Below are 56,389 nucleotides of genomic sequence, written 5' to 3'. Positions count from 1 at the left end.
CGTCATGACCATCGTGATGGAGATGGGACTGATCCATCCGCCGGTCGGGCTCAACATCTTCGTCATCAAGAACATTGCGCCGGACATTCCGTTGCGCGACGTCATCTGGGGCGTGATGCCTTTCGTCGGCCTGATGCTCGTCGCCGTGGTGCTGCTGTGCGTCTTCCCGGAAATCTCGACCGGCCTGCCCAACATGGTGATGGGAGTGAAATAAATGACGCGGGCTGACTGGGATACTCAACGCAGCAGCCGGGCGCGCCGCCTGGAGCGTGCGCGCGCCAGCCTCGGCGACGCGCTCGCCGGCAAGCTGGTCGCTACCGGCCGCGTCGCCGACCTGCTGCACGCGGTGATCGAAAGCGGCGACAGGGTCTGCATCGAGGGCAACAACCAGAAGCAGGCGGATTTTCTCGCCCAGGCCCTGACCGCCCTCGATCCGCAGCGGGTCAACAACCTGCATATGCTGCAATCCGTGCTGGCGCTGCCGCAGCACCTCGACATCTTCGAGAAGGGCATCGCCAGCAAGCTGGACTTTTCCTTTTCCGGACCGCAGGCAGCTCGCCTGGCCCGGCTGGTGGCCGCCGGCAAGCTCAACATCGGCGCAATCCATACCTACCTCGAGCTGTTCGGCCGCTACTTCATCGACCTCACGCCGCGCGTATGCCTCGTCGCCGCGCAGGCCGCCGACCGCAAGGGCAACCTCTACACCGGCCCGAACACCGAGGATACGCCGGCCATCGTCGAGGCGACCGCCTTCCGCAACGGCATCGTCATCGCACAGGTCAACGAGGTGCTCGACGAACTGCCGCGCGTCGACGTGCCCAGCGACTGGGTCGACTTCGCGGTGAAGGCGCCGCAGCCGCATTACATCGAACCGCTGTTCACCCGCGATCCCGCCCTCATCTCCGAGATCCAGGTATTGATGGCCATGATGGCAATCAAGGGCATCTACGGCGAATACGCGATCGAAAGGCTCAACCACGGCATCGGCTTCGACACCGCCGCCATCGAACTGCTGCTGCCGACCTATGCGGAATCGCTCGGCCTGCGCGGCAAGATCGCCAGCCACTGGGCGCTGAATCCGCATCCGGCGCTGATTCCCGCCATCGAAGCCGGCTTCGTGCAGTCGGTGCATTCCTTCGGCTCCGAACTCGGCATGGAAGACTACGTGCGGGCGCGGCCGGACGTGTTTTTCGTCGGGCCGGACGGTTCGATGCGCAGCAACCGCGCGATGTGCCAGGTAGCCGGTCATTACGCCTGCGACATGTTCATCGGCTCGACCCTGCAGATCGACCTGCAGGGCAATTCATCCACCGCCACCCTCGGCCGGATCTCCGGCTTCGGCGGCGCGCCGAACATGGGCGCCGATGCGCGCGGCCGCCGTCACTCGAGCGCCGCCTGGCTCAAGGCCGGGGCGCAGTCGCGCGAAGGAAGCAGGCTCATGCCGCGCGGGCAGAAGCTGGTGGTGCAGATGGTCGAGACCTTCCGCGAACACATGGCGCCCGCCTTCGTCGAACGGCTGGATGCCTGGACGGTCGGCGAGCAGGCCGGGATGCCGATTCCGCCGGTGATGATCTACGGCGAGGACGTCACCCACATCCTGACCGAGGAAGGCATCGCCAACCTGCTGCTGTGCCGCAACGAGGAAGAGCGCGAACAGGCGATCCGCGGCGTGGCGGGCTACACGCCCGTCGGCATGGGGCGCGACCGGCGCATGGTCGAGAACCTGCGCGACCGCGGCATCATCCGCCGGCCGGAAGACCTCGGCATCAACAAGCGCGATGCCACGCGCGACCTGCTGGCCGCAAAGAACATGAAAGACCTGGTGCGGGCTTCGCATGGCCTGTACAAGCCGCCCAGGCAATTCCGGAGCTGGTAATGGAAACCTTGCATTTCACCTTCTCGGGTGGCGACAAGGCCGTGCGCGACGCGCGCCTGGTCGGCGTCGTCAGCTCGGGCAACCTCGAGATCCTGATCGAGCACGCGCCGCTCGCCGGCGCCTGCGACATCGAAATCCACACCGCGGCGCATGGCTTCGGGACGATCTGGGAAGCCGTCATGGCCGACTTCCATGCCCGCTGGCGGCTTGCCGACACGCGCATCGCGGTCAACGACATGGGCGCCACTCCTGCCGTGGTCAGCCTGCGCATGGACCAGGCGGCGGAGATGGCCATGGGAGCGACGACATGAGCAGCTACCGCGAAGCAAGCGCGCGCGAACGCATCGCCGCCGTGCTCGATGCCGGCACCTTCGAGGAATTCCTGCCGCCCGCGCGGCGCGTGGTCAGCCCTCATCTTGCCCAGCTCGATTCGCCGGTCTCCTTCGACGACGGCGTGGTCGTCGGCAAAGGCAAGCTCGATGGCATGACCGTGTTTGCCGCCGCGCAGGAAGGCGGATTCATGGGCGGCGCGGTCGGCGAAGTACATGGCGCGAAGCTCACCGGGCTGCTGCGGCGCGCGGTCGACGAGCGCGCCGACGCGGTGCTGCTGCTGCTCGATACCGGCGGCGTGCGCCTGCATGAAGCCAACGCCGGCCTGATCGCGGTTTCGGAAGTCATGCGCGCCGTGCTCGACGCGCGCGACGCCGGCGTGCCGGTCATCTCGCTCATCGGCAGCGCCAACGGCTGCTTCGGCGGCATGGGCATCGTAGCCCGCTGCACCAATGCCATCCTCATGTCCGAGGAAGGACGGCTCGCCATGTCGGGGCCGGAAGTCATCGAGACCGCGGCCGGCGTCGAGGAATTCGACTCGCGCGACCGCGCCCTCGTCTGGCGCACCACCGGCGGCAAGCATCGTTACCTCCTCGGCGACGCGACCACCCTCGTCGCCGACGACACCGGCGCCTTCCGCCAGGCTGCCCGCGAGGCCGTCGTTGCCGCCCGCGAGCGCGACGCCGCGCTGACGCTGGAAGCGCTGGAACGCGAACATGCCCAGCTTGCCAGCCGCCTCGAACGCTTCGAGGGCATGCGCGACCCGCTGGAAATCTGGCAGGCGCTCGGCGTACCCCGGCCGGAAACCATTCCCATGCTGGAAGCCGAGGAATTCCTCGGCGTGGCAAAGCCTTTCCGCGAAGGAGTCGGCGCATGAATTGGCAAGAACTTGCATCCGCCCTGTTCCCGTCCGGTCATGCGATCGAGGAAAGCAAGCATATGCTGCAAGGCACGGCGAGCGTGGGCGGGCAGACCGTGTGCGTCGTTGGCACCACCGACCACGTGCCCATCGGCGTGGAGATCGCGCTGGCGCAGGCCCGGGTGATCCTCGACACCGTGCGCGATCATCCGAAGCGGCCCATCGTCATCCTGGTGGACACCGAAGGCCAGAGGCTGCGCCACCGCGACGAAATGCTGGGCATCAACGGCTACATGGCGCATCTCGGCAAATGCGTCGACATCGCCCGCCGGCGCGGCCATCCCGTGGTCGCCCTGGTCTATGACCAGGCGCTGTCGGGCGGCTTCATCACCAGCGGACTGATGGCCGACGCCTGCTATGCGTTGCCGGAATCCACGATCCGCGTCATGGGCTTGCCCGCCATGGCGCGCATCACCAAGGTGCCGGAGGAACGCCTGACCGAACTTGCCAGGAGCAATCCGGTGTTCGCCCCCGGAGCAAGCAACTATGTGCGGATGGGCGGCGTGGAAGCCATCTGGGAAAACGACCTCGCCGCCTGCCTCGAAGCCGCGATTGCGCGGGCCGGCGGCCCCGACCGGCGCGCGGCCCTCGGCGCGGAACGCGGCGGCCGGCGCCTCGCGGCGACCGTCACCGATGCGGTACGCACGGGCGGCGATGTACAACCGGCATGACCTCGCCTGGCTGTCGGCCAGGGGCTGGCAGCGGGCAATGGATGCCTCTGCGCAAACCGGCCAGGACGGGGACACCATCCTGCGCCAGTGGCGTGACAATGCATTTCCTCTGATCGTGCGTCGGCGCGAGCCTGGCATGCTAGAAAACGAGGTCGCCCTGGCCATCGCCGGTCCGCCGCGCGAAGGCCGGAAGATCCGCATCGCGTTGCGCGCTGCCATCGATGACATCGTGACCGTCCAACCGCCGCGCGCCCTCGCGGATGCGGCCGGCGCCATTCCGGATACATGGCATCCAGCCTTCCGGTCCTTGCTGGACGAGGCCGCCGCGGAAAGACTCGACCTGGCCATGTTCGGCTCCGTGGCAATGCAGGCCATCACCGGTCTCCCTTGCCTGGGCGCCGGATCGGACATCGACCTGCTTTGCCGCCCGGCGACGCGCGGCCAGCTCGACGGCTTCGTGTCCCTGCTACGCCGTCATGCCGGCGCCCTGCCGCTGGATGGGGAAATTATGTTCCCGGACGGCAATGCGGTGGCGTGGAAGGAGTGGGCCATCCTGGACAAACTGGCGGCAGGGTCGCGCGTGCTCGCCAAGTCGATCGATACGGTGGCCTTGCTGCCGCCGGCCCGGTTGCTTCAAACGCTCGACACCTTCGGAGGCAATCATGGCTGACGCCTTGCCGAGGCCAGGGCCATCGCTGCCGGCGCCATGCCGCGCTCCGCGTGAACTCGCGCGCCTCGCGGTCCGTCACCTGTACGAGGAAGTGACCTTGTATCCCAAGCCTGGCTTGGTATCGCTGGTCGACACCGGCAGCCATGAGGACATGGATGCCTCCACCTTCGTGCGCAGCCTGTTTTCCCTGCGCGCCTATTTCGCCGACATCGCGCGCGCCGGTGCGGAACTGGCGCCCTTCGCCGCCTTGCGCCAGCTTGGCATGGATGCCGAGCGGCGCATGCTGCTCGCCACCGGCGGCATCAACACGCATCGCGGCGCCATCTTCACCCTCGGCATGCTGTGCGCGGCAGCCGCCGCATCGCGCATGCCTTCCAGCAGGCCTGAACCAGGCGACATCCGCGATGCCTTGCTGAGTCATTGGGGCGCCGCCCTCGCGGACCATCGTGAACCGGACCGCAGCCATGGCGCGCTGGCCCGCGCGCGCTACGGCATCCGCGGCGCGCGCGACGAAGCGGCGGCGGGCTTTCCCGCGGTATTCGAGATCGCCTTGCCGCGCCTGCGCGCCACGCTGAACGGCGGTCGCGGCTGGCGCTGCGCGCGCGTCGATGCCTTCTTCGCCCTCATGGCCGGGCTCGAGGATACCAACGTCTACCATCGCGGCGGCCTTGAAGGCGCGCGCCTCGTGCGCCAGGAAGCGAACGCCTTTCTGGCGGCGGGCGGCACCGCGCAGCCTGACTGGGAAGCGCAGGCAATCGCCTGCCACCGGCGCTTCGTCGCGAAGCGCCTCTCGCCCGGCGGTGCGGCGGACCTGCTGGCTGCCGCCACCTTCGTGCATGAAGCGACGCGATCGGTGTCGTCCAACCATCCATGAGCGGCCGCCTTGCCCTGCTGTGCCCGGGCCAGGGCGGCCAGCATGCTGCCATGTTCGATTTCGCCCGCCAGCATGCAACTGCCCGCGCGGCCCTGTCGCGCTGGGATCTTCCCGCCGCATGCGGCCACGCCGGAGCCAGCCTCGACGACGTGCTGCGCGATCCGCAGGCCTTGTTCGACAATCGGTCCGCCCAGGCGCTCGTCGTTGCCTCGACGCTCGCCACCTGGATCGCGCTCAAGGACGCGCTGCCGACGCCGGCAGCGGTGGTGGGCTACAGCGTCGGCGAACTCAGCGCCTGGGCCGTCGCCGGCGGACTGGATGCGGACGAAGCGATCAGCCTTGCCCGACGCCGCGCGGCGCTCATGTCGGACTGCGCCGACGGCGGCCCCGTCCAGGCTCTGGCGGCGGTATCCGGCCTGCCTGGCGAACTTCTCGACGGCGTCCTGGCGCAGACCGGCTTCTCGCTTGCGATCGAGACGCCGGCAAGCGTGATCGTGGGTGGCCTGCAGCGCCAGTTACCCGCACTGCGCGAGGTCGTCGAGCGGCAAGCCGGCAAGCTGACGGTCCTACCGGTGAACGTCGCCTCCCACACGCCGCTGATGCAGCCGGCACAGGCTCCCTTTCATGCGATGCTGGGTTCCCTGCTGCGCGATGCCGGCATTCCGGTCATTGCCGGCGTCGACGCGGAGCGGCTCACGTCTGCCGACGCCGGCGCGAATGCGCTGTCGCGCCAGCTTGCCGAACCCATCCGCTTCAAGGACTGCCTCGATGCCGTCGCGGAGTCCGGGGTGACGGCGGCTTTCGAACTCGGTCCGGCGAGCGCGCTCTCGCGCATGCTGCGACAGGCGCACCCGCACATTGCCTGCCGCTCGGTCTGCGATTTCCGCACGGTCGACGGGGCAATCCAGTGGATGGGGCGAGCCCTGGAATAAAGGCCCGCCAGCGCCCTCAAGCGGCAGTTCCCGTAACACATTACCATTTCATCTTTTCTCTTTCGTCGCCAATGCTGCTCGCACTTCTCTTCCTGGCCGGCTTGTGGGCCGGCCTCCAAAATTCCCTCGCCGGCGGCGGCTCTTTCGTCACCCTGCCCGCGCTCATCCTGTCGGGCATGACGCCCCTCGCCGCCAACATCACGTCCACCGTCGCGCTCTTCCCCGGCCAGGTCACGACCGGCCTCGCGGGACGGAAGCTGGTGAGCGGCGCCGGATCGCTATCCTTCAAGGCATTGTTTGCCGTCAGCGTGCTCGGCGGCGCATTGGGCGGACTGCTGCTGCTCAAGACGCCGTCCAGCGTCTTCACGCTTCTCGTGCCCTGGCTGGTGCTGTTCGCCACCACCGTCTTCGCCTGGGGCAGCTTCTTCCGCAAGCACAGCGAGGAGCCGGTTCACCTCGGGCCTGTCGCCACCGGGGTCGCGCAATTCTTCATCGCCATCTACGGCGGCTATTTCGGCGGCGGCATCGGCTTCCTGATGCTGGCGGCGCTGACCATGGCCGGCGTGCCGACGCGGCATGCGGGTGCCACCAAGAACGTCCTTGCCGGCGTGATGAATGCGGCCGCGGTCGCCTTCTTCGTGACTTCGCCGCAACTACACTGGCCGCAGGCGCTCATTCTCGGCGGCGGGGCGATCGTCGGCGGACTGATGGGGTCGTGGGCGCTGCATCGCGTGAACGAGAAGGTGCTGCGGGTGGCGATCGTATGCATCGGGGTGGCGCTGACTATCGGCCTGTTCGTCAAGCCGATTCATTGAGCCGGACCTTCGCTGGCCGTCAGGCCAGCATGTCGCTCCAGATATTCCTGGCCCAGTCGCCGGCATACCGCCCTTCGAGCTCGCTTGCGCCTGGTGACAATCCGCCGGACCCCGGCACCACGATCAGGCTCCGCGCCGCGGCATCGTAGGCATGCACCGACGCGACATGGATTGCTTCCTTGCCGGTGACGAAGCTGTAGCAGGTATTGTTGATCACCGGCGAGCCGGCCATCTCATGTCCCTCGAACGCAGCGACGATGGCCCCGGCGCATACCTTGGCGTGCTGGTTCGCCATGTGCCCCGACTTCGGCATCAGCGGCGCCACCTGGATGGCATCGCCCAGCACGTGCACGCCGGGCATGCGCGTCGACTCGAAGGAACGAAAGTCGACATGGCACCAGCGGCCGTTGGCATTGGCGACGCCGGCCTGCAACGCGATGTCGCCGGCCCGCTGCGGCGGTATGAGGTTGAGCACGTCGGCCCGTACCCTGTCGCCAAGCTCGGATATGACGGCGGCATTGGGCAGGTCGGCATCCGCGAGCCGGAACTGCGGCTGGTATTCGATCATGCCCGGATAGCGCTCCGCCCAGATGCGCTTGAACAGCGCGCCCTTGGAAACGACGTCGTCATTGGCATCGAGGATCAGCACCTTGGAACGCGGCTTCGCGCGTTGGAAGTAAGTGGCGACCTGGCAGGCGCGTTCATAGGGGCCGGGCGGGCAACGATAGGGTTGCGGGGGCACCGTCATCACGAACACGCCGCCATCCGGCATGGCTTCGAGCTGCCTGCGCAGGGCCAGCGTCTGCGGCCCGGCCTTCCACGCATGTACGACCTGGTTGCGGGCGGCGGGCGAGGACAACGCCGGCAAGGCGTCGAACATGAACTCCACGCCGGGCGAAAGCACGATGCGGTCATAGCGCAGCACCGTGCCATCGGACAGCGCGGCTTCCCGCCGGTCGTGCCTGACCTCGGCCACGCTGGCATGGACAAGCCTGACGCCGTAACGGCGCGGCAAGGCATCGTAGTCCAGCGTGAGGTCGTCCAGCGTGCGATGGCCGCCGAGCACGAGATTCGACAAGGGACAGGAAACGAAGCGGGGATTGGGTTCGACGAGCGTGACGTCGATGCCACCTTCGCTCCAGAGGCGCAGGTATTTCGCGGCCGTGGCGCCGCCGAAACCGCCGCCCACCACCACGACCTGCGGCCGGGCGCAATTGCCGATGCTGGCGCAGCCCGCCAGCGCCCAGGTGGCGGATGCGCCCGCCGTCTTGAGGAATGCGCGCCGCTTCACTGTTGGCTCCCCTTGGCGGATTCGCGCGATTGCGCCGCGAGATACGCCGCGATGGCGTCGATCTGCTCGCTGGAATATCCCTTGGCGAGCTGCTGCATGATGGTGCCGGGCCGCGCGCCACTGCGGAAGGCCTGCATCTGGGCCGTGAGTTCTTCCCGGCTTCTTCCCGCCAGCGACGGGATGGCGTTACCCTGCGCATGGCCATTGGTGTCATGGCAGCCGGCGCAAGTGGCGGCGATCTGGCGGGCGAACTGCCGGTCGGATACCGCTTGCACGGGTGCGGTCTGTGCAAGCGCCGCCGGCATGCCGGTCATGATCAGCAACAGGGCAGGAAAGAAGGTCTTCATCCAGGATCCTTTCATGGCCGCACGGCGGGCGACTCCATCGCCATGCCGCGCGCGCGCCACTTGAGAAAGATTTCGAGATCGGTCATTTCCGGCGCATCGACAGCGTAAGGCGCCGCACGCACGCCCGTCATGCAATTTCGCAAACGCCGGCCGAGAGAACCGACCGCCTGCCATTCCAGCCTGTACAGCGGATAGCCGTTCGGATGCCCCTGCGGAATCGGCGTGCCGCCGAGACGCAGGCCGGCGCGCTCGTCGTGGCACTGGGCGCAGGAGAGATTGAGCTGGCCGAGCCGCTGGCGGAACAAGGCCTCGCCGCGGTCACGATGGGTTTGCAGGCGCGGATCCTGCTGCACGATGGGCATGCCGCGCGACTGCAGGGCGACGAAGCTTTCGAGCTGCAGCATGCCGTCGCTTTCCGGCGCGAGCGCTTCCGCCCGCTGGCGCTGCGTGCGGCACTGGTTGATGCGCTGCGCAAGCGTGAGCGGCTTGCCGAGGGCCGGGTCGAACGCCGGATAACGCGCAGCGACACCCTTCATGCCACGCTCGGCCTCGCCATGGCAATCGGCGCATGAGCGCTGCGCCCGACCCGTCCTGGTTCCCCACATCAGCTCGCCTTCCTTGACCCACAGCGTCGCCGGGTTCTGGGCATCGTCGCGCTGCATCGCCTGGATGGCCGGTCCCATGTCCTCGTAGCCGGAACGGCGCTCGGCGGACAAAGAGGGAGAAGCCGCGAGCACCCCGGCCAGCGCGAGGACGCTGGCGAGGAGCGCGACGGGCAAGACCTCGTTAGCCATTCACCGTGAGTTCCATGCGTTCGGTCTGGTCGAAGCCATTGTCGCCTTCCCACCGGAAGCTCAGGACAGCGCTTTCGGTAGCGACCGTGTGAAAGGCAATGTAGGGATTGGCGGCAATGGCCGGGTAGAGGTCGGCGCTGAAGACTTCGATATCGCCATAGCGGCACGAGAAGTGGACAATGATGTTGCGCGGCAGGATGCGGCCGTCCGCGCCAGGCCGGTATCCGGTTTCCATCGGATGGGCGATCAGGGCGCGGATGTCGATGATCTCCCCTTTCCTGGCCGTCTTCGGCATGGTGATCAGGGCGCGCGCCATGGTCACGCCTCTCCTTCGATGCAAGCCGCCAGGGTAACGATCACGTCCACGGTCTGGGCCTGGAAGCTGCCGTCGCTGAAGCGCGCGATCGCGGTCAGCTTCTGGGAGGTTGCGAGGCGGATGCGGGTGGAAACCTCCGCCTTGCCGGCACGCGGACCGAGCCTGAAGCGCGCGACATCGGACTGGGGATTGCGTTCGTTGAACACGGCGATGTCGGTGACGTGATTGTCGGCGCTCATGGGGCTGTCGACCCGCACCGACAGCGGAACCACGTTGCCATTGTCGACCAGCGGCGCCACGTCGAGCACGACCTTGCCCGCGCCCAGCTGCGCGCCGCCGGTGAAGGCGCGGATCGCCGCGTCCAGCGTCTGCGGCGTGGCCGACGCCGGACGCACGAGCAAGCTCATGCCGGCCGCCAGCACCAGCCTGCGCATGGCGTTCGCGCCGGTTGCTCCCTTGGTGTGATGCGTCAGTGTCATTGCAGGGTCCGCAAATAGGCAACCACGTCTTCGATCTGCCGAGGCGTCAGCAAGGGCTTGCCGGCGAGCGCCGGCGCGACGCGGTTGAAGCCTTCCGTCCTGGCATAGGAAGGCATGATGGTGTCGGGATTGAAGGCGGCGGCGTCCATCATGCGCAGGCGCAGCTCGCCTTCGCTCCAGCGCTTGCCCGCACCCGCGAGATCGGGTGCGAGGTTGCCCTGGAAGCGTTCTTCGGCGATCGGCGCGGCATGGCAGAGCAGGCAGAGGCCCGCCTGCCTGCTGGCGACGATCGCGCGGCCGCGCGCCGGATCGCCCGGCTCATCCGCCTGCTGCGCGGCCGCGCCGCCCGGCGCGAGCAGCAAGGCGAAGGCCGCGCCCAGGGATGCCGCCATGGCTCCGGTCATGTCCGCTTGAGACTGTGGTTCTTCAGCGGAAGATCGCGGATGCGCTTACCGGTGGCGGCAAAGATGGCATTGAGCACAGCCGGCGCGGCGACCGCGATGGTCGGTTCGCCGACGCCGCCCCAGAAGCCGCCCGAGGGCACGAGCACGGTTTCGACGCGCGGCATCTCGTCCATCTTCATGACCGGGTAGGTGCTGAAGTTGTCCTGTTCCATGCGGCCGTCCTTCAGCGTGCATTCGCCGTACATCATGGCCGACAGGCCGTAGACGAAGGAACCTTCCACCTGCGCCTCGATCTGCTGCGGATTGACGGCATGTCCCGGATCGGTGGCGGCAACGATGCGATGCACCTTGAGCTTGCCGTCGTCGCTGACCGACACTTCCGCGACCGCGGCGACATAGCTGCCGAAGCCCATGGTCTGCGCCAGGCCGCGATAAACGCCCTTCGGCAGCGGTTTGCCCCAGCCGGCGCGTTCCGCGGCGGCATTGAGCACGGCGAGATGTTTGGGATGGTTGGCCATCAGTTTGCGGCGCAGCGCCAGCGGGTCCTGTTTGGTCGCGTGCGCCACCTCGTCGAGGAAGCACTCGAGGTAGATCGCGTTGTGGTTCAGGTTGACGCCGCGCCAGAAACCCGGCGGCACCGGCGGGTTGCGCATCGCATGGTCGATCAGCAGGTTGGGAAAGCTGTAGCCGATGGAGGCTTCGGGACCGGGCGGGTTGAGACCCTGGAACGCCACCGGATCCTTGCCGTTCTGGATGTTTTGCGGCGCGATGCCGGCGAGGATGGACTGCCCCGACAGGCGCATGTGCAGCGCGGTGACATTGCCCTGGGCATCGAGGCCGGCGCTCAGCTTGCATTGCGTGACCGGATGGTAGCGGCCATGCAGCATGTCTTCTTCGCGGGTCCAGATCATCTTGATGGGCGTGCCCGGCATTTCCTTCGCGATCGCCACCACCTGGCGCACCCAGTCGTGCACCGCGCCGCGCCGGCCGAATCCGCCGCCGAGGTGGAGCTTGTAGACCTCGCACCTGGATGGCGGCAGGCCGGCCGCTTCGGCGGCGGCCGCGAGCGCGGCTTCGCCGTTCTGGGTCGGCGTCCACACTTCGCAGCGCTCCGGCGTCCAGCGTGCCGTGGCGTTCATCGTTTCCATCGTGGCGTGGTTCTGGTACGGATAGGAGTAGACCGCCTCGATGCGGCGCGCGGCACCCGCAAGCGCGCCGGCGGCATCGCCGTTCTGGTTGCCGACGACGGCGTCGGGCGCATCCAATCCCTCGCGCAGCATGCGGGCGATGTCCGCGCTGGAGAGTGAGGCGTTCGGGCCGTTGTCCCATTCGATCGGCAGGGCGTCGAGCGCTGTCTTGGCGCGCCACCAGGTATCGGCCACCACCGCCACGGCGCTGTCGCCGACCCGCACAACCTTCTTCACGCCCGGCCGGTTCATGATTGCATCGGCCTTGATGCTCTTGATCTTGCCGCCGAAGACCGGGCAATCGCGGATCGCGGCATTGAGCATGCCGGGCATCGCGAGGTCCATGCCATAGACCTGCTTGCCGGTGGTCTTGTCGATCGTGTCGAGGCGCGCGAGGCGCTTGCCGGCGAGCTTCCAGTCCTTGGGATCCTTGAGCTTGATGTCCTTGGGCGGCGCGAGCCTGGAGGCTGCTCCGGCGACCTTGCCGAAGGTGGTGCTTCGGCCGTTCGGATGGCTGATGACGCCATTGGCGACGCGGCATTCGGCGGGCGCCACCTTCCACTCCTCGGCCGCCGCCTGGACCAGCATGGCGCGCGCCGTGGCGCCGCCCATGCGCACGTATTCATGCGATTCGCGGATGCCGCGGCTGCCGCCGGTGGAGAAGTTGCCCCAGGCGCGGTTGCGCGCGAGGTTCTGGCCCGGCGTGGGATATTCGGTGGTGACCCTGGCCCAGTCGCATTCCAGTTCCTCGGCGACGAGCTGCGCCAGGCCGGTGAGCGAGCCCTGCCCCATTTCCGAACGCGCCACGCGGATGACGACCGTCTCGTCGGGCCTGACAACGACCCAGGCATTCACCTCGGGCGTGCCGGTGCTCGCCTGCGCATTCGCATTCCGCAGGAAGGGCACATGGAAGCCGACGACCAGGCTGGCCGCCGTGGCGGCGGAGCTTTTCAGGAAGCGGCGGCGGGAACGATCCGGCTGGGTGGCTTGCGTGGCGGGGGCGCGGCTCATGTGGCGCTCCTTTCCACGTGCTGGATGTCGAGGCCCGCGCTCTTCGGATCGATGCCCCGGGCGGCGACCTTGATGGCGGCGCGGACCCGGTTGTACGTGCCGCAGCGGCAGATGTTGGTCATTGCGGCATCGATGTCCGCGTCGGTGGGATTGGGCTTTTCCTTGAGCAGCGCCGAGGCGGCCATCAGCATCCCGGACTGGCAGAAGCCGCATTGCGGAACGTCGAGCGCGACCCAGGCTTTCTGCAGCGGATGCGAGCCATCGGGCGACAGGCCTTCGATGGTAACGATCTTCGCATTGGCAGGAACCGTCGAGACCGGGCGCACGCAGCTGCGGGTCGGTTCGCCATCGATGTGGACCGTGCAGGCGCCGCACTGGGCGATGCCGCAACCGTACTTCGTGCCCGTCAGTCCCAGCTGTTCGCGCAGTACCCAGAGCAGCGGCGTATCGTCCTCCGCCTCGAACTCCCTGGTCTTGCCATTGACGTTCAATGTTGCCATGCATTGTCTCCTTGTTGTGATCGGTACGGGCGGAGGCTTGCGCCTGGTGCGGCGCAGGCGGGATTGCGCAAGAAATATTACGCCTTTCGCAAGCGGCTTGCTGGCCACATGGAAAACTTTCCCGGCGTGCGTCCGTCGCGCGGTTTCCAAAAGAGGACATGTTCGGACAGATGAAATTGATACAATTGACAGTTGTTCACTTGCTGTCGTTCAGCTACGATCTGGACCGGAACTTGCCAAGTGGAAAACGGCATCCAACCCCCTTTGTTCAACTGAAGGAAACCTATGATCGACAACGTCAAGCGCCGCACCCTGGTGCGTTTCGCCGCGCTCGCATGCACCGGCATCGTGCTGGCCTCCTGCGGAAAGAAGGAAGAACCCAAGCAGGCGGAAACAGCGCCGGCCAGCGCACCGGCAGCCGCCGCCAAGGGCGAACCGCTGAAGGTGGGCTACATCTACGTCGGTCCCGTCGCCGATGCGGGCTGGACCTTCGCCCATGACCTCGGCCGCAAGGCGGTGGAAGCCGATCTCGGCGACAAGGTAAAGACCACCTTCGTGGAAAAGGTACCCGAGGGCGCCGACGCCGAACGCGTCATCCGCGACCTCGCCGAACAGGGCAACAAGCTGATCTTCGCGACCTCCTTTGGCTACATGGAGCCAATGCTCAAAGTGGCGAAGCAATATCCGGACGTGAAGTTCGAGCATGCCACCGGCTACAAGACCGCGCCCAACATGTCCATCTACGACAGCCGCACCTACGAGGGCGCGTACCTCGCGGGCGTGGTGGCCGGCAAGATGACCAAGTCGAACAAACTCGGCGTGGTCGCCTCCTTCCCGATTCCCGAAGTGATCCGCAACATCAACGCCTTCACGCTGGGCGCGCAGTCGGTCAACCCGAACGTCAGCACGCGCGCGGTGTGGGTGTCGAACTGGTTCGATCCGCCGAAGGAACGCGATGCCGCCCTCTCGATGATCAACCAGGGCGTGGACGTGCTGATCCAGAACACCGATTCGCCCGCCACGCTGCAGGTCGCGGAAGAGAAGGGTGTGTATGCGTTCGGTTGGGATTCCGACATGTCGAAGTTCGGACCGAAGGCCCACCTCGCCTCCGCCGTGATCAACTGGGCGCCGTACTACAAGAAGTCGGTGCAATCGGTCATCGACGGCACCTGGAAGAGCGGCGAGACCTGGTGGGGCGTGAAGGAAGGCGCCATCGACCTGGTGAACCTGAACGCCGCGCTGCCTGACGACGTGAAGAAGCTGGTCGCCGACCGCAAGGCCGACCTTGCCGCCGGCAAGGGCGTGTTCAACGGCCCGCTGGTCGACCAGTCCGGCAAGGAGGTCCTGCCCGCCGGCAAGTCGGCCGAAGACGCCTTCCTGAAGGAAATGAAGTTCTACGTGAAGGGCGTGGAAGGTTCACTGCCCAAATAAGCAGTGCCTGCCCGGGCATCCCCGCCCGGGCGCGCCATGCCGGCCTCCCGCAACTTGCCGGGAAGCCGGCATCGCAGCGAAGTATGCCCCGCCGTTCCCCCCTTCCCGCATTCCCCCCGATCCTTGCCCTTCGCGGCAAAACGCTCTCATTCATTGCCCGGTGCAGAGGCAATGTTTTCCTTGCAGGCAGAGGCTCCGCCATCCAGGCCATCCTTTCCGAAACTCATTGCAACCCGTTGATTTTTCAATGTTTTTCGCGAAAATTCCGCTGGCATTCCGGGCTCCCGTCCCCATATCCAACACATAGCCTGGTCAGTCTCCGACATGCCCGGGCCGGGTCCCGCAATTTCCTTTTTGCCAGCAACGATGACCACATCCGACTTGAACACCGACCTGTACCAGCTCACCACCCGCGTGCACCGCCATATCGGGTTCCAGAAGATCCGCATGGGCGCAATGCTCTGCGTTCTCGAGGATACCGGCGACTGGCGCGGCCGCGCCGCCGCGCAGACCTTCCGCGGCTTCCTGCTCGAGGAAGGCATCCACCCGCAGGCCGCGCGCCAGTACATGAAGGTGGCGCGCCGGTTCATCCTCGAACTGGAAATTTCGAAGGACGACCTCCTGACGATCAGCCGTGCCAGCATGCGAGTCCTATGCGCCGCCGCCGAAGTTGCCAGCGAGGAAAACCTTGCCGAACTCATCGACCTCATCGCCACGCTGCCGCGCCCCGAGGCGATGGAAGAGATCAAGGTGCGCTATGGCTACGATGACCGCGCCCGCCCGCAGGTGCCCGAGATCAGCCGGCCGGTCGGCAAGATCCTGTCCGACATGGGCGAGCTGACGCACCTGCAGCGGGCCGAGCTTTTCTCGAGGCTGGGCCTGGGGACAGCCGGCGTGCCGGCTTCGCACGCGCTGGACTGAAGGGGACCGGGCAGCATGCCGGCGCCGCGCGGAATCAGCCCTCGTGGCGATAGCTGCCCGCCGGCTTCGGCGCGCCGCCGGGAAGCAGGGAGGCCTGGATACGCTCGCCGAGATCGGCAAGCTTGAACGGCTTGCTCATGACGTGCAGGCGCGCATCGTCGTCCGGCGACCGGGGCAGCTCTTCCATGTAGCCCGTGGCGAGCAGGACCGGCAGCGCGGGGATGCGCTGGCGCAGTCGGTCGACGAGCTGGAAGCCGTTCATCCCCCCGGGCATGATGACGTCGGTGAACAGCAGGTCGATGTCGCCATAGCGCTCCACCAGCGTCAACGCTTCCTCTCCGCTGGCGGCGGTGATCACGCGGTATCCCCGCGCCGACAGGAACGATTCGACCAGCTCGCGGATATCCTGGCTGTCGTCGACCACGAGGATGGTCCTGGGGTTGACGACGGCATCGGGACTCCATTTCGCGCCGCCCCGGTCGCCCTGCCTTCTCGCGGCATCGGCGTTCGCGGTGCGCGCCACGCGCTCCGTCGCGGGAAAGATCATGCGGATGGTCGTTCCCTTCACGGGCTTGCTTTCGATCTCGAGCCGCCCCTGCGACTGGCGCACGAAGCCATAAACCATCGCGAGGCCGAGCCCGGTGCCCGGGCCCTTCGTGGTAAAGAAAGGCTCGGTGGCGCGCGCCGCGACCTCGGGCGTCATGCCGCTTCCCTCGTCGATCACGCAGATGACCACATACGTCCCCGGCGGCAATTCATGCGCGTCGACCCTTTCCTGTTCGTCGAGGATGGACGTGCCGATGGTGACCTTGCCGCCATCAGGCATGGCGTCGCGGGCATTGATCAGCACGTTCAGCAGCGCCATCTCGAAGTGGATGGGATCGAGCGTGCAATGAGGCACGTTCGGCTTCAGGTCGAGCGACAGGTCCACCTTGTCGCCGAGCGTGCGCACCAGCATGTCGCTGAATTCGACCACCACGGAATTGAGGTTGACGCGCTTCGGCTCGAGCCGCTGCTTGCGGGCGAAGGTCAGCAGCTGGGTCGTCAGCCGCGAGGCTTTCTGCACGGCGGCGCTGGCGCGGGAGATGGCTTCGGAAGGATCGTCGCCGGCCGCGACCTGGGCCGTCGCCAGCTCGTGATTGCCCGACACGATCTGCAGCAGGTTGTTGAAATCGTGCGCCAGGCCGGCGGTCAGCTGGCCGATGGCTTCCATCTTCTGCGCCTGCAAATAGGCCTGCTCGGAAAAGCGCCGCCGGGTAATGTCGAGCTGGGAGGCGAAGTAGTAGAGCAACCTGCCTTCCCTGTCGAACACCGGGCCGATGAACAGCGCGTTCCAGAAGGGCGTGCCGTCGGCCTTGTAGTTGAGGATGTCGACCGCGACCGCCTTGTGTTCGGCAAGCGCCGTGCGGACTTCGCGGACGGTGCCAGGATCGGTGTCCTTGCCTTGCAGGAAGCGGCAGTTGCGGCCGATGATCTGGTCTTCGGGGTATTCCGTCAGGTCAAGGAAGGCCTTGTTGGCAAAGACGATGGGATTGTCCGGCTGGTTGGGGTCGGTCACGACCATCGGCATGCGCGTCATCTCGACCGCCGCGAAGAAGATATTGCCCCGGTCTTCCAGTCCGGGCTCGGTGATGAAGCTCGATTGCCAGTGATGGAAGCCGGGATTGCCCTGGGGGGAAAAGCTGTTGCCTTCCACCTCTCCCGATGCCGGGATCCCGGCGCTCTGGTTGCCTCCCTCCACGTCCAAAGGCTTGCCATTCCTGCTTTCTTTTCCGCTGCCAATCGCCATCAGTTTTTCCGCGTGTTGCGAACCCTGCCGCAGAACTGAGCGCGTCGGGTTTCCATTTGAAGATTGCCCCATCCGGCTCGGGCCACGAACCAATGACAATGATTTGTCTCCTTTTGCTCCGTCAAAAGCGTGAAAGCTTCTGAAAAACCATGTATAAACATTTGTTTCATACCGCACGGCAATTTCCAGGCGCGCTACGGCTTCGTGCAGCGCGCCCGCTTTCCCTCGTGACATCTCGCCATGGACAAGATTTCCCGGCTGATCGGGAGGCACGCATTCCGGTCACACGTGTTTTTCAACGCGCGCTTCTGCGGTTCGAACCGTTTTGTCAACGACGGAAAGACAGGGCATTTGCACATCGTCCGCTCCGGCGCCATCGTGCTTTCCCATGCGGAGTCGGCCGACCTTCGGGTGGATGGGCCGGCGCTGATTTTCTATCCGCGCGGGCTGAGCCACGCGCTCGATGCCATCGGCGAGGCGCAACTCCTGTGCGCGGAAGTCTTTTTCGAGGGCGGCAACCATAACCTGATGGCGCGTGCCTTGCCGGAAGTGATCTGCCTGCCGCTGGGTCAAGCACCCACGCTGGCACGCAGCATCGAAATGTTGTTCGAGGAAGCGGAGACGCCGGAGACAGGGCAGGACATGATCCTCGACCGTTTGTGCGACGTGCTGATCGTGCAGCTGATCCGGCATGATATGCAGCACCGGAACATGCCATCCGGCACGCTGGTGGGCTTGCTTGACGGACGATTATCGAAGGCTCTCGCTGCCATCCATGAACATCCGCGCCAACCCTGGCCCATCGAAGCGCTGGCCCGTACCGCTGGCATGTCACGCAGCAAGTTCGCGGATTATTTCCATGAAGTCATCGGCATCCCGCCGGGCGAGTACGTGACAGAGTGGCGCCTGTCGCTGGCCAAGGACTTCCTGCGCAGGGGCGTGCCGGTGAAGGATGTCTGCCAGCGCGTTGGATACGCCAGCCAGCCGGCCTTCACCCGCATGTTCACGGAACGGATGGGCCTGTCTCCGCGCGCGTGGCTGCAGCAGGCCGGCGAAGACGCACTCGCCGAAGGGTGAGCCTGACGGGGATGCCGCAGGAAGCGGTGATGCCCGCCATCCCCGGTCTCTCAGGCCAGCGCCGCCTCGAGCACGCGCGCGACGTGGACGGCTTCGCGCTGCGCGCCATCGGCAATCTGGTGGCGGCAGCTCGTGCCGTCGGCCACGATCAGCGCGTTCGTGCCGGCTTCGCGGACGGCTGGCAGCAGGGACTGTTCCGCCATCTTCATCGACACATCGTAATGCTTCGCCTCATAGCCGAAGCTTCCCGCCATGCCGCAGCAGCTGCTTTCGATCAGCTTGACCTGCAGGCCGGGAATGAGGCCGAGCACCACCTGCACCGGCTTCACCGCGTCGAAGGCCTTCTGGTGGCAATGGCCGTGCAGCAGCGCGGTCGATTGCGGCAAGGCCTTGAGCGCGAGCTTCAGCTTGCCGGCCCTGGCTTCGCGCGCCAGGAATTCCTCGAAAAGTAGTGCGGATTCCGACAGTGCCCTGGCCTCTTCGCCGAAGCCGTAGGCGAGGAATTCATCGCGCATCGTCAGCAGGCAGGAAGGTTCGAGCCCGACTACCGGCACGCCGCGCCGGACGAAGGGCAGTAAGGCATCGAGGGTGCGGCGTGCCTCCTGCTTCGCCTCGTCGACCTGGCCCGCCGCAAGATAGGTGCGGCCGCAGCACAGCGGACGCGACTCCCCCGCCGCCCGCGCCAGGTGCACGCGGTAACCCGCCGCCTCCAGCACGCGCAGCGCGGCATGCGCGTTTTCGGCTTCGAAGTAATTGTTGAAGGTATCGGCGAACAAGACTACCTCGCCTGCCTCGGCCACGCCTCGGGTTGGCTGCGCGGCCTTGGCGCGTGACAAGAAGGTGTCGGTGCGCCATTGGGGAAGCTTGCGCCTGGCGCTGAAGCCCAGCCATTTTTCAGTCAGGCCGGCGACGCCGGGGATCGCATCGCGCAGGTTGAACAGCGGCGCGAGACGCGAGGCCAGCGGCGCGTAGCGCGGCAGCCCGGCCACCAGCCTGTCCTTGAGTCGCATGCCGTGCTTGCGCCGGTAGTGGTACAGGAATTCCGTCTTCATGCGCGCCATGTCGATGCCGGTCGGGCAGTCGCGCTTGCATCCCTTGCAGCCGACGCACAGGTCCATGGTGTCGTACAGGGCATCGGAGGTGAAGGCATCGGGGCCGAGCTGGCCGGAGACCGCGAGGCGCAGCGAGTTGGCGCGACCCCGGGTCAGGTGCTGCTCGTCCTTGGTGACGCGGTAGCTCGGGCACATCGTGCCGCCGTCGAACTTGCGGCAATGACCATTGTTGTTGCACATCTCGATCGCCTTGGCGAAGCCGCCGGTGGCATCGCCGCCGGTGCCGGGCGCGCTGACCTGCTCGGTTACGGGATCGGCCTTCACGTTCCATGCCGACCAGTCGAGCGCAGTCTTCAATGGAAGCTCGGCATAGCCCGGCTTGAAGCGGTAGAGGGAGGCATCGTCCATTTTGGTGGCGCGCACGATCTTGCCGGGATTCATGAGTCCCTGCGGATCGAAGGCATCCTTGATCTCGCGGAAGGCATTCATCATGCGTTCGCCGAACTGCCAGTCCACCCATTCGCTGCGCACGAGGCCGTCGCCATGTTCTCCGGAGAAGGCGCCCTTGTACTTGCGCACGAGCGCACCGGCCTCTTCCGCAATGGCGCGCATCTTGGCGCTGCCGTCGCGGCGCATGTCGAGGATGGGCCGCACGTGCAGCGTGCCGACGGACGCATGGGCGTACCAGGTGCCGCGGGTGCCATGCCTGGCGAAGACTTCGGTGAGGCGGTCGGTGTACTCGGCGAGGTGCTCCAGCGGCACCGCGCAGTCTTCGATGAAGGAAACGGGCTTGCCGTCGCCCTTCAGGCTCATCATGATGTTCAGCCCGGCCTTGCGGACTTCCCACAATTCCTTCTGTTCCTTTTCGTCGGGCATTTCGACCACCGTGCCCGGCAGGCCGAGGTCGCCCATGAGCGCGACCAGGTCCTTCAGCTTGCGCACCTGCTCCGCCTTGTCTTCGCCGGCGAACTCCACCAGCAAGATGGCGTCCGGCGAACCGATCAAGGCCTTCTCGATCGTCTGGCGAAACGCCGGGTTGCCGCGCGCGAGTTCGATCATGGTGCGGTCCACCAGTTCGACAGCGACCGGCCGCAGCCTGACGATGTGCCGCGTGCTGTCCATCGCCTTGTTGAAGTTCGTGAAGTTGACGATGCCGAGCGCCTTGGACTTGGGCAGCGGCGCCAGCTTCAGCGTCACCTGGCGCGAATAGGCGAGCGTGCCTTCGGAGCCGACCAGCAGGTGGGCGAGGTTGACGCTGCCGTCGGCGGTGTACGGCCGCTCCGATTGCGGATGGAATACGTCGAGGTTGTAGCCGCCGACCCGGCGCAGCACGCGCGGGTAGCGTGCCGCGATTTCCTCATGTTCCCGTCCGGCGATGGCAGCGATGGTGTCGATGAGTCCGCGCATGCGTCCCGACGCGCCGGCGCGCATCGCGTCGAGAGATTCGAAGCGGGCGCCGGTGCCATCGGACAGCCAGGCATCGATGGCGAGGACGTTGTGCACCATGTTGCCGTAGTGGAGGCTGCGCGAACCGCATGAGTTGTTGCCTGCCATGCCGCCGATCGTGCACTGCGCCGCGGTCGATACATCCACCGGGAACCACAGGCCATTGGGCTTGAGCCAGGCGTTCAGGTGGTCGAGCACGATGCCGGGCTGCACGGTGACGGTCATCGCTTCCTTGTCGAAGTCGACGACCTTCTTGAGGTACTTGCTGTTGTCGATCACCAGCGCAGCGCCCACCGTCTGGCCGCACTGGCTGGTGCCTGCGCCGCGCGGCAGCACCGGCACGCGCGCGTCGCGCGCGATGGCCATCGCCGTGGCGACATCGTCTTCAGTGCGGGGCACGAATACGCCGACCGGTTCGATCTGGTAGATCGATGCATCGGTCGAATAGCGCCCGCGCGACAGGCGGTCGAACAAGACTTCGCCCGCGGTCTCCTTCGCCAGCCTCGCCGCCAGCTGCTGGTTGTCCAGCCGCGATTGCACGTCGGCGGAAAGCAGGACGTTGGAAGGGACCGAAGCGTTCATCTTGAAGTTCTCCTAAGGGGAATCAGGCGGGGCCGCCCGCAGGGTTTCCTGCGCCTCGCGCATCACGGCGATGACGGCGTCGCGCTTGTTGTGCAGATGCTGCTGCAGCACCTCGCGCAGGGCCCGCGCGTCGCGCCTTTCCAGTGCCTCCAGCATCGCGCCGTGTTCCTTGACGGCGGCGTCCCACTTGTCCTGGTTGAAGTTGGACCGGAAGCGCAGGCTCTGGATGCGCGAATTCATCTGCAGGTAGGTATCCGTCAGCACGGGATTGCGCGCGGCGGCATTGATGCGATCGTGGATCGCGTGGTTGAGCTTGTAGTAGGACGGCAGGTCGCGCCGGGTATGGGCGGCCAGCATCTCGAAATGCAGGGCCTTGATTTCCGCGATTTCCCCGTCGGTGGCGCGCGCGCAGGCAAGTTCGCCCGACAAGGCCTCCAGCGCCGCCATGACCTCGAAGGTCTGCTCGATCTCGACGATGGACATCTGCGCCACCACCGCGCCCCGGTTGGGCTGCAGCACGATCAGGCCCTCCACCGCGAGCGTCTTGAACGCCTCGCGCAAGGGCGTGCGCGACACGTTCAGCTGCTCGCAAAGCATTCGCTCGTTGAGCCGGGTGCCGGCGGCAAGCGTGCCTTCCACGATCATGTCCCGCAGGCGGGAAGTCACCGCGGCCGACAGGCCCTGGCGGTCGATCTTGGGAATGGGCGAGGAGGAGTTAACTGGGCTGTCCATGATTTCGTATATTGTATACCAAAGTTTTAGATTGACTCAACCGGGCAGAACACAGGCCGGCAACATGCAGCCTTGCCGCAATGCCATTCTAAGGGCGAAATTCGGCGTGAAATCCGCGCGAAACTGCCGAATTTCCATTTCCGGGACTGCAAATACTTGACATGACGATGGTTTGGTATATTGTATGCAAAATGCTTTTTCTTCCCGTCCACCCAACTACCTGCCCGAACATGGTAAAACTCAACTCCCATCCCGCCGGCCGCCACTTTCTGCAGATCCCGGGTCCGTCCACCGTTCCCGATCGCATCCTGCGCGCCATGGATTATCCGACGATTGACCATCGCGGACCAGAATTCCAGGCGCTCGGCAAAAAGGTACTCGCCGACATCAAGACGATTTTCCAGACCGCGAACCCGGTCGTGATCTATCCGGCATCCGGCACCGGCGCCTGGGAAGCCGCGCTCGTCAACACCTTGTCGCCCGGCGACACCGTATTGATGGTCGAGACCGGCCACTTCGCCACCCTATGGAAGAAGATGGCGGACAAGCTGGGCCTGAACGCGGAATTCCTCGGCGGCGACTGGCGACGCGGCGCGGATGCCGCCCAGATCGAGGCGCGCCTGGCGGAAGACAAGGAACACAAGATCAAGGCGGTGTGCGTGGTGCACAACGAAACCTCGACTGGCGTCACCTCCGACATCCCCGCGGTCCGGCGCGCGATCGACAAGGCGAACCACCCCGCCCTGCTGCTGGTCGACACCATTTCCTCGCTCGGCTCGATTGATTACCGCCATGACGAATGGGGCGTGGATGTCACCGTCAGCGGTTCGCAGAAAGGCTTGATGCTGCCGCCCGGCCTGTCGTTCAACGCCGTGTCCGACAAGGCGATCGCGGCATCCCAGCGGGCCGGCCTGTCCAAGGCGTACTGGGGCTGGGGCGAGATCCTGGAAGCGAACAAGAACGGCTTCTGGCCTTACACCCCGGCGACCAACCTGCTCTACGGTCTGTCCGAAGCCTGCGACATGCTGGCGGAAGAAGGATTGCAGAACGTCTTCGCCCGCCACCAGCGCCATGCCGCCGCCACGCGCGAGGCGGTGAAAGCCTGGGGCATGGAGATCCTTTGCCAGAACCCGGCCGAGTACAGCGGCGTGCTGACCGCGGTGGTCATGCCCAGGGATGCCTCCGGCCAGCACTACAACGCCGACGCCTTCCGCAAGGCGGTGCTCGAGAACTTCAACATGTCGCTCGGCCAGGGCCTGACCAAGCTGTCCGGCTGGGTATTCCGCATCGGCCATCTCGGCGACTTCAACGACCTGACCCTGATGGGCACGCTGGCCGGCGTGGAAATGGGATTCGAAGTGGCCGGCGTACCGCACCAGAAAGGCGGCGTGCTGGCGGCAATGAAACACTTGACGGCAACCGCAGGCAACAACGAAAAGCTCGCCAAGGCTGCCTGAAGAGGGCCGGCAAGCATATCTTTCCATTGAGGAGACAACGTGAAACTCACTCGCGCGACCACGCACGTGCTAATCCTGCTGTGCGTCATGTATTTCATCACCTATGTTGACCGCGTCAACGTCAGCACCGCCGCGGCGGACTTCGGCAAGGAATTCGGCCTGAGCAAGACCCAGCTCGGATTCGTCTTCTCGGCGTTCGCCTATCCCTACCTCGTGTTCCAGATCATCGGCGGCTGGCTGGGCGACAAGTATGGTCCGCGCAAGACGCTGACCGTCTGCGCCATCATCTGGGCCGGCTCGACCATCCTGACCGGCCTGGTCGGCGGCTTCGCCTCGCTGATCGTCGCCCGCATGCTGCTCGGCCTCGGCGAAGGCGCGACCTTCCCGACCGCGACGCGCGCCATGGCCAACTGGACCTCGCCCGACAAGCGCGGCTTTGCGCAAGGCATCACCCACGCGTTCGCCCGCGTCGGCAATGCCGTCACTCCGCCGCTGGTCGTGGCCCTGATCGCCTCCACCAGCTGGCGCGGGTCCTTCGTCGTCCTCGGATGTGTGAGCCTGGTCTGGGTGGCATGGTGGGCATGGGCATTCCGCGACAACCCGGCGGACCATCCGAACATCACGAAGGAAGAGCTGGCCAAGCTGCCTGAATACGGCCATTTCAAGGACCGTCCCAAGGTGCCATGGATGCCGCTGTTCAAGCGCATGATGCCCGTGACGATCACCTACTTCTGCTACGGCTGGATTTTGTGGCTGTTCCTGAGCTGGATTCCGCAGTACTTCCTGCACAGCTACAACCTGGACCTCAAGAAGTCGGCGATCTTTTCCGCAGGCGTCTTCTTCGCCGGCGTGATCGGCGATGCGCTCGGCGGCATCGTGTCCGACCACCTGCTGAAGAAGACCGGCAGCCTCAACACCGCCCGCCGCAACCTCGTGGTGATCTGCATGCTGCTGACCCTGGCCTCGCTGGTTCCGCTGATGTTCGTGCACGACCTGGTGATCTCGGCGATCTGCCTGAGCCTCGGCTTCTTCTTTATCGAATTCACCATCGGCCCGATGTGGTCCATCCCGATGGACATCGCGCCTAAATTCTCGGGCACCGCGAGCGGCATGATGAATACCGGTTCCGCGCTGGCCGCGATCCTCAGCCCGGTGGTCGGCGGACTGCTGATCGACAAGACCGGCAACTGGGAGCTGCCCTTCATCGTATCGATGGCGCTGATGGTGCTCGGCTCTATCGTCGCCTTCGCCATGCGTCCGGACAAGAAGTTCGATGAAACGCTGCATGCACCCCTGCAGCCCCGGCCGGCTTCGGCCTGATGATGGAATGGCGCCCGGGATGCTTAGGCATCCCGGGCGCCAAGCTGCGCATTCGACTAACAACATCATCCCCGCTTGCTTCTATCATCCCCGCGCAGGCGGGGATCCCATTGCGCGCTTCTCCGGACGACCGAAACGGGATTCCCGCCTTCGCGGGAATGACAAAGGCGACGATAACGACTCTCTTCCCACCAATGACTTTCACCAGGACCTCCCAATGAGCACCGGCCGCGTTCATCTGACCATCCAGGACAACGTTGCTTCCATCCTGATCGACCGCCCCGAGGCGCGCAACGCGATGACCTGGGCGATGTACGAGGAAATGGGCCGCATCTGCAACGAACTCGCCGGCCGCGCCGACATCCGTGTCGTTACCTTCCGGGGGGCGGGCGGCGAAGCCTTCGTCGCCGGCACCGACATCGAGCAGTTCCAGTCCTTCCAGAGCGGCGAGGACGGCATTGCCTATGAGAAGGTCATCGATGAAAGGATAGGCCAGATCGAACGCCTGCCCATGCCGACCGTCGCCATCATCGACGGCTGGGCGATCGGCGGCGGACTGGCGATCAGCGCCGCCTGCGACTTCCGCATCGCCACGCCGAAGTCTTCCTTCGGCCTGCCGATCGCCCGCACGCTGGGCAACTGCCTGTCCATGGCCAACACCGCGCGCGTGGTCGCGGCGCTGGGCGTGGCGCGCGCCAAGCGCATGCTCCTGATGGCGGACATGATTTCCGCGCAGGAGGCTGCCCAATCGGGCTTCGTTACCGTCCTCGCCGAACAGGATGAACTCGACGCCAAGGTGCAGGAAATATGCAAGCACCTTTCCAGGCTCGCGCCGGTCACGCTCAAGGTATCCAAGGAAGCCATACGGCGTGTCGTTGCCGAATCCGTGCCGGAGGGCGACGACCTCGTGCGCCTGTGTTACGGCAGCCGCGACTTCAAGATCGGCGTGACCTCCTTCCTCGAAAAGAAACGGCCGGAATGGACCGGCTCCTGAATCACGCATTCCGATATTCCGACCGACAGACAATGACAACTCCGCAGAAAGAACCCCACCCCGGCCCGCTGGCCGGCATGCGCGTGCTCGAGCTTGCGCAGATCATGGCAGGCCCGACCTGCGGCATGATGCTCGCCGACATGGGCGCCGACGTCATCAAGGTGGAAAAGCTGCCCGGCGGCGACGACTCGCGCGGCTACCGCGAGCCGCGCGTCAACGGCGTATCCGCGCCCTTCATGATCCTCAACCGCAACAAGCGCGGCATCGCGCTCAACCTCAAGCATGCGAGCGGACGCGACATCCTGCTGCGCATGGTGAAGAACGCGGACGTGCTGACCGAAAACTACCGGCGCGGCACCCTGGAGAAGCTCGGCCTCGGCTATGAGGTTCTCAAGGAAGTCAACCCGGGCCTGATCTATTGTTCGGTGTCCGGCTACGGCCGGGACGGCCCCTACGCCGACAAGGGCGGTTTCGACCTCATCGCGCAAGGCTTTTCCGGCCTGATGTCGATCACCGGCGAACCCGGCGGTCCGCCGGTCAAGACCGGCAACTCGATCGCAGACATCAATGCCGGCATTCTCGCGGTGGTCGGCATCCTGGCCGCCTACGCGCACAAGCTCAAGACCGGAAAAGGCCAGGTCGTCGACACCTCGCTGATGGAAGCCGCGATCCAGCAGACCTACTGGCACGCGGCGATCTATTTCGCCACCGGCCAGTCGGTGGGACCGACCGGATCGGCGCACCTCCTGACCGCGCCCTACCAGGCCTTCGAGGCGAGCGACGGCTGGATCAACATCGGCGGCGCCAACCAGGCGAACTGGGAACGCATCGCCGAAGTGCTGGGACATCCGGAGTGGCGCGAGGATCCGCGCTTCAAGGACAACAGCATGCGCATGCAGAACCTGCAGGCGCTCACCGGCGACATGGCCGCGGTGCTGCGCACGCGCACGCGCGACGAGTGGATCGCCGCCTTCGACGCGGCCGGCGTGCCGGTGGGGCCGGTCAATACCATCGGCGAAGCGCTCAGCCATCCGCAGACACTCGCCCGCAACATGGTGGTGGACCTCGAGCATCCCCAGGCGGGCGCGACCAAGGCGCTGGGCTGCCCGGTGCATTTTTCCGACACGCCGACCCGCATCACCCGCCATGCGCCGATGCTCGGCGAACATTCGCGCGAACTGCTCAGGGAATACGATTTCAGCGACGCCGAGATCGACAGGTTCGTCGCCGAAGGCGTGATCGAAGAGGTATAGAATCATCACTGAACCGGGCCGTCCCCTGGCCCGGTCCATCCGATGTCTTCATCCCGATTCGTCAACGAAAGGAATCAGCATGCGTCAATCCAAGGTTGTCATCAGCTTTTCCATCGCCGGCGCCTTCCTCGCCGGGGTCGTGGCCTCTCCCCTGTTATCCCATGTCCTGCCGGGCGCGCATGCCGAGGGCGCACCGCTCGCGCCGGCAATGATCGACCTGATGGCGCTGAAGCATGACGATCTTGCACGCACGCCGAATCCCGAGATGAACAACCGCCCGCTCGTCACCACCGACAACGCCACCATCGCGGTGCAATCGGGGAACGTGGCCAAGCATATCCATCCGAAGACGGACGAGATCCAGTACATCATCGAAGGCAGCGGCGCCATGTGGCTCGGCGGCGAGCGGAAGGAATTCAAGCCGGGCACCCTGATCATCATTCCGAAGGGCACGGCGCATGCCGGCACGATCGTCAGCAACGGGCCGGTGAAGGCGCTGGCGATCAAGATTCCGCTGCAGCCCAAGGATGATGTGGTATTTGTGCAGTAGAAGAGATCATTTCCTTCGTTCGCGGCAGCGCCGGTCGTTTGCGATTGCGCTTGCATCTGCACCTGTCATTCGTCTGCACTTGCGTCTGTCATTCCCGCGAAGGCGGGAATCCCATTTTGGTTGTCCGGAGAAACGCGAGATGGGATTCCCGCCTTCGCGGGAATGACAGAGGTGGGCGGGAATGGCGGAGATGCGCGGGAAGGACGGCACCCTCCCTTCACCGACTCATCCCCCGCGCCGCAACCGGCCATACCGCTTCCACCACCCCGTCGCGGAACCCGATCAATTCATCGTACAGATTCAAGGTCGGATCGCAGTGCCCGGGAACGAGCATCAGCATGTCCGCCAATTCAGGCGCGGCCGTGCCCGCATCGACCGAGACGATGCCATGCTCATCGTTCGCCTGCAAGTAAACCAGTCCTTCCCTGCCAAATACCCGGGGCAGGCCGCTGTCCACCGCGACCGACTTCAATCCGGCATCCACGACCACGCGCCCTGGACGCGCGCGGCTCATCACGCCGGCGGCGATGAACAGGCTGTGCTCGAACCTGAGCGCCCCGGACCAGTCGTTGCTCCCGTAGTCCGCATCCATGAAGACGTAAGATCCCGGCTGCACCTCGGTGTACACGCCGCTGTGCAGGTCGAATTCCGCGCTGCCGGTGCCGCCTCCCGTCACGATGGGACAAGCCTGGCCGGCATGCTCGATGGCGAGGACGAAGACGGCCGCGCGTTCCGCGGCGCGCGCCGCCCCGTCGCGCCGGGCGGCATGGCTGCGCTCGTGCTGCACCCCGCCCTGGTAAGCCTGCAGGCCGGCGAACGCCAGCCTGTCGCAGCCCGAGATGGCATCGAGCAGGCGCAGGCAGGCGTCGGCGTCCGCGACGCCGCAGCGGCCCTGCCCGACGTCGGCCTCGATCAGCACCTGCAGTCGCGCATCCGCCTGCACGAGCGCGTCCTGCAGCCAGGCTACCTGGACCGCATCATCGACGCAGACGCTGATGCTGGCCTGCCGCGCAAGGCGGCGAGCAGCGCCGCCTTGCGCGGACTGCCGATTTCATTGCTGATGTGGATGTCATCGACGCCCGCCTTGATGAAGGGAATGGCTTCGCTGACTTTCTGGCAGCAGATGCCGACCGCACCGCGCGCGACCTGCTGCATGGCGATCGCGGGACACTTGTGCGCCTTGGCATGGGGACGCAGGTGGCGCCCGGCGGATTGCGCCGCCTTCTGCATGAGGTCGAGGTTGTGCTCGAAGGCGTCGAGGTCGAGCAGCAGCGCCGGCGTGTCGACGCTGTCGAGTCGCTGACCTGGCGTGGCCGCGGGCGGCAATAGTTGATCGTTCATCTTGATTCCGGATGGGTGTGGTCAGCGCCGATTCTACTCCGCGCGGCGCGCTCTGCCGCGCGGCGCCTGGCCGGGTCCGGACGGTCCCGGCAATTTTTGACTCAGATCAAATACACGGCAGGGGCCGGCTCAGTAAGCTGTGATTCATCGATGCAAGACATCCGCTTGCGTCCTGACACAACCATCGGGAGGCTTACATGACATACAAGACCGTGCTGGTCCACGTCGACAATTCACCTGCTGCCGAGATGCGCATCCGCCTGGCGGCCACGATCGCCGCGCAGCAGCATGCCCACCTGGCAGGCTGCGCAGCCACCGGCATCACCCGCATGAGCGACGACGCCGGCGCCATCGGCTATCTGGACGCAACCGCCAGCCAGTACCTGTCGCAGGCCGGCGTCGCGCTGCGCGCGCGCGCGGAGCAAGCGCTGGAATCCTTCGACCGGATCGTGCGCAATGCCGACGTCCGCAGCCACGAAGCGACGCTGTTCAACGATGACGCGGCGTCGGCCATCAGCTTGCGGGCGCGCTACAGCGACCTGGCGGTGATCTCCCAGTTCGACCCGGAAAACAACGCGGGCGCCCTGCAGCCGGACTTTCCCGAATACGTGGTGCTCAACTCCGGCCGCCCCACCCTGATCGTTCCCTTCGCGGGCCGGTTCGAGACCGTCGGCCGCCGTCCCCTGATCGCCTGGGATGCCGGCACCGCCGCCACCCGCGCCTTGGGCGACGCCCTGCCCTTGCTGAAGTCGGCGAAGGTCGTCGACGTGGCGGTCTTCAATCCGGAGAAGTCGGGCAGCAAGCATGGCGCCCAGGCCGGCGACGACATCGCGCTTTACCTGGCGCGCCATGACATCCAGGTAGAGGTGCGCCGGGTGTCGACGCCAGTGGATACCGGAAACGCCCTGCTGTCTCTCGCGGCCGATCTGGGTTCGGACATGATCGTGATGGGGTGCTATGGACATTCGCGCTTCCGCGAGATCCTGCTCGGCGGGGTGACGCGGACCGTGCTGGAGACGATGACGGTGCCGGTTTTGATGTCGCATTAGGCGGGACGCGCGGTTCTTCCGCGCGCCTTGACGACTCAGCCCCCCTGCCGGAAAAACACCCGGTACGCCGACGGCGTCGTGCGGAACGCCGTCTTGAAATGCTGCCGCAGCGAGATCGCCGTGCCGAACCCTGCTTCCGCGGCCACGACATCGATCGACGCATCGCTGTTCTCCAGCATGCGCTGCGCATGCCCCAGCCGCTGGGCGAGCAGCCACTGCTTGAACGACATGCCGGTCGCCTGCCTGAAGTGGCGCGTGAAGTTGCGCCGGCTCATGGCCGCGCGCCGGGCGAGCGCATCGATGCTGTGTTCCTCCGCGAGGCGGCCGTTGACCCAATCCAGCACCAGGGAAAACCGGTTGTCGCTGTGCGAGGCGGGAACGGGCCGCTCGATGAACTGGGCCTGTCCTCCCTGCCGGTGCGGGGCAACGACGAGCCGCCTGGCAACGCGGTTGGCCGTCTCGGCTCCGCACAGCTCCCGCAACAGGTGCAGGCAGCAATCCAGTCCCGCCGCAACGCCGGCCGAGGTCAGCACATCCGGGTCGGCGATGTATAAGACGTCCCGGTCCACCTTCACCTTAGGAAAGCGCGTGGCCAGCAGCCCGGCCGCCGCCCAGTGCGTCGTTGCCGGCTTGCCGTCGAGCAGGCCGGCCTCGGCCAGGGGAAAGGCGCCGAGGCACAAGCCGACCATGCGCGCGCCGCGCGCGTGCGCGGCGCGCAAGGCGTCGAGCAGAATCGGCGACGCCTTGCGGCAGTCATCGTGCCAAGTGGGCATCATCACGATGTCCGCGCCGGCCAGGGCAGACAGGTCGGCGTCGATGGCGATGCCGAAGCCGGCGGAAGTCCGTATCGGTGACGGGTCCATGGAACAGGCGAAGACGTCGAAGAGGGGCTTGCCCTCGGGGTCGTTCAGCTTGCCGAAGACCAGCGATGGCACGGACAGGTGAAAAGGCGTGATGCCGTCGAAGGCGACGACGGCAATCCGCGTGGGTCCGGGGCGGGTGCTTGAGGATGGGGATGGCATGGCCCGATTGTAGCGGAAGATGGCCTTCGGGCCACTGCCGTCAGGCGGCGAACCGGCCGACAATGGCGGCCATCGGGGAGAGATTTCCCTGCCGACCCACCCACCTCCAGGAGAAAGCCATGTCGTCATCACCCAGGCGCGCACTGCTCGTCATCGATGTGCAAAACGAATATTTCACCGGCAGCCTCAGGATCGAGCATCCGCCCGTGTCGGTATCGCTGCCCAACATCGGGCGGGCCATGGACGCGGCATCCGCCGCCGGCATCCCGGTGATCGTGGTCCAGCACGACCTGCCCGAGACCGCGCCGGTTTTTGCCAGGGGATCGCGCAACTGGCAGCTCCATGAGGAAGTGGCGCGGCGTCCCGCCGACCACCATGTCATGAAATCGATGGCCAGCGCCTTCACCGGGACCGACCTGGCGGCGTGGCTGTCCTCGCACGGCATCGATACCCTCGCCATCGCCGGCTACATGACGCACAACTGCGACGCGGCGACGATCTTCCATGCGTCCCATGCGGGCCTGAAGGTGGAACTCCTGCAGGATGCCACCGGCTCGCTGCCCTACGAGAACGCGGCCGGCAAGGCGAGCGCGGAGGAAATCCACCGGGTGTTCTGCACGGTGTTCCATTCCAACTTCGCGGCGGTCGCGTCCACGGAAAACTGGATTGCCGCCGCGCGGGAAGGACAGGCTCTGGGGCAGGATAACGTCTATCTGTCCAACCAGCGGGCGACGGCGTCAAAGGCGGCGCAGGCCGCCTGACCCGGCATGATGTCGCGGCCTTTCCTTCAGGCGGCCGATCCCGCGTTGCGCCGCTCGAGGCAGGCCGCGATCGAGGTGTAAACCGTTTCCAGGCTGACCGGCTTGAGGAGGTGGTCGTCGAGCCCGGCTTCCTTGCTGTGGCTCAGGTCGCTGGCCTGTCCATAACCCGAAACGGTAATGAGCACCGCGCCGGCGGTCTGCGGATCGGCGCGCAGCCGGCGCGCGACTTCCCAGCCGTCGATCCTGGGCAATCCGACATCGAGCAGGACCACGCGCGGCAGGAATGCGCGCGCGACGGCAAGCGCCTGCTCGCCGTCCCTGGCCTGCGCCACCCGGTGGCCGTCCGCTTCCAAAAGCATGGACAGCATGGCAATGGCGTCGGGATTGTCGTCGACCACGAGGATGGTGGTCGGCGCCACCACGGGCCGCGCCGGCAGGCCTACCGCCATGCCGCGCATGGCCTGGCGCCGTTCGGTGCGCGGCAGGCAGACGGTAAAGCAGGACCCGGTCCCCGGCCCGGCGCTTTTTGCGTGGACCCGGCCGCCATGGAGTTCGACCAGGCGCTTGACCAGCGCCAGCCCCAGGCCGAGGCCGCCTCGCGAGCGATCCAGCGTCGTCGTGCCTTGCGAAAACAGGTCGAAGATGCGCGGGAGGAGTTCCGGGTCGATCCCCGGGCCATCGTCGGACACTTCGATCTCGACCCAATGCTTGTCCTCGCCCGTGGCGCGGGCGCGCACCTGGATATGCCCGCCGGGCTGGGTGTATTTCGAGGCGTTGTTGAGAAGGTTGGCGATGATCTGGGTCAGCCTTGCCTGGTCCGCGGTGAGGTCGACGTCCTGCGCCACGTCCACTTCAAGCGCCTGGTCGCGTTCGCGCAGGAGCGGGCGAACGCTTTCGATCGCGGAGAATACAGGCAGGGCGACGAGGATGTTTTCCTTGCGCAGCTCGATGCGGCCCTGGGTGACGCGCGATACTTCCAGCAGGTCGTCGACCAGGCGCGCCATGTGCTCGGTCTGGCGGCGGATGATCTGCAGGGCGGCATGATGCCGTTCGACCTGCCCGCCGCCGATTTCCATCAGATCGACCGCGTAGACGATCGGCGCGAGCGGGTTTCGGAGTTCATGCCCGAGCATGGCGAGGAATTCATTGCGCCGGCGGTCTGTGTCGAGGAGGGATTGCTCGGTCTCCTTTCGCTCCGTGATGTCGACGTTGATACCGACGATGCGCGACGGGTGTCCGGCATGGTCGCGCAATACCCGGCCGCGGCTCATCAGCCAGCGCACGTGGCCTTCGGCGGTCACGATGCGCATCTCGGCATCGAAGTCGGTGCCGTCGCGCAGCGACTTGGCCAGTGCCACGTCCACGCCGACCCGGTCCTCGGGATGGATCATTTCCATGAGCGTCTCGCTGCGGGCGCGTCCGTCGGCGGAGGCGGGCAAGCCGAGAAGGTCGAAAAGCTGCCCGCTCCAGTGGGTCTCGCCGGTCAGGGGCGCATATTCCCACACGCCCATGCGGCCTGCGGACAAGGCCATGTCGAGGCTGGCCTGTGCACGGGCCAGCTGCTCCGAACGCTCGCGCAAGGCCGCTTCGGCTTCCTTGCGGGCGGTGATGTCCAGCGATGCGCCGACGAGGCCGATGACCTTGCCCTCGCCATCGCGGAACGGCGCCTTGGTGGACAGCCACACCGCCCGGCGGCCATCGGGAAAATCCACCTGCTCTTCGATGAATTCCACAGCGCCGCTTTCCATGATGCGCCGGTCGGTGGCCATGACCGCGGCAGCCTGTTCCTTGTTGTCGAGGAATTCCATGTCGGTCTTGCCGAGATAGGATTCGGGCGGCATGCCCACGAGCTCGGTGACGCCGTGGTTGGCCACGAGCAGCCGGCCTTCGCGGTCCTTGGCATAGACCACGCCGGGCACCGCGTCGACGAAGGCGCGCAGCAGCTGCATGGCGCGGTCGCGCTCGGCTTCCACCGCGCGGCGGCGGCCGATGTCGAGCAGCACGCCGGGGAAGCGCACCGGCGTGCCATCAGGCGCATGGTCCACCCGGCCGTTAGCCTCGATCCAGCGGTAGACGCCGTCCCTGCTGCGCACGCGGTATTCGCGGCTATAGGGACCGCCGCGGCGGATGCCTTCCTCGATGGCGATACGCAAGCCGGGCAGGTCGTCCGGATGAACCGTCGCGATGACCTCTTCCATCTGCAGTCCGGTGCGGCCGAGCGCCGGATCGATGCCGAAGCTCTCGGCAAAACATTCGTCGACCGTGATGAGCCCCGTGACGAGGTCCCAGTCCCAGGTGCCCGCGATCGCGCCGGCCTCGAGCGCGAGCTGCACCTTTTGCGCGGCAACGAGCGCCTCGCTGGTTCGCGGGTCGAGCGAAGCGTCATCGGTGTTCTTGATGTCCATGGAGAAAGTCCTGATCGGTGTCCAGGGAAAGATGTTTTTCTTCAAGGCCAAGGGTAACCCGGAATGCGCGGTGGTTGAACACCCGCGCCTTGATGCTTGTCGCATTGAGTAAGCGCAATGCCGGGACCGGAAAAGAAAAACCCTCCACGCGATCGACGCGTGGAGGGTTGCATGACGAAGGTCTGCCGGTCAGGTACGCGCCGGCAGCACGGTGCCCACGCATTCTCCCAGGCCGATCCGGCGCAGTCCCTCGCCCTGGCAATAGGCGCGCAGGCTGACGGTGTCGCCATCTTCGAGGAAGGTGCGCCGTTCGCCGTTGGCGAGCACCAGCGGCGTCTTGCCGCCCGAGCTCAGTTCGAGCAGGGATCCGCCCTGCCCGGCCTGCGGACCGGAAATCGTTCCCGATCCGAGCAGGTCGCCCGGCTGCAGGTTGCAGCCATTGACGGTGTGGTGCGCCACGAGTTGCGCGACCGTCCAGTAGGCATCGGTGAAGTTCGACGACATCAGCTTCTGCGGCCCCTGGCCGGCCTGCCGCATCGCGGGCGTCTGCAGCCAGACCTCGAGCACCATGTCGATGGCGCCGCATTCGCGGTTGAACGGCGAATCGAGATACGGCAGCGGCTGCGGGTCGCCCTCCGGCCGGCGGAAAGGCTTGCGGTAGGGCGCGAGCGCGTCAAGGGTGACGACCCACGGAGAGAGCGTGGTGGCGAAGCTCTTCGACAGGAAGGGGCCGAGCGGCTGGTATTCCCAGGCCTGCACGTCGCGGGCGCTCCAGTCGTTGAGCAGGGTCAGGCCGAAGATGTGATCCTCCGCCTGCTCCATGGCCACCGGCTCGCCGAGCGCATTGGAGGCGCAGACGAAGATGCCGAGTTCGAGCTCATAGTCGAGCCGCTTGCTCGGCTGCAGGCTGGGCGTTTCCTGGTCGGGCGCCTTGAGCTGGCCGCGCGGCCGGTGGAACTGCTGGCCGCTGATGCCGATGGAAGAGACGCGGCCGTGGTAGCCGATCGGCACCCACTTGTAGTTGGGCAGCAGCGGATTGTCCGGACGGAAGAGCTTGCCCACCGTGGTCGCATGATGGATGCCGGTGTAGAAGTCGGTGTAGTCGCCGATGCGGCAGGGCAGCCCGAGCTCGACGGCGGCTTGCGCATGCAGCGCGCCGCGCAGTTCGCCGGCGCGCTTGCTGCCGTCGCGCAGTGCCTCCGACAGCTCGGCGCGCAGGGCCCGGCGCTGCGCCGGCGTGGCCGCCATGAGCGATTCCATGCTCGCGCAGGGCTGGCCGCCGAGTGCGTCGAAGCGCGCCGCGGACAGGTCGAGGACCTGGTCGCCGATGGCCACGCCGACGCGCCATGCGCCGTCGCCCTGGAGGCGGAAGCGGCCATAAGGCAGGTTCTGGATCGGAAAATCGGTGGCCGGATCGTTGGCCGAGGCTACCCAGCTCGTCAATGCGGGATCATGCGTCTTGTCCATGCGGTCCTCTGTTCCTCAAGCCTTGGCGGCGGCAAGCTGTTTTTCGTGCAGGAAGGCGGCGTGCCGCGGCGCGCGCTTGGTCTTCGACCATTCCTCCAGCATGTCCCACTTCACCTCGTTGAGCTTGGCGAGCTGTGCCTCCTCTTCCGGGTCCGGGCAGGCCAGCTCGACGCGGTGGCCGCTCGGGTCGAAAAAATAGATGGAATGGAAGATGCCATGGTCGGTCACGCCAAGCACGTCCACGCCGTTCTTCTCGAGGTGCTCCTTGAATTCGAGCAGCTCGGCGCGGTCCTTGACCTTGAAGGCGATGTGCTGCACCCACTGCGGGGTATTCGGGTCGCGGCCCATCTCCGGCTGCTGCGGCAGCTCGAAGAAGGCCAGCACGTTGCCGTTGCCCGCGTCCATGAAGATGTGCATGTAGGGATCGAAGGCGCCGGTGGACGGCACATGGTCTTCGGCGATCGCCAGCACGAAATCCATGTTCAGCATTTTCTGGTACCAGAGCACGGTTTCCTTCGCGTCCTTGCAGCGGTAGGCGACGTGATGGATGCGGTCGAGTTTCATGGTCATGTCTCCGTTGTTGGCATCAGGCCGGCGTCAGCACGCCGCGCTGGATCTGGTCGCGCTCCAGCGATTCGAAGAGCGCCTTGAAGTTGCCTTCGCCGAAGCCCTCGTCGCCCTTGCGCTGGATGAATTCGAAGAACACCGGGCCGAATACCGGCGCGGAGAAGATTTGCAGCAGCAGGCGCTTGTCGCCATCCTGCGTGGACCCGTCGACCAGGATGCCGCGGGTCTTGAGCTGGTCGATGTTTTCACCGTGGCCGGGGAGGCGCTCGTCGAGCATCTCGTAATAGGTGTTCGGCGGGGCGGGAACGAAAGGCGAGCCGGCAAGCTTGAGCTCGTCCAGGGTAGCCTTGAGGTCGTCGGTGAGCAGCGCGATGTGCTGGATGCCTTCGCCGTTGAACTGCATGAGGAATTCCTCGATCTGGCCGCCGCCCTGCTTGGACTCCTCGTTCAGGGGGATGCGGATCATGTTGTCCGGCGCCGTCATGGCCTTGGAGGTCAGGCCGGTGTACTCGCCCTTGATGTCGAAGTAGCGGATCTCGCGGAAGTTGAACAGGTGCTCGTAGAACTTCGCCCAGAACGACATGCGACCGCGGTAGACGTTGTGGGTCAGGTGATCGATCACCTTCAGGCCGAAGCCCCGGGGATTGCGGTCCACGCCGGGCAGGAATTCGAAATCGATGTCGTAGATGGACTTGCCTTCGTCGAAGCGGTCGATGAGGTAGAGCGGCGCGCCGCCGATGCCCTTGATGGCGGGCAGGCGCAGTTCCATCGGACCGGTGGGAATCTCGACCGGCTGGGCGCCGAGTTCGAGCGCGCGGGCATAGGCCTTGTGGGAATCCTTCACGCGGAACGCCATGCCGCAGGCGCAGGGGCCGTGCTCGGCGGCGAAGTACGCGGCCTGGCTGTGGGGTTCGTTGTTGATGATGAAGTTGATGTTGCCCTGGCGGTAGAGCGCCACTTCCTTGGATCGGTGCATGGCCACTTTGGTGAAGCCCATCTTTTCGAACACCGGCTCGAGGACGTTCGGCGTCGGCGAGGCGAATTCCACGAATTCGAAGCCCATCAGGCCCATGGGATTGAAATCGATCTCGGACATGGCATGTTTCCTTGTTGAATGAGTGGCCCGCCGGGCGGGAATCTGCGGAGTCAATTCTTGTATGTTAGTGCATGCCGATCGCAAATACTGAGCGAATTTGGCTTGCTCTTCCTGACTTTACGCATAAAATGTGCATCAAAATACAAATCTGAGCACAACGATGTCATCCATCCAGGTAGACCGCTACGACCTCGAGATTCTCAATGCCCTGCAACGCGACGGACGCGCGACCAACGGGACCATCGGCGAGAAAATTCATCTTTCCACTTCGCAAGTCAGCCGGCGCATCCAGCGCCTGGAAGAGGCCCAGGTCATCGGCCAGTACGCCGCCCTGCTCAACGCGGAAATCGTCGGCCTCGGCGTTGAGGCGTTCACCTTCGTCACGCTCGGCCGCCACGGGGACCGCCATGGGGACAGCCACGCCGAGTCCTTCGAACGCGCGGTAACCGACATGCCGCAGGTGCTCGAATGCATCTCGGTTACCGGCGAGTCGGATTACATCGTGCGCGTCGTGGCGCCCGACCTCGCCACGTTTTCGGATTTCATGATGAAGAAACTGTTGCGCCTGCCGGGCGTGATCAACGTGAAGTCCACCATCACCCTCAAGAAGGTGAAAGGCACGCACGTCCTGCCGCTGGACCACATCACCCAGCCGGCGCAGACCGAGCGGCGGCTTGTGTTCAACCGGTGATTCCCTTCGGCCCGACCCGCGCTTGCTCACTTTCCCCCTTTACTTCCCGCCCTTGCCGAGCCACTTGCCGAACACGTCCTGGTATTCGCCGTTGTGCTCGATCAGGTTGAGCCATGCATCGACGAAGGCTTTCATCGGCACGTCGCCGCGCGGCAGCATGTAGGCCTTCTCCGCGTATTGCAGCGGCTTGTCGGGATTGACGGGACACAGTTCGGGATGCTGCTTCGCCTGCCAGCGGGTTTCGCTGGCGTCGGTCACCATGACGTCGGCTTCGCCGCGGACGATCTTTTCGAAGATTGTGACGTTATCGGGATGCACGGTCAGGGTGGCGCGCTTGTAGTTCGCGCGCGCGAAGCGTTCGTTGGTGCCGCCGGGGTTGACGATGGCACGCGTTCCCGGCTGGTCGATCGCCTCGAAGGAAGAAAACTTCTGTGCATCGGCGCAGCGCACGATGGGCGACTTGCCGTCCACCATGTGGGACTGCGAGAAGGCCGCTTTCTTTTGCCGTTCCAGGGTGATGGAAACGCCGCCCATGGCGATGTCGCATTTCTCGAGGAAGTCGTTCATCAGCGTCGGCCACGACGACTTCACGAACACCGCTTCCACGCCCAGCGCCTTGGCCAGGGAACGTGCCATGTCGATGTCCATGCCTTCGAAATTGTTGCTGCCGTCGGCAGCAAGGTAAGTGAACGGCTTGTAGTCCCCCGTGGTGCAGACACGCAGCTTGCCGCTCTTGATGACGTCGTCGAGGCGGGATGCCTCGGCATGGGCGGGCAAGGCCGGCAAGACGGCGGCCAGGGCGATGGCAAGGATCGTTTTGTTCATGTTGTCTCTCATCTTGTCGTTGTTGCCAGCCATTCTATCCTGTCGTCTTGCCGGACATGGTGTTCGCGCGGGGCGGGAGCCCGCGCCATGCCTGGTTTAACTGCGCCATTGCCGATAGTTCCAAAAAATCTTGAAACCTAGCTGTCCATGAGATCGCGCAAGCCGCCTTGCTTTTTTCCTGCAGGCAAGAATAATCCGCGTTACACTCGTTGCTTGTTGCCAAAAAGCAATTGAGGTGAGCCATGACGCTGTCCCTCCTGCCACAAGCAAACCGCCTCGCCCCGCCGGCCAAGATCCAGCGGGGCCTGCCATGTCTGGCTTGACGATGATCGACCGCGTGGAACGCGCCCTGTCGCGGCGCGGACTGGCGCTCGCCTTCGAGCCCGCGCTGGAGGCTCGCTTCGAGACCGATACATGCCGCCAGCGCGAGCGCATGCTTCTCATCAGCGGCGCGATCGCCATCGCCGTCTATGACGCCTTCCTGATCAACGACCTGGGCATCCGGCCCGAGATATTCGGCCTTTCCCTGCTGCTGCGCCTCGGCGTGATGACGCCCATCGGCCTGCTGGTGCTGGCCCTGCTCCACCGCGGCAACCTGCGACCGGCGTTTCGCGAATCGATGATGAGCGCCAGCGTGGTGATCTCGATGTGCCTGTCCAACGTCCTGTTCCTGCTGTCGACCTCGCCCGAAGCGATGTTCGACCCGTTTTCCTTCGGCCTCATCATCCTCGGCGGGAACATCGTGTTTTCGCTGCGCTTTCCGTTCGCCCTGGCGTCGACCTGCCTCAACCTCGTCCTGGTGGCGGTCTTCCTGTCGCTCTCGACCGAGATGCACGGCGTGTTGAAGGTGTTCGTGATGATGGTCGGCGCGTCGACCGGGCTGTTCACGCTGGCCGCCGGCTTCCGCCTGGAGGCAAGCGAGCGGCGCTCCTACCTGCTGATGCTGCGCGAGAAACTGAGGGCGGAGACGATGCAGGAGCACAACCAGATGCTGACGCTGATCTCGCACACCGATCCGCTGACCAAGCTGGGCAACCGCCGCCAGTTCGACAAGGCGATGGACAGGCTGCGCGCGGATACCGCCATGCACCACCTGCCGGTCGGCATGCTCATCATCGACATCGACAATTTCAAGGCCTTCAACGACCTGCACGGCCATCTCGAGGGAGATGCCTGCCTGTGCCGGGTGGGGGAAACGATCGAAGCGCAGGTCCGGCGCGGCATGGACGTGGTCGCCCGTCTCGGCGGCGAAGAATTCGCGGTCCTGATGCCGGAATGCGACCGGCGCAGCATCGAGCAGGCGGGCGAACGCATCCGCCTGAGCATCGAGACGCTCAGCATACGGCACGGCGGCACGCCGGGCAGCCCGGTGGTCACGGTGAGCCTCGGCATGGCGCTTGGCGTGCTGGGTGCCCCGGACTCCGGCCGCCTGCTCTACCAGCTTGCGGACAAGGCGCTCTACGATGCCAAGCGCGGCGGACGCAACCGCGCCGTCCTGGCCGACGCCAGCCCGGCTGCAGGGGATGCCGGGTCAGTACCGGCCGCGGCCGCCAGCAGCTTCCCGGCTTAGGCCGCGGGACCGCCTGCCGCGCGGGTCAGTCGCGGGCGGGGATCTGCAGGCCGCGCTGCACAGCCGGCCGGTTCACGAAACGCTCCAGCGCTTCGCCGACCCTCGGGAAGCTGCCGAATTCCACGAGCTCGCCCGCGCCATAGAATCCGACGAGGTTCCTCACCCAGGGAAAGGTCGCGATGTCGGCGATGGAATAGTCGTCGCCCATCAGCCACGGTCCATCGGCAAGCCGTGTTTCCAGCACGCCGAGCAGGCGTTTCGACTCGCTCGCGTAGCGGTCTCGCGGACGCTTGTCCTCGAAGTCCTTGCCGGCAAACTTGTGGAAGAAGCCGAGCTGGCCGAACATCGGGCCGATGCCGCCCATCTGGAACATCAGCCACTGGATGGCTTCGTAGCGCCGCGCCGGATCGGCGGGCAGGAAGCGGCCCGTCTTTTCAGCGAGGTAGATCAGGATCGCGCCCGACTCGAACAGGGCGAGCGGCTTGCCGCCGGGGCCGTCGGGATCGAGGATGGCGGGAATCTTGTTGTTGGGGTTCAGGGAGAGGAATTCCGGCGACATCTGGTCGTTGCGCTCGAAGCTGACCAGGTGTGGCTCGTAGAGCAGGCCGGTTTCCTCCAGCATGATGGACGCCTTCACGCCATTGGGCGTCGGCAGGGAGTACAGCTGCAGGCGGTCGGGATGTTGGGCCGGCCATTTGCGGGTGATGGGAAAGCCTGACAGATCGTGCATGCGTCTTCCTTCGCGGGGATCATGGACAATCCGTCAATATACCGGCGCGGCGGACTTTCCGCTTGCCGGCAAGCCGCGCATTACCAGGCGTCGGCGGCGATCTCGCCCAGGCCCTGGAAGGCGGGCCGGCAAAACAGGAAGCCCTGCATCAGCTCGACGCCGATCTCGCGAAGGTAGTCGCGTTCCTCGGGCGTTTCCACGCCTTCCGCGACGACCTGGGTGCCGATGAGCCGGCTGGTGAGCAGCACGCCCTTGACGATCGCCTGGCGCGGTGGACTGCGGTCGATGCCCCGGATCAGGTCCATGTCGAGCTTGAGGATGGATGGCTGGAAGTCGCTCAGCAGGCCCAGCCCGGAGTAGCCGGCGCCGAAATCGTCGATCGCCGTTTTGAAGCCAAGGTCGCTGTACTTGCGGAAGATGTTCAGCAGGTGCGCCTTGTCGAACACCTTCTCGCTTTCGGTCACTTCGAAGATGATCTTTTCATGCGGAAAGGAATGCTCCTTCGCCGCCTTCAGGGTGCTCTGTATGCAGGCTTCGGGGCGGTACACCGCGTTCGGCAGGAAATTGATGGAAAGGTAGCTCGTCATGCCGAGCCGGGCCGCGGTAGCCACCGCCTTCACCCGGCAAGCCTGGTCGAACTGGTAGCGGTTGCCGTCATTGACCCGCGAGAGCACGGTTTCGGCCGGTTCGCCCTGCGGTCCGCGGATCAGCGCCTCATGCGCGAACACGGTGCGCGTGCGCACGTTCACGATCGGCTGGAAGGCATATTCGAAGTCGAATTCAAGAGGATGATCGGTGCGGCATCCGGCGCATCCCGACCTGGCCGGAACGGGTCGGCTGCCCGGGGCGGCCGGATTCACCAGCGGTACGACTTTTTCCATCAGCATGGCGGCTCCCAGACCGGTCGGCATTGGCGTCCCTTGGGACGGATCAATAGTGTTTCCAAAATGTAACTAAGAATCTCGGAAGCGTCCAGCGACGATGCGCCGGAATCGTGCACCCTCCGCGGGTATTCACCCAAACCTTGCGACATCTCAATTATATTTTCAAAATGACAACGCTGCATGCAGCCCTCAACCGCTTTCCGGCACCGCGCAAAGCCACCCCCTGTCCAATATTGTGAATCTGGTATAACGTCCTTACGCTTGGAGGCGGGGGTACGGTCGTGCTTCCGCCTTGTCCATCCCTACCTGCCGAGGTTCCGCATGCCCTCCTGGTTGTTCGACCTGTCTGCCCGCAGCTCGTCCTTCATGCCCCATGGTCACTGTTACCTGTGGATCCCGAGCATCCTCTGGACCCACGTCATCTCGGATCTGCTGATCGGCACTGCCTACGTCGGCATCTCGTTCATCCTCTACATCCTGGTGCGGCGAATCCGCCTGCCCTTCAGCCCGGTATTCATCGCCTTCGGCCTCTTCATCGGCTTGTGCGGCATGACCCACTTCATGTCCGTCTGGACGGTGTGGAACCCGGACTACGTCCTCGATGGCCTGGTCAAGGCGGCGACGGCCGTCGCCTCGGTGGCCACCGCGATCGGCCTGGTGTTCGTCCGGCCGCAGGTGGAGGAAGTCGTCAACGCGGCGCGGCTGTCGGAAGAAAGGCGCATCCATCTCGAAAGCGCCCATGCCGAGCTGGAAGCCTTGTACGCGCGGGTCAAGGAACTCGACGAGGCGAAGTCGCGCTTCTTCGCCAATGTATCGCATGAGTTGCGCACGCCGCTGACGCTCATCCTCGGCCCCGCGGAACGCCTGCTTGACGACAACCGGCTCGACGACGAGCAGCGCAAGATGCTCACGAGCATCAGCCGCAACGGCAAGGCCCTGCTGAAACAGGTCAACGACCTGCTCGATGTCTCGAAGCTGGAGGCCGGACGCATGCAGACCCGCTTCCTGCGCTTCGACATGTCATCCTGGCTGGGCCGCCTGGCGTCGCAGTTCGAGGTGGCTGCCGGCGCGCGCAACCTCGATTTCCGGGTCGACCGTCCGGACACGCTGGTCGCGGAGGCGGACGCGGACCTGATGGAACGCGTCGTGAACAACCTGCTGTCGAATGCCTTCAAATTTGTGCCGGACGGCGGCGCCATCCGGCTATCCCTAGAAGCCGACGACCGGAGCGTGCGCTTGCTGGCCGAGGACAACGGCCCGGGCATCCCGACCGAAGACCAGGCGACGATCTTCGAGCGCTTCCGCCAGGTCGACGACAGCGCCACCCGGCACCATGGCGGCACCGGCCTGGGCCTGGCAATCGCGCGGGAAATCGTCGAGCTACATCATGGATCCATCCATGTCGAATCCCGCCCGGGACAGGGTGCGCGCTTCATCGTCGAGCTGCCGCGCCATGCGCCGTCCGGCAGCCCGGTGGAAGACCGCAGCCATGACGAGGTCGCGGTCGGCGAAACGCTGGCCCTGACCTCCCTGCCGGTCGCCACCGACGGCACCGCCAACTATCCAACGCCGATCATGGCGCCCGGGCAGCCGAAGGTGCTGGTGGTGGAAGACAACGCCGAGATGCGCGGCTTCATCGCCGCGACGCTCGAAGGCTGCAACGTCATCACCGCCGCCGACGGCCGCGAAGGCTTGCTGGAAGCCGCCGCCCTGCGGCCCGACCTGATCATCACCGACATCATGATGCCGCGCATGAGCGGCGACCAGCTCGTGCATGCCTTGCGCGCCGACAAGGATTTCGACGCGGTGCCCATCCTGCTGCTGAGCGCCCGTTCCGACGACGCGCAGCGCATCGATCTGCTGCGGGGCGGGGCGCAGGATTACCTCATCAAGCCCTTCGTCCCGCAGGAACTGGTGGCGCGGGCGCACAACCTGCTCGCCCACAAGCTGGTGGCGGATGCGCTGCGCGAAGAACTCGCCGGCACCTCGGGCGACCTGGTGCAGATGGCGCGCGAACTCGGCGTCCGCACCCGGCAGCTTCGGGTGGCCCTCGACACCGCCGAAGTCGCGCGCGAACAGGCCGAGCGTGCCAGCACCGTCAAGAGCAGCTTCCTCGGCATGATTTCCCATGAATTGCGCACGCCACTCACCACGATCCAGCTCAATGCCGGCCTGCTGGCCGAACCGGGGGGTGGCAAGGAAGGCGTTTCCGCGCGCCATCTGCATCGGGTGGAGCGCCTGTCCCGCGCCGCCAGCCAGATGTCCGCGCTGATCGAAGGCTTGCTGCAATATGTGCGGGCGTCAAGCGGGCAGCTGTCGGTACGCAGGGATACCATCGATCTCGTGCAACTGGTGCAGGAAGTCGTCGAAGATCATGCGGGCAGCGTGCCGGATAACGTCGAACTCGTCTTCGACCTGCCCGATGCCAGCCTGCCGCCACTCGAATGCGATCCGAGGCTGCTGCGGGTGATCGTCAGCAACCTGGTGTCGAACGCATTGAAGTTCACCCGCACCGGCGCGGTCATCGCGCGCGTCGGCGCCGGGAACCAGTGGCACACCATCGAAATCTTCGATACAGGGATAGGCATTCCTGCGGAAGACCTTCACCGCATTTTCCAGCCGTTCGAGCAGCTTGAACCCTTGCACCGGAAGAGCATCCCGGGCGTCGGCCTCGGCCTTACGCTGGTCAAGGAAATCCTTGACGCCATGGAAGGAAGCATCGCGGTCGAGTCGGATGCGGGACGGGGCAGCACCTTCCGCGTCAGGCTGCCCAGCCGGGCAAGCTCGCGGCGGCAGGAAGCGGCATGAATCCGGCGGCGAGGTCCGCCGGAGGGCCGGGGCGAGCCGTCCCGGAAAATTCGTAGCAACAGGGATTTTGTTGCGATAGGTCGAGATTAATAATGTTTGTATCAAGCATCATGCTTTGATTATGTTTACTCCCGGAATCACGGGAAACGACAACGACATGAAATGTAAAGCCATTCTGATCATCGAGGATGAGCCGGATTTGCGGGAAACGCTGAAGGACCTGCTTGAAATCAGCGGATTCAAGGTATTGACCGCCGCCAATGGAAGAGAAGGACTGGAGCGGATACAAAGCGCCGGCGAACCCTGCCTGATCCTGCTCGATCTCATGATGCCGGTGATGAATGGCTGGCAATTCCTCGAAGCGCTGCAGGATGAACGCTTCCTCGATTACCGCACCTCGATCGTGGTCGTTTCCGCGGCGGCCGATACTGCTGACGTCGACAAGAAATACGGATGCGTGCTGATGCGCAAGCCGGTCAACATCCACGAGCTCATCAACCTCGCGCACGAGCATTGCGATGCCGCCTGAGGCTTCGCCTTCCGCCACGGAATTGAACTGACGCCCGCCATGCGGCGCGCATGCCGCGGCGCGACAGGGTATGCTGGGCCTTTGACCTCACGAATCCCTGCATGGAACTCATCATCCGACGCGCCGTCCTCCCGGATGGCACCCGCACCGACATCGGCATCGACCAGGGACGCATCGCCGCACTCGCGCCGCGCCTTCCGGCGCAGGGCGCGGAAGAGATCGACGCCAACGGCCAGCTCGTCACCCCGCCCTTCGTGGATGCGCATTTCCACATGGACTCCACCCTTTCCTACGGACTGCCGCGCGTCAACCAGTCCGGCACGCTGCTGGAAGGCATCGCTCTCTGGGGCGAGCTCAAGCCGACGCTGGTGCAGGAAGCGATCATGGAGCGTGCCCTGGCATATTGCGACTGGGCGGTTGCCCGCGGACTGCTCGCCATCCGCAGCCACGTGGATGTCTGCGATGACCGCCTGCTGGCGGTCGGCGCCTTGCTGGAGGTGAAGCGCCGGGTCGCGCCCTATCTCGACCTGCAGCTCGTGGCCTTCCCGCAGGACGGCCTGCTGCGCAGCCCCGGCGCCTTCGACAACCTGAGGCGCGCCATGGCCATGGGCGTGGACGTGGTCGGCGGTATTCCTCACTTCGAACGCACCATGGCCGACGGCGCCGAGTCGGTCCGCCTGCTGTGCGAGTATGCGGCCGAACAGGGTTACCGCGTCGACATGCACTGCGACGAAAGCGACGACCCGATGTCGCGCCACATCGAAACCCTCGCATGCCAGGCGCAGCGGCTGGGCATGCAGGGCCGCGTCACGGGATCGCACCTGACGTCCATGCATTCCATGGACAACTACTACGTCAGCAAGCTGCTGCCCCTGATGAAGGAAGCCGGCGTGGCCGCGATTGCCAATCCGCTGATCAACATCACGCTCCAGGGCAGGCACGACACCTATCCGAAACGGCGCGGCATGACCCGCGTGCCGGAGCTCATGGCGGCGGGCATCGACGTCGCCTTCGGTCACGATTGCGTGATGGACCCGTGGTACGGCCTCGGCTCCGGCGACATGCTGGAAGTGGCGCACATGGGCCTGCATGTGGCGCAGATGACCGGCCAGCAGGGCATGCACGCGAGCTTCCTGGCCGTGACCGAAACGCCGGCGCGCATCCTCGGGCTGGAAGGCTACGGGATCGCCCTGGGCTGCCACGCCGACCTTGTCATCCTGGACGCATCGAGCACCGTGGAAGCGATTCGCCTGCGCGCAAGCCGGCGCCATGTGATCCGGCGCGGCAAGGTGATCGCCAGCTCGCCGGCGCAACAGGCGGAACTGCGCTTGCCGGGGCGGCCCGCCGTTACCGACTTCCGGCTAGCCGAGCATCACCGGGTGGTCAGAACGGGCGACGCCTCGTGAGTGTTTCCCAGTACATGCGCCAGTCTCCCATGAAGGAATAAAGCGGATGCTGGAATGTGGTCGGCTGGTTCTTTTCGAAGACGAGATGGCCGATCCAGGGAAAGCCGTAGCCCAGGACGAACGCCGCGGGAAGCAGCCATGTCTTGCCGGTCAATATCCACAGCGCCAGGCAGGCGATTTCCAGCGTGGTGCCGGTGAAATGAAGACGCCTGCACGTCGGATTGCGATGCTCCAGCAGGTAGGACTCATAGTATTGTGCAAACGTCATCGCGTCCCCGCTCGTCTTGCTGTTCATGCCATCGCCTCCCATGCGGAACATGCAGAATGTGTCCCATGGGAAGTTAGCACAAGTCATGCATGCGGTGAAGCCAATACTGCCGCCGTCCTGCTTCGCGGCTGGTCATGGCCGGAGCGGCGGCCGCGCGCCAGCTGGATGCGGAAGGTCGTTCCGACGCCAACCCTGCTTTCCACCTGGATGACGCCGTGGTGCAGCTCGACGATGCGATGCACGACATACAATCCAAGGCCGACGCCCTTGATGTTGGGCCGGCCGTGATTGGCGCGGAAATACTTTTCAAATATGTTGGGCAGGTCGCTTTCCTCGATGCCCATGCCACTATCCTTGACCTCGACCTCCACCAGGGTGTCGGTGAAGCTAGCTTCGACTTCCACCCGGTCGGCGTCGGGCGAATACTTGACGGCGTTTTCGATCAGGTTCGAGAAGGCGATCCGCATCATCTCCCGGTCCACCTTCATGACCGGCAGCGCGGACGGCGCGGACAGCGCAATCTGGTGCGTCGCGGACGATGCGCCGATGTCGCAGGCCACTTCGCGCAGCAGGGCCAGCACGTCGACCTTTTCCTTGTTGGGCATGAGGTCGGGCATCTGCAGGGTTTCCTCGGTCAGGAAGTTGTCCACCAGGCTCTGCACCCGCTGCTGCGCGCGCTGGATCTTTTCCAGGCGCTGCGCCACAGGGGCCGGCAAAGCCTCGAGATCGACGCGCGCCAGGTTCTTCACCGCGGTCTCCATGATCGCCAGCGGGTTGCGCAATTCATGCGACACCATGGCGACGAAGCGGCGCTGGGCGGCCGCCGAATCGAGTTCGGCCCTGGCACGGATCGCCAGCCGCTCGACTTCATAGCCGCGCGCCAGCCGCCGGATGCGCCAGCGATAGGCTAGGAAAGCCATGGCGCAGGCAAGAACCAGCAGCAGGACTATGAACCACCAGGTTTTCCAGATGGGCGGCCTGATGACGATTTGCAGTTCCGCGTTGCGCGCGCTCGGCACGCCATCCTTGGAACGCGCCTTCACGCGGAACACGTAGCTGCCGGGATCGAGGTTGGTGTAGGTGGCGGAGCGCTGGCGGGCATCGGCCTCGTGCCAGCTTTCGTCGAATCCCGCGAGCTGGTATTCGTAGCGCACGCGTGAGGGATCGGCGAAATCCATGGCGCCGAACTCGATGGAGATCATGGCGTGGTGATGATCGAGCACCGCCTGCCGCGCCGACTCCACCGGACCGTCGATGCGGAAGCCATGGTCGTTGCGAATATCGCGCGCCGACCGGTTCGACAGCAGGAGATCGGTGATCCGCACTTCCGGTGCCGCCGGATTGTCGCGCAGCCGGGCGGTATCGACCACGGTCACGCCCTGGTATCCGCCGAACACGAGACCGGTGCCGGCGGCGCGCGAAGCCGCACCGATGCTGTAGCCGCCATCGACCATGCCATCCGTAGCGCCGTAATGGCGGAAGCGCGTGCGGCCAGGATCGAGCCGCGTCAGGCCGGCATCGGTGCTGAACCACAGGGCGCCTTCCGCATCCTCGGTGATTGCGGCCACCGCGGCGCTCGCCAGTCCCTCGCGCAGCCCATGGCGTTCGAAGCCTAAGCTGCCGTCGGCCTGCCTGACCATCCGGTCCAATCCGTTCGCAGTGCCGACCCAGAGGTCGCCGCGCCGGTCCTCGTGCAAGCTGGTCACGACGTCGTCGCTGATGCTGAACCCGCCTGCCCCGTCGGCGCCGACATGCCTGAATACCCCGCCGCCGTCGCCGGGTCCCTCGTAGCGGTTCAGGCCGCCGCCGCTGGACCCGATCCAGAGCCGGCCTTCATGATCGACCAGCAAGGCGTTCACGCCCCGCCCGTTGCGCAGGCTGTCCGGCCGGCCGGGTTCGTGCGTGAAGCGGTTCAGTACGCGTCCACCCGGTTCGACGCGGAACAGGTCGCCGGATGCCGCGATCCACAGCTTGCCCTCATGGTCGCGCGCGATCGCCCGGATGAACATGGGCCCGGATGCCATGCCGCTGAAGCGGACCCGGGTGACTTTGCGTGTCGCGGGATCGAAGCGGCTCAGCCCGCGGTCGGTGCCGATCCAGATGGTGCCGGACGCATCCTGGTACAGCGATTCCACGTCGTCGCTGCCGATGCCATCGGCGCCCCACGCATTGTGCCGGACCACGCCGACCTCGCCGGTGGCCCGGTCCACCACGTTCAGGCCGCCCTTGAGCGTGCCGACGTAGATCTTGCCGCCCTGCCCGGCCAGTACCGCGTTGACGCTGTTGTCGCTCAAGGCTTGCGGCTCGGCGGTGCGCCGCACGATGCGGTCGAAGGCCGCGTTCCACAGGTTGAGCTGGTTCAGGCCGGCATTCCAGGTGCCGATCCAGAGTACGCCGGACCGGTCTTGCAGCAAGGTGGTGACGAGATCGCTCGACAGGCTGTGCGCATCCGCCGGATCATGGCGATAGCGGCCGAACCGCCCCGTCCGGGCGTCCAAGCGGAACAGTCCCTGGTCGAGGTCGGCGAACCACACCGTGCCGGCATCGTCGCGCACGATGGCGCGCACCCGGCCGCGCGGGCCGCCCTCCGCCGTGCCGAAGCGCTGCCGCTTCCGGTATCCGTTCGTCCAGTGCTCGATGCCGCCTTCGGTGCCTATCCATAGTTCCCCGCTGGCGCCGGGCAGCAGGGCGCGCACCTGGTCCTGGGGACGGGGCAGCATTCCGGTTACGCCAGGCATGAAGCGCTCGACACTCTTGCCGTCTGGCCGCAGCATGTCGAGGCCGTTCTCGGTGCCGATCCAGACCTGTCCGTCCGCATCCCGGGCAAGCACATGCACGCGAGCATGGCTGAGGCTGTGCTCATCGCCGTCCACCGGCCGGAGGAAGGTTGGCACGCTTCCTTCGCCGGCGACATGCGCCAAGCCGTTGATGGTGCCGGCCCAGATTCCGCCCTTGCCGTCCGCGACGATGGCACGGGTATCTTCCGGCAGTATCGTGATGAACTTGCCATCCCGCGCGCTGAAGCGCTGCAGGCCGCCGCGCGTACCAACCCAGAGCCGGTTGCCCTCGTCGACGTGCAGGGCATACACCATGTCGTCGGCGAGGCTTGCCTTGTCCGCGGGATCATGGCGGTAGCTTAGAAGGCGATTGCCGTCGTAGCGGTTCAGCCCGCCCTGGGTCGCGACCCACAGGAACCCAAGCCGGTCCTGGGCGACGGCGAGCACGGTGTTGTGCGACAGTCCCTGGCTGGCGGCGATGCGCTCGAAGCGCGGATTGCGGGCGGAAGCGGCGAGGCCGGCCGCGTGGCATGCGACCGTGGCCAGCGCCAAAGTCAGCGTGAGTGCCAGCGCCAGCATGACGCCGCGCAGCGACGCGCAGCCGGCGAGGCATGCATGCCAGCCAGGCGCCTGCCGCCCGCGCGCCGGCAAGCATTGCGCTTCGCTGGCATGGCTTTCCATGTGTAGGGTATGAATGGTGAAATTGATATTAAAAGAGTGAACGTTCGCCCTTGATTTGGCATTTAGCTCTAGCGCCCGGCATCGAGGAGGAAGGTGCACCGCCAGGCGCCGCAGGCATAGCTTGTATTGACGCCCATATCCCGGCACCGGGCCACGAACATTAAGGCCAACGCACCCGAGCTAATAAAGTTCCGGAAAGCAGCCTCCGGGTCGAATGCCTGCAATGCGCGGAATGTTTGCGTCACCATGCATGGATGCCCCGATGTGCCGGCCTGGCCCAGGGCGGACAGGTCGCCGATTCCCGGAGCGCGAGGACATTCGCCTTACTCAATTTGCCCAAGAATGAAAGACATGCTGATTGCCATATTCAACGACCCCAAGTCCGCCGCCGTCGCCTGGCCGGATGTCGAGTCGCTCCTGATCGGATTGGGAGCGCGCCGCGTGGAGGGCCGCAAGGGCCGCGTCGCTTTCCTGCTCAACGACAAGCGGGCCGATTTCAAGCGTCCTCCCCAGGGAGGCAAGGCTCCCTACAACCATCTGCGCTTCGTGCGCGAGTTCCTCATCGCCGCGGGGATCGCGCCATGAACAAGCCCTTCACCTACCGCGGCTATGCCGCCACCGTCGACTATGACAACGTCGACAAGCTCTTCGTCGGCCGCATCGCCGGCATCGACGATATCGTGGTGTTCTACGGCGCGACGACGGAAGAGCGCGTCGATGCCTTCGAGGAAGCGGTGGATGAATACATCGCGATGTCCCGCAAGCTGACGCGCTCGGCGCAGCGCGTCAGTGTTCGCGGACTTGGCCGCCCCAAGGCGCGCCTGCTCGACTGATCTTCGTTTCGCCGGGCTGCCGCCCGGCGTCCATTCCCTCCCTGCCCGATCCCCTCTCAATCCATCGGTTCCTCGAGCTCGTCCGAGAACAGCGAGGAACATGGACCGGCATCGGCTGACTTGCTGGCACGAATGAGAGGGGCTTCGCGGGCGAGCACCGACAAGGCATAGTCCTCGGTGTTGCGGCGGATGGCCTGCCGCAGGCAGTAACCCTGCTTGTAGACGTTGAGCAGCGTGATGCGGGATCGCGTCAAGGCCTCGAGCTTCGACCTGAGCTGGAAGATGGCGACGCGGATGTTGTTGGGCGAGGTGGACTTGCCCGCTGCCTGGAACAGCATCACCAGGTCCTTGAACGGAATCACCGTGCCCATCTTGCGCAGGAAGGCTTCGGCCAGCGTGTATTCGGTGGGTGTCAGGCGCAGCGACTGGTCGTTGTAACCGATCGACCGCGTCTCGGGAATCAGGGTCACCGCACCGAAGCGCACCAACCCCTTGAGGATGCGCTTGCGCAGGAACGCCGACAGGATACGGCGCGACAAGTCTTCCACTGGCACGGGCCAGAACACCCAGTCGGAAATGAACTCCGGGAAGTCGAGGGTGTCGCCGATGGATTCATGCGACTGGAAGACGAAGATGACCGGCGCGAGCGTGCAGGAAAGCTCGGAATTGCGCCGCAGGAAGGACACCAGTTCCTCCTCCAATGTCTGGATCTTGCTGATCATCGCGGTGTTGCGCGCCTCGATCAGCAGCGCGGAGGGCACGTCCTCGCAGCACAGGAGGTCGCTCACGGTCAGGTCGGTGGTGGTGTAGGTGAGCTTCCATTCGAGCTCGTCGCGCCTGAATTTCCTTGGAAAGGCGGAGTCCTCTTTCTTGCTCTCTTCGAACAGGCGGCGGAACAATTGTTTTCCTATGATTTTCAGGTTGATATGCACTTTCTCTCCCTCGGGCTTGTCGTAGCCCGTAAGAGTCTGCACTCGGGCAACTTCCAGCAACCTGTATTAAAGTTGTTAATTAAATAACTTTCGTGGCAAGAAAAACTCTCGGTTAAGCCAGCCCAGCCGGCATGGACGCTTCCGTCCGTGCGTCGGCGAGACCGGCCGTTACCGGCTTCGTCTCGACGGCATCGCCGAGGAGAGGCAGCAACCGCGCCAGCGCCGCGAACTTTTCGTCGCTCGCGGCGCCGATGCCCGCCGCCAGTTCCGGATGGCGACAATCGATCACCTTCGATTGCAGGTCGAGCCGGACTGCTCCGCCGGCGTCCCGCGCCGGCACCAGCCGCTGGCAGATCACGCCCGCCAGGGATGCGGCCAGCAGCTTGCGCTGGACCGGCGCGGGCAGCGCGTCTCGCATCCTGCCGATGCCCGCCAGCGGATCCTGCGCGCGCACTGAGGCCAGCACCAGCAGGCCCGACGCGGCGGCGTGCAAGGCCTCCCGCATCGCCTCCTCCGTTTCCAGTTCGCCGATCAGCATCGCGTCCGGCATGCAGCGCTGGGCTTGCCGTATGCCTTCCGCGATGCTGTCCACGTCGGTCCCCACCTCGCGATGGCTGACCATGCCGGCATGGCGCGGATGCAGGAATTCGACCGGCTGTTCAAGGGTCAGGACATGGATGCGGCGCCGCGCGACCAGCGCGGACAGCATCGCCGCGAGTGTGGTGCTCTTTCCGGCGGCGGCGGGACCGGTGACCAGCAACAGTCCTCGCGAGGTCGCGGCCAGCAGGTGCCCGGCCGACGCCGGCAGGCCCAGCGCCTCCAGCGATGACGGGACGGTCCGCACGGGACGCAGTACAACGCCGAACGCCGCTCCCATGCGCTGGCGCTGCACCGTGCAGCGCAGGCGATGCGATACCCAGCGGCCGTCGATGAGTTCGGAGAGCACGGCGGCACGGCGGACGGTGCCCTGCCGGGCGAGTTCCGCCACCCAGCGGGGCTGGCTGCCGCCCTGCCCCGGATGATGATCGCCGTCGCGCAGGAGGCCATGCAGGAAGCGCTCGATCTGGTCGTGCCCGGGAATGCACGGCACGCCGCCGTGTTCGGCCGCGACCCAGCAGCCGGGCGCCTGCCGCAGCATGACCGGCATGCCGGACTCGAGGAAGATGTCGGTGAAGCCGCCGGGTCCGTCCAGCAGTTCGACGAGGAACCGCGTCAGCGAGGCGCATTGGCCTGGATTTGCGGCGGAGGATGTGCCGTGCGCGCCGTCGCACTCGCGGATCTGATGCATGCTCGATAACAAAATCTGCTTTGTGCGGGGACGCAGGCGGCAGGTTCCATGCCGTGGCGCAGGGCAGCAAGCGGAGCCGGGGAAGGGTACGCGCAGATTTATTTGACAAGCGGAAACGTCACTTGGTATATCTTGGCTTTGCGCCGCGACATACGCCGAAGTCTTCCATCATGAACGGAAACCCCAGCCAGCACGGATCGAACCAGGAGCGCGCCACCGTGCGCCGGCTTGCCGACGAAGCCAAGATGATCGTCTGGGAAGCGACGCTGGAAGGCTACTGCACCTACCTCGATCCCTCCTCCAGGCAAGTGATTGCTGCGGCGGGTCGGGTACAGACCGCCGACTGGATCCGCTTCATCCATCCGGAAGACCTGCCAGGGGCGGCGGCGGAAGTGCGCGGCGCGCGCGCGGCGCAGCGCGAATACAAGGTCGAATACCGCATCCTGCGCAGCGACGGCAGCACCCGCTGGGTGATGGGCACCGGCGCGCCGCGCTTCGATGCGGAAGGCGCGCTGTGCGGCTATTTCGGCAGCATCGTCGACATCACCGAACACCATGAAGCCCAGGCGCTGCTCCAGCGCAGCGAAGCCGAGCACCGGCTCCTGACGGAACACGCGCGCGACCTGATCTCGCACAGCGATGCCAGCGACGTGTACGTGTACGCCTCGCCATCGCACCGAGACATCCTCGGATACGAGCCGGCGGAGCTGATCGGCACGCATCTCTACCGCTACATCCATCCCGACGACCTTGGCCCGCCGCCCGCCGGACAAGAAGACGAGCGCAGCCAGGCGAACGGTGCCGCGACTAGGCAGCGCGGTCTGGTGAAGATCCGGTTCCGGCACAAGGCGGGGCACTGGGTCTGGCTGAGCGCCAGCACGCGGACCGTGCGCGACCGCGACACCGGCGCCAAGATCGGCATCGTTTCCGTCGCCCGCGACATCACCGCCCAGCTCGATGCCGAGCGCGAACTCGCTCGGCGCGAAGAACGTTTCCGCAGCCTGACCTCGCTTTCCTCCGACTGGTACTGGGAGACCGGCCTCGACCAGCGGTTCAGCTTCCTGTCGGAAGGCATCTACAAGCGCCTGAACATCGATCCGGAAAGCCTGCTGGGAACGCGTTTCGAAGCCAGCGTGGCCGACCTCAACAGCCCCGGCTTCCAGGATTGCATGGCGGCCACGGCGCGCCGGGAGCCGTTCAGGGACGTGGTCTATCCCGTCACCTCGCCGGACTATCCCGGCGTGATCCGCTTCATCCGCGTCTCGGGCGAACCGATCTTCGAGCAGGGCGAATTCCGCGGCTACCGCGGCGTCAGCCGGGACGTCACGCGCGAGGTCCGCACCGCCAAGGCGCTCGAACGCCTGGCGACCAGCGACGTCCTGACCGAGCTGCCGAACCGGGCGCTGCTGCAGACCTGCCTCGAGCAGCGGCTCTCCGGCGCGCGAGAAGGCAGCGTGCAGGCCGTGTTCTTCATCGACCTCGACGATTTCAAGGAAGTCAACGATTCGCTCGGGCATGGCGCGGGCGACCAGCTGCTCAAGGAAATCGCGCGCCGCCTCGTGATGTGCCTGCGTCCCGACGACATGGTGGCGCGGCTGGGCGGCGACGAATTCGTCGTGCTCGCCGAATGCAGCGAAGGCGCCGACGCGGCGCGGCATATCGCGGAACGCGTCGTGGGCATCCTCGATGCCCCGGCGATCATCGAGGGACATGAAGTCAAGGCAAGCGCTTCCATCGGCATCAGCATGGCGCCGATGGACGGCGTGACCAGCGACGTTCTGCTGCAGAACGCGGACATCGCGCTCTACCGCGCCAAGGCCGCGGGCGGCGGAAGCTTCCGCTTCTACACGCCCGACATGGGCGAGGCATCGCGCGCGCGCATGGCCATGCAGTCGGCGCTGCGGCATGCGCTCGAACGCGGCGAGTTCGAGGTGTATTACCAGCCGCGCGTGGATCTGCGGACCATGGAAACGACCGGCATGGAGGCCTTGCTGCGCTGGCACCACCCCGTGCTCGGCGAGGTGCCGCCGGCCCAATTCATTCCGCTCGCCGAAGAGATCGGCATGATCGACGCCATCGGGCACTGGGTATTGCAGCAGGCGGCCGTCCAAGCCCAGGCCTGGTGCGTGCGGTTCGGCCGGGCGGTGAAGATGTCGGTCAACCTGTCCGCGCGCCAGCTGCGCAGCCGCCGCCTCATGCAATCCGTCAGGCAGGCCTTGCAGGCAAGCGGCCTGCCGCCGCAGCAACTGGAACTCGAGCTCACAGAGACCGCGCTGATGGACGACCCGGCGATGGCCGCGACCTTGCTGACGGAACTCAAGTCGCTCGGCATCCGCCTGTCGGTCGACGACTTCGGCACCGGCTATTCGTCGCTTGCCTATCTTTGCCGCTTCCCGCTCGACAGCCTCAAGCTCGATCGCTCATTCCTGCAGATCCATC

50 protein-coding genes and 1 pseudogene (2 of these 51 running past the window's edge) are annotated in these 56,389 nt (G+C 65.6%); 27 read left to right on the top strand and 24 right to left on the bottom strand.

Going from position 1 to position 56,389, the window contains the following annotated elements:
• The 9 genes from G3574_RS18675 to G3574_RS18635 all read left to right on the top strand — a co-directional run.
• Positions 1 to 214: the end of a TRAP transporter large permease gene (locus G3574_RS18675; protein ID WP_163966526.1), read on the top strand. 1,136 nt of this gene lie to the left of the window's left edge; only the last 214 of its 1,350 coding nucleotides appear in the window; its start codon lies off the left edge, out of view; the stop codon is at positions 212 to 214.
• The gene (gene mdcA, locus G3574_RS18670; RefSeq protein ID WP_163966523.1) at positions 215 to 1,876 is read left to right on the top strand and encodes a malonate decarboxylase subunit alpha; all 1,662 of its coding nucleotides are present in this window, start codon (positions 215 to 217) and stop codon (positions 1,874 to 1,876) included. It abuts the gene before it with no gap.
• The gene (gene mdcC / locus G3574_RS18665) at positions 1,876 to 2,187 is read left to right on the top strand and encodes a malonate decarboxylase acyl carrier protein (RefSeq protein WP_163966521.1); all 312 of its coding nucleotides are present in this window, start codon (positions 1,876 to 1,878) and stop codon (positions 2,185 to 2,187) included. The genes mdcA and mdcC overlap by 1 nt, the downstream gene beginning before the upstream one ends.
• Positions 2,184 to 3,083, top strand: a complete 900-nt coding sequence (locus G3574_RS18660; protein ID WP_163966518.1) for a biotin-independent malonate decarboxylase subunit beta — start codon at positions 2,184 to 2,186, stop codon at positions 3,081 to 3,083. The genes mdcC and G3574_RS18660 overlap by 4 nt, the downstream gene beginning before the upstream one ends.
• Positions 3,080 to 3,796, top strand: coding sequence for a biotin-independent malonate decarboxylase subunit gamma (gene mdcE, locus G3574_RS18655; RefSeq protein ID WP_163966514.1), 717 nt, complete (start codon positions 3,080 to 3,082; stop codon positions 3,794 to 3,796). Before G3574_RS18660 ends, mdcE begins: the two co-directional genes overlap by 4 nt.
• Positions 3,759 to 4,466: a malonate decarboxylase holo-[acyl-carrier-protein] synthase gene (gene mdcG / locus G3574_RS18650; RefSeq protein WP_163966510.1), complete on the top strand. Its 708-nt coding sequence runs from the start codon at positions 3,759 to 3,761 to the stop codon at positions 4,464 to 4,466. The genes mdcE and mdcG overlap by 38 nt, the downstream gene beginning before the upstream one ends.
• Positions 4,459 to 5,340 carry a triphosphoribosyl-dephospho-CoA synthase MdcB gene (gene mdcB / locus G3574_RS18645; protein WP_163966508.1) on the top strand — a complete coding sequence of 294 codons (882 nt, stop codon included), beginning with the start codon at positions 4,459 to 4,461 and terminating at the stop codon, positions 5,338 to 5,340. The genes mdcG and mdcB overlap by 8 nt, the downstream gene beginning before the upstream one ends.
• Complete coding sequence (locus G3574_RS18640; protein ID WP_163966505.1) at positions 5,337 to 6,272, top strand: ACP S-malonyltransferase; 936 nt, start codon at positions 5,337 to 5,339, stop codon at positions 6,270 to 6,272. The genes mdcB and G3574_RS18640 overlap by 4 nt, the downstream gene beginning before the upstream one ends.
• Before the next feature lie 74 nt (positions 6,273 to 6,346).
• The gene (locus G3574_RS18635) at positions 6,347 to 7,087 is read left to right on the top strand and encodes a sulfite exporter TauE/SafE family protein (RefSeq protein ID WP_163966600.1); all 741 of its coding nucleotides are present in this window, start codon (positions 6,347 to 6,349) and stop codon (positions 7,085 to 7,087) included.
• A gap of 19 nt (positions 7,088 to 7,106) precedes the next feature.
• Here the strand turns inward: G3574_RS18635 and G3574_RS18630 are convergent, their stop codons facing one another.
• Genes G3574_RS18630 through G3574_RS18595 form a run of 8 tightly spaced genes read right to left on the bottom strand, consistent with a single transcriptional unit; the run spans position 7,107 to position 13,416 of the window.
• A complete protein-coding gene (locus G3574_RS18630; protein ID WP_163966502.1) occupies positions 7,107 to 8,378 on the bottom strand; it encodes an FCSD flavin-binding domain-containing protein in 1,272 nt (423 codons plus the stop codon).
• The gene (locus G3574_RS18625) at positions 8,375 to 8,725 is read right to left on the bottom strand and encodes a c-type cytochrome (RefSeq protein WP_163966499.1); all 351 of its coding nucleotides are present in this window, start codon (positions 8,723 to 8,725) and stop codon (positions 8,375 to 8,377) included. The genes G3574_RS18630 and G3574_RS18625 overlap by 4 nt, the downstream gene beginning before the upstream one ends.
• Positions 8,726 to 8,736: 11 nt before the next feature.
• Entirely contained in the window at positions 8,737 to 9,519 is a 783-nt protein-coding gene (gene soxA, locus G3574_RS18620; protein ID WP_163966496.1) for a sulfur oxidation c-type cytochrome SoxA, read from the bottom strand.
• The gene (locus G3574_RS18615; RefSeq protein ID WP_163966493.1) at positions 9,512 to 9,835 is read right to left on the bottom strand and encodes a thiosulfate oxidation carrier complex protein SoxZ; all 324 of its coding nucleotides are present in this window, start codon (positions 9,833 to 9,835) and stop codon (positions 9,512 to 9,514) included. Before G3574_RS18615 ends, soxA begins: the two co-directional genes overlap by 8 nt.
• 2 nt (positions 9,836 to 9,837) lie before the next feature.
• Entirely contained in the window at positions 9,838 to 10,314 is a 477-nt protein-coding gene (locus G3574_RS18610) for a SoxY-related AACIE arm protein (RefSeq protein WP_205609845.1), read from the bottom strand.
• Positions 10,311 to 10,706: a sulfur oxidation c-type cytochrome SoxX gene (gene soxX, locus G3574_RS18605; protein WP_235953511.1), complete on the bottom strand. Its 396-nt coding sequence runs from the start codon at positions 10,704 to 10,706 to the stop codon at positions 10,311 to 10,313. The genes G3574_RS18610 and soxX overlap by 4 nt, the downstream gene beginning before the upstream one ends.
• A gap of 8 nt (positions 10,707 to 10,714) precedes the next feature.
• Positions 10,715 to 12,916 (bottom strand): xanthine dehydrogenase family protein molybdopterin-binding subunit, encoded by a 2,202-nt coding sequence (locus tag G3574_RS18600; RefSeq protein ID WP_163966487.1) that lies wholly within the window; start codon positions 12,914 to 12,916, stop codon positions 10,715 to 10,717.
• Positions 12,913 to 13,416, bottom strand: a complete 504-nt coding sequence (locus G3574_RS18595) for a (2Fe-2S)-binding protein (RefSeq protein ID WP_163966485.1) — start codon at positions 13,414 to 13,416, stop codon at positions 12,913 to 12,915. Before G3574_RS18595 ends, G3574_RS18600 begins: the two co-directional genes overlap by 4 nt.
• Before the next feature lie 285 nt (positions 13,417 to 13,701).
• Between G3574_RS18595 and G3574_RS18590 the strand changes: the two genes are divergently transcribed.
• Entirely contained in the window at positions 13,702 to 14,847 is a 1,146-nt protein-coding gene (locus G3574_RS18590; protein WP_163966481.1) for a BMP family ABC transporter substrate-binding protein, read from the top strand.
• Between the two features lie 366 nt (positions 14,848 to 15,213).
• Positions 15,214 to 15,768, top strand: coding sequence for a hypothetical protein (locus tag G3574_RS18585; protein ID WP_163966479.1), 555 nt, complete (start codon positions 15,214 to 15,216; stop codon positions 15,766 to 15,768).
• 34 nt (positions 15,769 to 15,802) lie between these two features.
• On the opposite strand, the gene G3574_RS18580 is transcribed toward G3574_RS18585, so the two are convergent.
• Complete coding sequence (locus G3574_RS18580) at positions 15,803 to 17,557, bottom strand: histidine kinase famiy protein (RefSeq protein ID WP_163966477.1); 1,755 nt, start codon at positions 17,555 to 17,557, stop codon at positions 15,803 to 15,805.
• A 240-nt stretch (positions 17,558 to 17,797) separates the two neighbouring features.
• On the opposite strand from G3574_RS18580, the gene G3574_RS18575 reads away from it, so the two are divergent.
• A complete protein-coding gene (locus tag G3574_RS18575) occupies positions 17,798 to 18,634 on the top strand; it encodes an AraC family transcriptional regulator (protein ID WP_163966474.1) in 837 nt (278 codons plus the stop codon).
• Between the two features lie 50 nt (positions 18,635 to 18,684).
• Here G3574_RS18575 and G3574_RS18570 read toward each other — a convergent pair whose 3' ends face one another.
• Both G3574_RS18570 and G3574_RS18565 read right to left on the bottom strand, forming a co-directional pair.
• Positions 18,685 to 21,714: an FAD-binding and (Fe-S)-binding domain-containing protein gene (locus G3574_RS18570; protein WP_163966471.1), complete on the bottom strand. Its 3,030-nt coding sequence runs from the start codon at positions 21,712 to 21,714 to the stop codon at positions 18,685 to 18,687.
• Positions 21,715 to 21,726: 12 nt separating this feature from the next.
• A complete protein-coding gene (locus G3574_RS18565) occupies positions 21,727 to 22,446 on the bottom strand; it encodes a GntR family transcriptional regulator (RefSeq protein WP_163966468.1) in 720 nt (239 codons plus the stop codon).
• Between the two features lie 230 nt (positions 22,447 to 22,676).
• Between G3574_RS18565 and G3574_RS18560 the strand changes: the two genes are divergently transcribed.
• The 5 genes from G3574_RS18560 to G3574_RS18540 all read left to right on the top strand — a co-directional run bounded on the left by G3574_RS18560 (position 22,677) and on the right by G3574_RS18540 (position 28,020).
• Positions 22,677 to 23,903: a pyridoxal-phosphate-dependent aminotransferase family protein gene (locus tag G3574_RS18560; protein WP_163966466.1), complete on the top strand. Its 1,227-nt coding sequence runs from the start codon at positions 22,677 to 22,679 to the stop codon at positions 23,901 to 23,903.
• A gap of 39 nt (positions 23,904 to 23,942) precedes the next feature.
• Positions 23,943 to 25,223, top strand: a complete 1,281-nt coding sequence (locus tag G3574_RS18555) for an MFS transporter (RefSeq protein WP_328804810.1) — start codon at positions 23,943 to 23,945, stop codon at positions 25,221 to 25,223.
• Between the two features lie 217 nt (positions 25,224 to 25,440).
• On the top strand, positions 25,441 to 26,217 hold the full coding sequence (locus G3574_RS18550) for an enoyl-CoA hydratase/isomerase family protein (protein ID WP_163966463.1): 777 nt from the start codon (positions 25,441 to 25,443) through the stop codon (positions 26,215 to 26,217).
• A gap of 32 nt (positions 26,218 to 26,249) precedes the next feature.
• Positions 26,250 to 27,470, top strand: coding sequence for a CaiB/BaiF CoA transferase family protein (locus tag G3574_RS18545; RefSeq protein WP_235953510.1), 1,221 nt, complete (start codon positions 26,250 to 26,252; stop codon positions 27,468 to 27,470).
• A 79-nt stretch (positions 27,471 to 27,549) separates the two neighbouring features.
• Entirely contained in the window at positions 27,550 to 28,020 is a 471-nt protein-coding gene (locus tag G3574_RS18540) for a cupin domain-containing protein (protein ID WP_163966460.1), read from the top strand.
• A 217-nt stretch (positions 28,021 to 28,237) separates the two neighbouring features.
• On the opposite strand, the pseudogene G3574_RS18535 reads toward G3574_RS18540, so the two are convergent.
• Positions 28,238 to 29,361, bottom strand: a pseudogene (locus G3574_RS18535) (DSD1 family PLP-dependent enzyme).
• Between the two features lie 197 nt (positions 29,362 to 29,558).
• On the opposite strand from G3574_RS18535, the gene G3574_RS18530 reads away from it, so the two are divergent.
• The gene (locus tag G3574_RS18530) at positions 29,559 to 30,410 is read left to right on the top strand and encodes a universal stress protein (RefSeq protein WP_163966457.1); all 852 of its coding nucleotides are present in this window, start codon (positions 29,559 to 29,561) and stop codon (positions 30,408 to 30,410) included.
• Between the two features lie 35 nt (positions 30,411 to 30,445).
• Here G3574_RS18530 and G3574_RS18525 read toward each other — a convergent pair whose 3' ends face one another.
• On the bottom strand, positions 30,446 to 31,432 hold the full coding sequence (locus tag G3574_RS18525; RefSeq protein WP_163966455.1) for a GlxA family transcriptional regulator: 987 nt from the start codon (positions 31,430 to 31,432) through the stop codon (positions 30,446 to 30,448).
• A gap of 119 nt (positions 31,433 to 31,551) precedes the next feature.
• Between G3574_RS18525 and G3574_RS18520 the strand changes: the two genes are divergently transcribed.
• On the top strand, positions 31,552 to 32,193 hold the full coding sequence (locus G3574_RS18520) for a cysteine hydrolase family protein (protein ID WP_163966453.1): 642 nt from the start codon (positions 31,552 to 31,554) through the stop codon (positions 32,191 to 32,193).
• A 26-nt stretch (positions 32,194 to 32,219) separates the two neighbouring features.
• On the opposite strand, the gene G3574_RS18515 is transcribed toward G3574_RS18520, so the two are convergent.
• The 4 genes from G3574_RS18515 to hppD form a co-directional block, all read right to left on the bottom strand.
• Positions 32,220 to 34,598 carry a hybrid sensor histidine kinase/response regulator gene (locus G3574_RS18515; protein ID WP_163966450.1) on the bottom strand — a complete coding sequence of 793 codons (2,379 nt, stop codon included), beginning with the start codon at positions 34,596 to 34,598 and terminating at the stop codon, positions 32,220 to 32,222.
• A gap of 189 nt (positions 34,599 to 34,787) precedes the next feature.
• Positions 34,788 to 36,065, bottom strand: a complete 1,278-nt coding sequence (gene fahA / locus G3574_RS18510; protein WP_163966447.1) for a fumarylacetoacetase — start codon at positions 36,063 to 36,065, stop codon at positions 34,788 to 34,790.
• A gap of 15 nt (positions 36,066 to 36,080) precedes the next feature.
• Positions 36,081 to 36,629, bottom strand: coding sequence for a VOC family protein (locus G3574_RS18505; protein ID WP_163966445.1), 549 nt, complete (start codon positions 36,627 to 36,629; stop codon positions 36,081 to 36,083).
• A gap of 22 nt (positions 36,630 to 36,651) precedes the next feature.
• Positions 36,652 to 37,728, bottom strand: a complete 1,077-nt coding sequence (gene hppD / locus G3574_RS18500) for a 4-hydroxyphenylpyruvate dioxygenase (protein ID WP_163966442.1) — start codon at positions 37,726 to 37,728, stop codon at positions 36,652 to 36,654.
• A 160-nt stretch (positions 37,729 to 37,888) separates the two neighbouring features.
• On the opposite strand from hppD, the gene G3574_RS18495 reads away from it, so the two are divergent.
• Entirely contained in the window at positions 37,889 to 38,419 is a 531-nt protein-coding gene (locus G3574_RS18495) for an Lrp/AsnC family transcriptional regulator (RefSeq protein ID WP_163966440.1), read from the top strand.
• Between the two features lie 39 nt (positions 38,420 to 38,458).
• Here G3574_RS18495 and G3574_RS18490 read toward each other — a convergent pair whose 3' ends face one another.
• The gene (locus G3574_RS18490) at positions 38,459 to 39,244 is read right to left on the bottom strand and encodes a transporter substrate-binding domain-containing protein (protein ID WP_163966436.1); all 786 of its coding nucleotides are present in this window, start codon (positions 39,242 to 39,244) and stop codon (positions 38,459 to 38,461) included.
• A gap of 310 nt (positions 39,245 to 39,554) precedes the next feature.
• Here G3574_RS18490 and G3574_RS18485 point away from each other — a divergent pair, with 310 nt between their 5' ends.
• A complete protein-coding gene (locus G3574_RS18485; protein WP_163966434.1) occupies positions 39,555 to 40,814 on the top strand; it encodes a GGDEF domain-containing protein in 1,260 nt (419 codons plus the stop codon).
• Between the two features lie 25 nt (positions 40,815 to 40,839).
• Here the strand turns inward: G3574_RS18485 and G3574_RS18480 are convergent, their stop codons facing one another.
• Both G3574_RS18480 and G3574_RS18475 read right to left on the bottom strand, forming a co-directional pair.
• Entirely contained in the window at positions 40,840 to 41,544 is a 705-nt protein-coding gene (locus G3574_RS18480) for a glutathione S-transferase C-terminal domain-containing protein (protein WP_163966431.1), read from the bottom strand.
• Between the two features lie 80 nt (positions 41,545 to 41,624).
• Positions 41,625 to 42,431, bottom strand: coding sequence for an EAL domain-containing protein (locus G3574_RS18475; protein WP_235953509.1), 807 nt, complete (start codon positions 42,429 to 42,431; stop codon positions 41,625 to 41,627).
• A 318-nt stretch (positions 42,432 to 42,749) separates the two neighbouring features.
• Between G3574_RS18475 and G3574_RS18470 the strand changes: the two genes are divergently transcribed.
• The 3 genes from G3574_RS18470 to G3574_RS18460 all read left to right on the top strand — a co-directional run bounded on the left by G3574_RS18470 (position 42,750) and on the right by G3574_RS18460 (position 47,171).
• Entirely contained in the window at positions 42,750 to 45,236 is a 2,487-nt protein-coding gene (locus tag G3574_RS18470; protein ID WP_163966427.1) for an ATP-binding protein, read from the top strand.
• A gap of 157 nt (positions 45,237 to 45,393) precedes the next feature.
• A complete protein-coding gene (locus G3574_RS18465) occupies positions 45,394 to 45,765 on the top strand; it encodes a response regulator (protein ID WP_163966424.1) in 372 nt (123 codons plus the stop codon).
• A gap of 101 nt (positions 45,766 to 45,866) precedes the next feature.
• Entirely contained in the window at positions 45,867 to 47,171 is a 1,305-nt protein-coding gene (locus G3574_RS18460; protein ID WP_163966421.1) for an amidohydrolase family protein, read from the top strand.
• Here the strand turns inward: G3574_RS18460 and G3574_RS18455 are convergent.
• Together G3574_RS18455 and G3574_RS18450 are read right to left on the bottom strand one after the other, a co-directional pair.
• Positions 47,149 to 47,466: an Mpo1-like protein gene (locus G3574_RS18455; RefSeq protein ID WP_163966418.1), complete on the bottom strand. Its 318-nt coding sequence runs from the start codon at positions 47,464 to 47,466 to the stop codon at positions 47,149 to 47,151. The two genes, G3574_RS18460 and G3574_RS18455, sit on opposite strands and share 23 nt — an antisense overlap.
• A gap of 56 nt (positions 47,467 to 47,522) precedes the next feature.
• Positions 47,523 to 50,897: a sensor histidine kinase gene (locus G3574_RS18450; RefSeq protein WP_163966415.1), complete on the bottom strand. Its 3,375-nt coding sequence runs from the start codon at positions 50,895 to 50,897 to the stop codon at positions 47,523 to 47,525.
• 351 nt (positions 50,898 to 51,248) lie between these two features.
• Between G3574_RS18450 and G3574_RS18445 the strand changes: the two genes are divergently transcribed.
• A complete protein-coding gene (locus G3574_RS18445) occupies positions 51,249 to 51,482 on the top strand; it encodes a hexulose-6-phosphate isomerase (RefSeq protein ID WP_163966412.1) in 234 nt (77 codons plus the stop codon).
• Positions 51,479 to 51,730, top strand: a complete 252-nt coding sequence (locus G3574_RS18440; protein WP_163966409.1) for a type II toxin-antitoxin system HicB family antitoxin — start codon at positions 51,479 to 51,481, stop codon at positions 51,728 to 51,730. The genes G3574_RS18445 and G3574_RS18440 overlap by 4 nt, the downstream gene beginning before the upstream one ends.
• A 56-nt stretch (positions 51,731 to 51,786) precedes the next feature.
• Here G3574_RS18440 and G3574_RS28700 read toward each other — a convergent pair whose 3' ends face one another.
• Together G3574_RS28700 and G3574_RS18430 are read right to left on the bottom strand one after the other, a co-directional pair.
• Positions 51,787 to 52,704, bottom strand: a complete 918-nt coding sequence (locus G3574_RS28700) for a winged helix-turn-helix domain-containing protein (protein WP_163966407.1) — start codon at positions 52,702 to 52,704, stop codon at positions 51,787 to 51,789.
• Between the two features lie 70 nt (positions 52,705 to 52,774).
• A complete protein-coding gene (locus G3574_RS18430) occupies positions 52,775 to 53,950 on the bottom strand; it encodes an ATPase, T2SS/T4P/T4SS family (protein WP_163966404.1) in 1,176 nt (391 codons plus the stop codon).
• Positions 53,951 to 54,120: 170 nt separating this feature from the next.
• Here G3574_RS18430 and G3574_RS18425 point away from each other — a divergent pair, with 170 nt between their 5' ends.
• Positions 54,121 to 56,389 carry the 5' portion of a sensor domain-containing protein gene (locus G3574_RS18425; RefSeq protein ID WP_163966401.1) on the top strand. The gene runs 227 nt beyond the window's last position, so only the first 2,269 of its 2,496 coding nucleotides appear in the window; its start codon is at positions 54,121 to 54,123; the stop codon falls past the right edge of the window.

Source organism: Noviherbaspirillum galbum (assembly GCF_010974945.1).
Lineage (GTDB): Bacteria > Pseudomonadota > Gammaproteobacteria > Burkholderiales > Burkholderiaceae_D > Noviherbaspirillum > Noviherbaspirillum galbum.
The sequence above is the reverse complement of the archived record's forward strand: the minus strand, read 5'-3'. Positions and strand labels throughout refer to the sequence as shown.

What these genes read in the sequence shown, in the direction of transcription:
- G3574_RS18450 (WP_163966415.1), bottom strand. Translation starts at nt 50,897, where the DNA reads ATGGAAAGCCATGCCAGCGAAGCGCAATGCTTGCCGGCGCGCGGGCGG.
- G3574_RS18475 (WP_235953509.1), bottom strand. Translation starts at nt 42,431, where the DNA reads ATGCTGATGGAAAAAGTCGTACCGCTGGTGAATCCGGCCGCCCCGGGC.
- G3574_RS18575 (WP_163966474.1), top strand. Translation starts at nt 17,798, where the DNA reads ATGGACAAGATTTCCCGGCTGATCGGGAGGCACGCATTCCGGTCACAC.
- G3574_RS18550 (WP_163966463.1), top strand. Translation starts at nt 25,441, where the DNA reads ATGAGCACCGGCCGCGTTCATCTGACCATCCAGGACAACGTTGCTTCC.
- soxA (WP_163966496.1), bottom strand. Translation starts at nt 9,519, where the DNA reads ATGGCTAACGAGGTCTTGCCCGTCGCGCTCCTCGCCAGCGTCCTCGCG.
- fahA (WP_163966447.1), bottom strand. Translation starts at nt 36,065, where the DNA reads ATGGACAAGACGCATGATCCCGCATTGACGAGCTGGGTAGCCTCGGCC.
- G3574_RS18515 (WP_163966450.1), bottom strand. Translation starts at nt 34,598, where the DNA reads ATGGACATCAAGAACACCGATGACGCTTCGCTCGACCCGCGAACCAGC.
- G3574_RS18525 (WP_163966455.1), bottom strand. Translation starts at nt 31,432, where the DNA reads ATGCCATCCCCATCCTCAAGCACCCGCCCCGGACCCACGCGGATTGCC.
- G3574_RS18595 (WP_163966485.1), bottom strand. Translation starts at nt 13,416, where the DNA reads ATGGCAACATTGAACGTCAATGGCAAGACCAGGGAGTTCGAGGCGGAG.
- hppD (WP_163966442.1), bottom strand. Translation starts at nt 37,728, where the DNA reads ATGTCCGAGATCGATTTCAATCCCATGGGCCTGATGGGCTTCGAATTC.
- G3574_RS18455 (WP_163966418.1), bottom strand. Translation starts at nt 47,466, where the DNA reads ATGAACAGCAAGACGAGCGGGGACGCGATGACGTTTGCACAATACTAT.
- G3574_RS18600 (WP_163966487.1), bottom strand. Translation starts at nt 12,916, where the DNA reads ATGAGCCGCGCCCCCGCCACGCAAGCCACCCAGCCGGATCGTTCCCGC.
- mdcG (WP_163966510.1), top strand. Translation starts at nt 3,759, where the DNA reads ATGCGGTACGCACGGGCGGCGATGTACAACCGGCATGACCTCGCCTGG.
- G3574_RS18495 (WP_163966440.1), top strand. Translation starts at nt 37,889, where the DNA reads ATGTCATCCATCCAGGTAGACCGCTACGACCTCGAGATTCTCAATGCC.
- mdcB (WP_163966508.1), top strand. Translation starts at nt 4,459, where the DNA reads ATGGCTGACGCCTTGCCGAGGCCAGGGCCATCGCTGCCGGCGCCATGC.
- G3574_RS18440 (WP_163966409.1), top strand. Translation starts at nt 51,479, where the DNA reads ATGAACAAGCCCTTCACCTACCGCGGCTATGCCGCCACCGTCGACTAT.
- G3574_RS18470 (WP_163966427.1), top strand. Translation starts at nt 42,750, where the DNA reads ATGCCCTCCTGGTTGTTCGACCTGTCTGCCCGCAGCTCGTCCTTCATG.
- G3574_RS18560 (WP_163966466.1), top strand. Translation starts at nt 22,677, where the DNA reads ATGGTAAAACTCAACTCCCATCCCGCCGGCCGCCACTTTCTGCAGATC.
- G3574_RS18580 (WP_163966477.1), bottom strand. Translation starts at nt 17,557, where the DNA reads ATGGCGATTGGCAGCGGAAAAGAAAGCAGGAATGGCAAGCCTTTGGAC.
- mdcA (WP_163966523.1), top strand. Translation starts at nt 215, where the DNA reads ATGACGCGGGCTGACTGGGATACTCAACGCAGCAGCCGGGCGCGCCGC.
- G3574_RS18480 (WP_163966431.1), bottom strand. Translation starts at nt 41,544, where the DNA reads ATGCACGATCTGTCAGGCTTTCCCATCACCCGCAAATGGCCGGCCCAA.
- G3574_RS18530 (WP_163966457.1), top strand. Translation starts at nt 29,559, where the DNA reads ATGACATACAAGACCGTGCTGGTCCACGTCGACAATTCACCTGCTGCC.
- mdcC (WP_163966521.1), top strand. Translation starts at nt 1,876, where the DNA reads ATGGAAACCTTGCATTTCACCTTCTCGGGTGGCGACAAGGCCGTGCGC.
- soxX (WP_235953511.1), bottom strand. Translation starts at nt 10,706, where the DNA reads ATGGCGGCATCCCTGGGCGCGGCCTTCGCCTTGCTGCTCGCGCCGGGC.
- G3574_RS18540 (WP_163966460.1), top strand. Translation starts at nt 27,550, where the DNA reads ATGCGTCAATCCAAGGTTGTCATCAGCTTTTCCATCGCCGGCGCCTTC.
- G3574_RS18490 (WP_163966436.1), bottom strand. Translation starts at nt 39,244, where the DNA reads ATGAACAAAACGATCCTTGCCATCGCCCTGGCCGCCGTCTTGCCGGCC.
- G3574_RS18570 (WP_163966471.1), bottom strand. Translation starts at nt 21,714, where the DNA reads ATGAACGCTTCGGTCCCTTCCAACGTCCTGCTTTCCGCCGACGTGCAA.
- G3574_RS18460 (WP_163966421.1), top strand. Translation starts at nt 45,867, where the DNA reads ATGGAACTCATCATCCGACGCGCCGTCCTCCCGGATGGCACCCGCACC.
- G3574_RS18565 (WP_163966468.1), bottom strand. Translation starts at nt 22,446, where the DNA reads ATGGACAGCCCAGTTAACTCCTCCTCGCCCATTCCCAAGATCGACCGC.
- G3574_RS18505 (WP_163966445.1), bottom strand. Translation starts at nt 36,629, where the DNA reads ATGAAACTCGACCGCATCCATCACGTCGCCTACCGCTGCAAGGACGCG.
- G3574_RS18590 (WP_163966481.1), top strand. Translation starts at nt 13,702, where the DNA reads ATGATCGACAACGTCAAGCGCCGCACCCTGGTGCGTTTCGCCGCGCTC.
- G3574_RS18485 (WP_163966434.1), top strand. Translation starts at nt 39,555, where the DNA reads ATGTCTGGCTTGACGATGATCGACCGCGTGGAACGCGCCCTGTCGCGG.
- G3574_RS18615 (WP_163966493.1), bottom strand. Translation starts at nt 9,835, where the DNA reads ATGGCGCGCGCCCTGATCACCATGCCGAAGACGGCCAGGAAAGGGGAG.
- G3574_RS18545 (WP_235953510.1), top strand. Translation starts at nt 26,250, where the DNA reads ATGACAACTCCGCAGAAAGAACCCCACCCCGGCCCGCTGGCCGGCATG.
- G3574_RS18465 (WP_163966424.1), top strand. Translation starts at nt 45,394, where the DNA reads ATGAAATGTAAAGCCATTCTGATCATCGAGGATGAGCCGGATTTGCGG.
- G3574_RS18430 (WP_163966404.1), bottom strand. Translation starts at nt 53,950, where the DNA reads ATGCATCAGATCCGCGAGTGCGACGGCGCGCACGGCACATCCTCCGCC.
- G3574_RS18640 (WP_163966505.1), top strand. Translation starts at nt 5,337, where the DNA reads ATGAGCGGCCGCCTTGCCCTGCTGTGCCCGGGCCAGGGCGGCCAGCAT.
- G3574_RS18610 (WP_205609845.1), bottom strand. Translation starts at nt 10,314, where the DNA reads ATGACACTGACGCATCACACCAAGGGAGCAACCGGCGCGAACGCCATG.
- G3574_RS18445 (WP_163966412.1), top strand. Translation starts at nt 51,249, where the DNA reads ATGCTGATTGCCATATTCAACGACCCCAAGTCCGCCGCCGTCGCCTGG.
- G3574_RS18660 (WP_163966518.1), top strand. Translation starts at nt 2,184, where the DNA reads ATGAGCAGCTACCGCGAAGCAAGCGCGCGCGAACGCATCGCCGCCGTG.
- G3574_RS18625 (WP_163966499.1), bottom strand. Translation starts at nt 8,725, where the DNA reads ATGAAGACCTTCTTTCCTGCCCTGTTGCTGATCATGACCGGCATGCCG.
- G3574_RS18585 (WP_163966479.1), top strand. Translation starts at nt 15,214, where the DNA reads ATGACCACATCCGACTTGAACACCGACCTGTACCAGCTCACCACCCGC.
- mdcE (WP_163966514.1), top strand. Translation starts at nt 3,080, where the DNA reads ATGAATTGGCAAGAACTTGCATCCGCCCTGTTCCCGTCCGGTCATGCG.
- G3574_RS18520 (WP_163966453.1), top strand. Translation starts at nt 31,552, where the DNA reads ATGTCGTCATCACCCAGGCGCGCACTGCTCGTCATCGATGTGCAAAAC.